Raw genomic sequence first — 55,836 nt, 5'->3', positions numbered from 1 at the left:
GTATCTTGCTGTCACGGGGGACGCCCATGGCCAGCTGATAGCGGTAGGGCGTTTCGCCGCTGACATAGAGCCCGTCCAGCTTCTGCTGCCGCAGGCTCCATACGCTGGAAGCCAGATCGCCGACCACGGCATCGACCTGATTGAGGGCCAGCGCCTGCAAGGCCGAACTCACATTGGGCAGGGCGACCAGGTTCAGGTCGGGATGGTGGGTGCGCAGCAGTTCGTGGGGGGCGTAATTCTCCACGACGGCGATCTTCAGGCCATACAGGTCCGTGAGCTTGCGAGGTTGCGCGCCGCCTTTATGGGCCAGGATCACGATGGGGAAGTCGAGGTACGGGCGGGTGAAGGCCAGGTAATTTTGCCGTTCCGGGGTCGACATGATGCCTGGCAGCAGGTCCAGCTTGCTCTTTTTCGCAGCTTCGAGCACTTCGCTCCAACTGGCGGGTTCTATCGGCTTGAGCGTGATCGCCAGGCGATCCTGGATCAGATGGATATAGTCCGCCGCAAGGCCCTGGTAGCGCCCCTCCTCATCGCGATATTCGAAGGGCGGCCATGAGGCATCGACGCCCAGGCGCAACTCCGGGTGAGCGGAAAGCCAGCCACGTTCTTCATCGGTGAGCGTCAGCGCGCCGGCCGTTGCGGTCCAGGCGAGCAGCGACAGCACCAGCACGGTCGGCAGTCTGGGCATAACGGTCTCGTTATGGCACGGGGGAATGTTTCGAGTGTAGACGGGCAATCCGCAGGGAGTGAGGCGCGGGGACGTTTTAAACGGCACAAAACAAAACCCCCAGCAGGGCTGGGGGTCTTGGTATTACTCGTCGAGGAAGGAGCGCAGATGCTCGCTTCTCGTCGGGTGGCGCAGCTTGCGCAGCGCCTTGGCTTCGATCTGGCGAATCCGCTCACGGGTAACGTCGAACTGCTTACCGACTTCCTCAAGGGTGTGGTCGGTATTCATGTCGATGCCGAAGCGCATGCGCAGTACCTTGGCTTCACGGGCAGTGAGGCCGGAGAGGACTTCGCGAGTCGCTTCCTTGAGGCTCTCAACGGTGGCGACATCGATTGGCGACTGCATGGTCGAGTCTTCGATGAAGTCACCCAGATGGGAGTCTTCGTCATCACCGATCGGGGTTTCCATGGAGATCGGCTCTTTAGCGATCTTCAACACCTTGCGGATCTTGTCCTCAGGCATTTCCATGCGTTCGCCCAGCTCTTCCGGAGTCGGTTCGCGACCCATTTCCTGCAACATCTGCCGGGAAATACGGTTGAGCTTGTTGATCGTCTCGATCATGTGCACCGGAATACGGATGGTGCGGGCCTGGTCGGCGATCGAGCGAGTGATCGCCTGACGGATCCACCAGGTGGCATAAGTCGAGAACTTGTAGCCGCGACGGTATTCGAACTTGTCTACCGCTTTCATCAAGCCGATGTTGCCTTCCTGGATCAGGTCGAGGAACTGCAGGCCACGGTTGGTGTACTTCTTGGCGATGGAGATCACCAGACGCAAGTTGGCTTCGACCATCTCTTTCTTCGCGCGACGGGCCTTGGCCTCGCCGATCGACATGCGACGGTTGATGTCCTTGATCTCGGCGATCGTCAGGCCGGTCTCGGTCTCGAGCGCGGTCAGCTTCTGCTGACAACGGATGATATCCGGCTGCAGGCGGCCGATGGCTTCGGCGTACTTGGCCTTGCCTTTGGCCAGCGCGTCGGACCAGCTTTCGTCCACTTCATTGCCCGGGAACTGGCGCAGGAAGTCGGCGCGTGGCATGCGGGCATCACGAACACAGAGCTGCATGATCGCGCGCTCTTGCTGACGCAGGCGATCCAGGGCGCTACGAACACGTTCAACCAGGCCTTCGAATTGCTTCGGAACCAGTTTGATCGGCATGAACAGTTCAGCCAGGGCCAGCATTTCGGCCAGGGCTTGCTTGTGTTCGCGACCGTGCTTTTTCAGCGCCTTGCGGGTGATTTCCATCTGGTCGGCAACGGCGCCAAAGCGCTGGGCTGCGATGACCGGGTCCGGACCGCTTTCGGCTTCTTCTTCGTCGTCACTGGCTTCGGCGTCATCGTCGTCGGTGTCGTCGTCCGCTTTCGCGGCCTTGGCATCGACAGGCGGTGGTACTTCGGCGGCAGGCGGCGCAATGCCGTCATCCGGGTCGATGTAACCGCTCAGGACGTCGGACAGGCGGCCACCTTCGGTGGTGACGCGAGTGTATTCGGAGAGGATGTGCTCAACCGTGCCAGGGAAGTGCGCGATCGCGCCCATCACTTCACGGATGCCCTCTTCGATACGCTTGGCGATTTCGATTTCGCCTTCACGTGTGAGCAGCTCTACCGTACCCATTTCGCGCATGTACATACGCACTGGGTCGGTAGTGCGACCAATGTCGGTTTCCACGGCCGCCAACGCTGCGGCGGCTTCTTCAGCTGCTGCTTCGTCGGTATCGGCTTCGGCCAACAAAAGGGCATCCGCATCCGGAGCACTCTCGAATACGTTGATCCCCATGTCGTTGATCATGCGGATGATGTCTTCCACCTGTTCCGGATCTGAAATATCCTCCGGCAGGTGGTCGTTGACCTCCGCGTAAGTCAGGTAACCCTGCTCACGACCACGGCTGATCAACTCTTTGAGGCGAGACTGCTGTTGCGCTTTTCCGGACATAACACCCTATCCACTGAAGGTCTTGGCGGGCAAAAAACAAGCCGAGGATTATACCCGAGCTATGACCTCACGCGCCAGTTGAGGTCGGGTTTGATGCGGGAACATTGCGTTTTAAAAGCTCGAGTAGCTGAATTTTTTCTTCGCCACTCAATTCGCTTTGACGCGATTTCCTGAGAAGTTGTTCCAAAACACGCTCACGTTGACGAGCGGACAAGCTTTTAATGGTGTCGAAAAACTGTTGTTCAAGGTTGTCGCCCTCAATCAACCACTCCTTTTCCGCCAGCGCCTTGATCAGACGACCCTGTTCGGTACCGTGCCAACGCGCCATCAGTTGATGAATAGAGCGTAGCTTAGGATTTTTCTGCACGGCTTCGATCAGGGCGACCAGCAACTGGGTATTGGTGTTGTCGTCGGCGGCGAAGTGCCCGGCGTCTTCAACTTTCTCGGCCAGTTGCGGGTGATGCAGCAATGTTCGAAGGGCTGACAGTGTTGGTGGTTCGACGGCGGCCGGGACGCGCGGGGCACGTGGCTGATCACGATCGCCATTACGCTTGCCCTTTTTGTCCCAGGGCTTGTTCTCCCACTTCTTGCCGCCGGCACCGCTTTTCTTCGGCGTCCATTCTTGCTGCGGCACATAGGCTTCTTGTGGCTCGTGGTAGTCGGCGTAGTCCGGTATGCCGTCGTAGTCGATGCCGGCGTCGTACACCGGAGGCGCTTCTTGTGGGGCGCTGTGCACCAACTGGTTGACGGTCTCGTTGTTGAGTCCGGTAATTTCGCTGAGGCGCTGGCGCATCAGGGTCCGCAGGTTGGCCCCGGGAACCTTGTCGATCAACGGTGCAGCGAGAGTGGCCAGATGGGCCTTGCCCTCGAGCGAGCGTGGATCCGCTTCGTCGGTCAGCTGCTGGAAAAAGTAATCGGCCAGCGGTTGAGCATGTTGATTGATGCGGGCGCGAAAGGCGTCGGTGCCCTCGGAGCGGACCAGGGTGTCCGGGTCTTCCCCTTCGGGAAGAAATAGAAAGCGCGCCCGGCGGCCGTCCTGCAAGCTGGACAGGGTCGCCTCCAGCGCGCGCCAGGCGGCCTTGCGCCCGGCCTGGTCGCCGTCGAAGCAGAACAGGACGCTGGGCACGATGCGGAACAGGCGCTTGAGGTGTTCTTCGCTGGTGGCCGTGCCCAGGGTCGCAACGGCGTTACGCAAGCCTTGTTGGGCAAGGGCAATCACGTCCATGTAGCCTTCGACGACGATGATTTCGTCGAGGTTGCGGTTGTTCTTGCGGGCTTCGAACAGGCCGTAAAGCTCCTGGCCTTTGTGAAACACCGGGGTTTCCGGCGAGTTCAGGTATTTTGGCTTGTCGTCGCCCAGTACTCGGCCGCCAAAGGCGATGATCCGGCCGCGGCTGTCGCGGATCGGAAACATCACCCGGTCGCGGAAGCGATCGTAGCGTTTGCCGGTTTCGGCATTTTCGATCAGCAGGCCAGCATCGATCATGGCTTTCTGCTGCAGGGTATCGCTGCTCAGGTGCTTGAACAGATTGTCCCAGCCGGGCGGAGCGAAGCCGAGGCCGAAATCGCGGGCGATCTCGCCGGTCAGGCCGCGGCCCTTGAGGTAATCGACCGCTGCCTTGCGGGCCGGATGGCTTTTCAGGGCCTGGCGATAGTAATCGGCGGCGGCGGTCAGCAGCGGGTAGAGCGGCGAGTCGGTCGGCTGTCGGGGCTTGTGCGAGCGACCGCTTTCTTCGCGCGGGATTTCCATGCCGGCGGCTTTGGCCAGTTCCTCGACTGCCTGGGGGAAGTCCAGGTTGTCGTGGTCCATGATGAAGCCGAGGGCGTTCCCGCCTGCGCCACAGCCGAAGCAGTAGTAGAACTGCTTGTCGGGGCTGACGCTGAAGGAGGGGGTTTTTTCCTTGTGGAACGGGCAGCAGGCGGTGTAGTTCTTGCCGGCCTTTTTCATCTGCAGGCGCGAGCTGACAACATCGACGATGTCGGTGCGGTTCAGAAGGTCGTCAATAAAGCTCTGGGGAATCAGCCCGGCCATGGCGTTCTCGTCATCACTGCGCGAAAGGAATGGACCAATGCGAAGGCTTCGAAAGTGGGCTGTTCGAGACGCAACGGCTGCGCGTTCGACCATCTGTCGTTGGCTTGATCGCTATCGGGAAGTGTATCTGCCGAAAGTCCACTGACGTTAGTTTCAATCAGTCTTCGACTATTTGAAGATGTTGCTCTGAGTCCGACAGGTCTCGGATGGCTCATAAGCGGGCGCTGGAGAAGGGCGCCTTGGGCTGAGTCTGTTGAGGAACCAGAATAAAAGTGTGCTCGTCAGTAGCCTTGGAAGGCTCGTCAGAAGAGACGTGCACCGCTGGCAGGAAGCCAGGTCTGACGTGGTGAAGCGGATTGTCTCGGTCGCATGCGCGGCGTTGACGGTGAAGCATCAAGCGTTGTCCGCAAATGCCATTAGCCCGGCTGAGGGCCGGGCTTGGCAGAAGCTTGCAGCGAACGTCTGTGTATTAGTACAGACGTACGGCGCGGCGCTGTTCGCGCTGAACTTTCTTGGCGTGACGCTTAACAGCAGCAGCTGCTTTGCGCTTACGCTCGGAAGTCGGCTTCTCGTAAAATTCGCGGCTACGAACTTCAGCCAGAACACCGGCTTTTTCGCAGGAGCGCTTGAAACGACGCAGAGCTACGTCGAAGGGTTCGTTCTCTTTAACTTTGACGGCTGGCATCCAGAGCTACCTTCATTCATTACCGGGGTCAACGTTCTCGTCGCAAAAAATCGCGGCTGAGGTCGTCGGTTTTTAAGGGTTGCGGATGTTAACCCCTCATCGCTCGGAATGCAAAGCCTCTGATCGAAAACCGCTGGTCGGCTGAGGGAGTGGCGACTATTATGCGCGCCTTCGAATTTAGCCTCTACAAGGCGCAAACCCATGCTAGTACTGGGATTAGAAACTTCCTGCGACGAAACCGGCGTCGCGCTTTATGACAGCGAGCGCGGCCTGCTGGCCGACGCGCTGTTCAGTCAGATCGACCTGCATCGGGCCTATGGTGGCGTGGTGCCGGAGCTGGCCTCTCGCGATCACGTCAAGCGCATGCTGCCCCTGATCCGTCAGGTCCTGGCCGAGGCGGACTGTGTGCCGACCGAAATCGACGCCATTGCCTATACCGCGGGCCCAGGCCTGGTCGGAGCCCTTCTGGTGGGCGCTTCCTGCGCCCAGGCGCTGGCCTTCGCCTGGGGCATCCCGGCGCTGGGTGTGCACCATATGGAAGGCCACTTGCTGGCCCCGATGCTGGAAGAACAACCACCGGAGTTTCCGTTCGTCGCTTTGTTGGTTTCCGGCGGCCATACGCAGTTGGTGCGGGTCGATGGCATCGGCCAATACGAGCTGATGGGCGAAACCCTGGATGATGCTGCCGGTGAAGCCTTCGACAAGACGGCGAAGATGATCGGCCTGAATTATCCGGGCGGTCCGGAAATCGCGCGCCTGGCCGCGCAAGGCGTGGTTGGGCGCTTTGTCTTCCCGCGGCCGATGACCGATCGTCCGGGGCTGGATTTCAGTTTCAGTGGCTTGAAAACCTTCGCCCTGAACACCTGGCAGCAATGCGTCAGCGCTGGGGACGACGGCGAGCAAACCCGTTGCGACATCTCGCTCGCCTTCCAGCAGGCGGTGGTGGAAACTCTGACCATCAAATGCAAGCGAGCCTTGAAGCAGGCGGGACTCAAACGTCTTGTCATTGCTGGTGGCGTGAGTGCCAACAAGGCTCTGCGCGCATCGCTGGAAAAAATGCTCGGCGAGATGAAAGGGAATGTATTTTACGCCCGTCCTGAGTTCTGCACCGACAACGGCGCGATGATCGCGTTTGCCGGTTGCCAGCGTTTGCAGGCCGGTCAGCAGGAGAGCCTGGCGATCAGTGTGCAGGCGCGCTGGCCGATGGAGCAGCTGTCGCCGTTGTGAGGTGGCAATGGCCCGACCTGAGCCCGGCTTATCTTCAGGATTCAGAAATGCCGTTCGCGCCCGGCAAACAGGTCGCGTAGATTGCCGCGGTGGCGCCAGACGATGAGCAGTGTGAGTACGCTCATCGGCAGCAGCGCCGCCGGCGCCTGCCAAGCCAGCAATGGCAAGGTCAGGGGCGTGGCGATCAACGCCGCCAGCGAGCTGGTGCGGGTCAGGTAGAAGGTCAGGAGCCAGGCGGCAATGGCCAGGAGCGCCGCTGGCGGGTAAAGCCCCAGCAGCATCCCGGCGGCGGTGGCGACACCCTTGCCGCCGCGAAAGCGAAAATACACCGGGAACAGATGGCCCAGTACGGCGTAGAGCCCGATCCAGGCCTGTTGTTGGAGCGAAAGGCCTGCGAGACTGGCGACCAGCACGGGCAACAGCCCTTTGAGCAGATCGCCGAGCAAGGTCAGTACCGCCAGTTTCTTGCCGGCCAGGCGCAGCATGTTGGTGGCGCCGGCATTGCCCGAACCACTCATTCGCGGATCGGGTGTACCGGTCAGGCGGCTGAGCAAGATGGCGAAGGACAGCGAGCCGAGCAGGTAGGCGAAGATCGCCAGTAACCAAAACATGCTAACTATTCCGGGCGAGGACGCCCTGATTCTAACGGCGCATTGCGCCCTTGTCGTGCTGCGGAGAAGAGTGCTTGGACAGAGTGTTTATCGAGGGCCTGGAAGTCGACACGGTGATCGGTGCCTACGACTGGGAGCGAGGCATCCGGCAGTGCCTGCGCCTTGACCTGAGCTTCGCCTGGGACAACCGCCCGGCCGCGGCCGGTGACGACCTGACCCTGGCGCTCGACTATGCCAGCGTGTCTTCGCGGATCCAGGCGTTTGCCGAGCAGGCGCAATTCCAGCTGGTGGAAACCTTTGCCGAGCGTCTGGCTGAAGTCCTGATGAGCGAGTTCCATATTCCCTGGTTGCACCTCAAGCTGACCAAGCCCGGTGCTGTCGCGGCCGCCAAAGGTGTTGGTGTGGAGATCGAGCGCGGATGTCGCTAACTCAGGTATTTCTTGGGCTCGGCAGCAATATCGAGCGCGAAACCCATCTGTTGGCCGGGCTCGATGCCCTGGCGGGCTTCCTGCTGGATATGCGCTGCTCGGCGGTATTCGAAAGCCAGCCGGTCGGAATCAAGAGCGGACCTTTTTTCAATCTGGTGGTTTCGGCCTTTACCGATCTGCCGCTGATGGAGCTGGACCGCCGGTTGAAGTTCATCGAAGCGGACAACGGTCGTTATGCCCCGGACCGCAAAGGCCTGCCGCTGGACATCGATGTGCTGCTGTATGGCGATCTGGTGGGTAATTTCGACGGTTTGATCCTACCGCGCGCAGAGATCCTGAAGAACGCCTTTGTGCTTTGGCCTCTGTCGCTGATGGCTCCGGAACGGGTTCATCCGCTGGCGGGGCAAGACTTCGCCACCCTCTGGCGCGAGGCTCGAATCGACCAGGTACTGGCGCCCGTGGCATTTGAGTGGCGGGGCAGGCAACTGACGCCGCCGGAGCTGGGATAGCTCTGGCGGGTATCGTTCTTGCCGACCTGTGGTCGGATCGCGAGCAAGCTCGCTCCTACAGGGATAGTGAGCTTGTTCGTGATGTTTCTTAGCGCGAGTGCTGTTCCTTGTAGGCCTTCAGCGCCTTCAGTCGCTCCCGTTTCAGCGCCTCTCCCAGCTCCGGCCCCTTGAATCCCTGTTCCAGCAGCGGCTGTACCGCGACCGTTCGCGCCGCGGTGGCCGCACCGCGCAGATAGTCCGCCTGGGGATAGGCGCGCTCCTCCAGTCCAAGACGGCCGCGGGCATCCATTTCACAGGCGGCGATAAACTCCTCGAAGCGCTGCGGCCGGCGATACACGTCAAAGCTTTGCAGCAGCTCCGCCAATGTCGAAGGTTTCAGTTCAAGGGCGCGATGGCCGTGGGTGTGGTACTGGCCCACCAGCAGCGCCAGTTCCTGGCAGTCGCGTGGCGCCTTGAAGCGCTCATTGACCTGCTTGATCAGCTTCAGGCCCTTGTGCTCGTGCGCAATGTGTTGTGGCCATTCACTTTGTGGTGTCAGGCCCTTGCCCAGGTCGTGCAACAGGCACGCCCAACGCACGCTCAATGGCTGTTTGTGCAGTGCCGCCTGCTCGAGAACGCTCAATGTATGCACACCGCTGTCGATCTCCGGATGGTGCGCAGCGGGTTGCGGAACACCAAACAGCGCCTCCACTTCAGGCAGCAGGACTTTGAGCGCTCCACAGTCGCGCAGCACCTGGATGAACACTTGGGGGTGATCTTCCATCAGTGCGCGGGAGATTTCTTTCCAGCTGCGCTCCGGCGTCAGGGCTTCCAGTTCGCCTGATTCGCTGAGCTGGCGCATCAATTCGAGGGTGTCAGGCGCCACCTGGAAACCGAGCCCAGCGTAGCGGGCAGCAAAGCGGGCAACGCGCAAGACGCGTAGGGGATCTTCGGCGAATGCCGGGGAAACATGGCGCAGCAGGCGGTTTTCCAGGTCCTGCTGGCCGTGATACGGATCCGTCAGCACGCCGTGGTCGTCTTCCGCCATGGCATTGATCGTCAGGTCGCGGCGGATCAGGTCTTCTTCGAGGGTGACCTCAGGGCTGGCGTGAAAGGTGAAGCCGCCATAACCACGACCGCTTTTGCGTTCTGTGCGGGCCAGGGCATATTCCTCGCCGCTCTTGGGGTGAAGAAAGACCGGGAAGTCCGAACCCACCGGGCGAAAGCCCTTGGCGAGCATTTCTTCGGCCGTGGCACCGACTACCACCCAGTCGATGTCGGTTACCGGTTTGCCCAGCAGGCGATCGCGTACCGCACCGCCGACCTTGTAAATCTGCATAAAAAACCTCCGTTAGCCCGACAGAATAACCCTTGCGCCGAGCTTTCGGAGGTTTGTCATGTGCTCAGAGGTGGATGACAGCCAGGTCCAGGCGGCCGTAGTCCCCTTCGTTGTGATCGTTTTTTGGCGGTACGTGATGGGTTTTCATCACCTGGTCGCCCTGCAGGGTTTCCAGGTGGATGTCGAACCCCCACAGTCGGTGCAGGTGCTTGAGGACTTCGTCGGTGGAGTCGCCCAACGGTTTGCGGTCGTGCTGTTGATGGCGCAGGGTCAGCGAGCGGTCGCCCCGCCTGTCGATGCTCCAGATCTGCACGTTAGGCTCGCGGTTGCCCAGGTTGTACTGGGCGGCGAGGGTTTCGCGGATGACCCGATAACCGCTTTCGTCATGAATGGCCGGTACCAGCAAGTCATCTTTCTGATCGTCATCCAGGATGCTGAACAGCTTGAGGTCGCGGATGACCTTGGGCGACAGGTACTGCAGGATGAAACTCTCGTCCTTGAAGCTGCTCATGGCGAACTTGATACTGGAAAGCCAGTCGGTCCCGGCCAGTTCCGGGAACCAGCGACGGTCCTCTTCGGTCGGTTCTTCGCAGATGCGCCGGATATCGCGGTACATGGCGAAGCCCAGGGTGTAGGGGTTGATGCCGTTGTAGTAAGGGCTGTCGAAGCCGGGCTGGAAGACCACGCTGGTGTGGGAGGCGAGGAATTCCATCATGAAGCCATCGGTCACCAGGCCTTCGTCATACAGGTCGTTCATCAGGGTGTAGTGCCAGAACGTTGCCCAGCCTTCGTTCATCACCTGGGTCTGGCGTTGCGGGTAGAAGTACTGGGCGATCTTGCGCACGATCCGCACGATTTCGCGCTGCCACGGCTCCAGCAGCGGCGCGTGTTTCTCGATGAAATACAGGATGTTTTCCTGAGGTTCGGCGGGGAAGCGTGCGTTGTCCTTGTCGCTGAACTTGTCGGTGCCTTTGGGAATGGTGCGCCACAGGTCGTTGATCTGTTTCTGCAGGTGTTCTTCCCGGTCCTTTTGCCGGCGCCGTTCTTCTTCCGCGGAAATCGGATAAGGGCGTTTGTAGCGGTCCACTCCGTAGTTCATCAGGGCATGGCAGGAGTCCAGCAGGTCTTCCACGGCATCGATGCCGTGGCGCTCTTCACACTGCATGATGTACTGCTTGGCGAACACCAGGTAATCGATGATCGAACTGGCATCCGTCCAGGTGCGGAACAGATAGTTGCCCTTGAAAAAGCTGTTATGGCCATAGCAGGCATGGGCCACCACCAGCGCCTGCATGCAGATGGTGTTTTCTTCCATCAGGTAGGCGATGCAGGGGTCCGAGTTGATCACGATTTCGTAGGCCAGCCCCATCTGGCCGCGGCTGTAGGACTTTTCGGTGCTGAGGAAGTGCTTGCCGTAGGACCAGTGGTGATAGCCCAGGGGCATGCCGACGGAAGCATAGGCATCCATCATCTGTTCGGCGGTGATCACTTCGATCTGGTTGGGATAGGTATCCAGGGCGTAGCGTGCCGCGATACGGCTGATTTCGCGGTCGTAGGCCTGGATCAGCTCGAACGTCCATTCCGAACCGGTGGAGATAGGCTGGCGTTTCTGCTCTCTGGCGGTCATGTCACTAACCTGCGCTGGAAGAGTTCACGGAAGACCGGATAGATATCTCCGGCCGAGACCAGTTGTTGCTGGGCGAAAGTATCGGAAAAGGCTTCGGCGATGCGTTCGTATTCGAACCACAAGGCCTGATGTTCGCGCGGGGTAATCTCCACGTAAGTGTAGTACTGCACGAACGGCATGATCTGGTTGATCAGGATGTCGCGGCAGATCGGCGAGTCGTCGTTCCAGTTGTCGCCGTCGGAAGCCTGGGCGGCATAGATGTTCCACTCGTTGCTCGGATAACGCTCGGCCATGATCTCCTGCATCAGTTTCAGCGCGCTGGAGACGATGGTGCCGCCGGTTTCCCGGGAGTAGAAGAACTCCTCCTCGTCCACTTCACGTGCACTGGTGTGGTGGCGGATGAACACCACGTCGATCTTGTCGTAGTTGCGCTTGAGAAACAGGTACAGAAGGATGAAGAAGCGCTTGGCGATGTCCTTGGTTGCCTGGGTCATGGAGCCGGAAACGTCCATCAGGCAGAACATCACGGCCTTGGAGCTGGGGTTGGGCTGTTTGATCAGCAGGTTGTACTTGAGGTCGAAGGTGTCGAGGAACGGCACCCGATGAATACGGGCGCTGAGACGCTCGATTTCCGCTTCCATTTCCTGAATATCGCCGAAGTTGTCCGGTTCTTCGCGTTTCAGGCGTTCAAGTTCCTCTTTGACTTCGCGCAGTTTTGCCCGGCTGCTGCCGGACAGGGCGATGCGCCGGGCGTGGGCCGAGCGCAGGGTTCGAATGATATTGATGCGAGAAGGATTGCCTTCGTTGCTGATCCCTGCCCGGACGGTCTTGAAAGTGTCGGTCCCGGTCAGGTTGCGTTTGACCAGGTTTGGCAGTTCCAGGTCCTCGAACATGAACTCGAGGAATTCCTCCTGGGTGATCTGGAAAACGAACTCGTCCATGCCTTCGCCGGAGTTGCCGGCCTTGCCCCGGCCGCCTCCGCCACCCCCGCCTTGAGGGCGTGCGATGTGCTCGCCGGCCGTGAACTCCTTGTTTCCCGGGTGCACCACGGTCTGTTTGCCGCCGCGCCCATGATGGAGCACCGGTTCATCGATATCCCGGCCTGGGATGCTGATTTGTTCGCCATGCTCCATGTCAGTGATGGAACGGCGGCTGACCGCCTCTTCGACGGCCTTCTTGATGTGGTCACGATAGCGCCGCAGAAACCGCTGGCGGTTTACCGTGCTCTTGTTCTTGCCATTGAGACGTCGGTCGATCACATAACTCATGACTGCTCCTTAGAAGCGGTCTTGAAGCTCGCAAGCGGCCCGGGCGGGGAGAGGGGGCGGTAAGGTGTCTTGCCGCCGGTACTCTGCCCGAGCCTCGCTGCGAACGTTCAAACGCGCTTCCTGAAGCCTGTGTAGCAGAAAATGCTGAGACAGGCTCCTGGCTAACGACAACCGGTGCAACCGGAGGGTTACTGCGATTTTCTGACCCGCAGATACCACTCGGACAGCAGTCGTACCTGTTTGTCGGTATAGCCGCGCTCGACCATTCGGGTAACGAAGTCGTTGTGTTTCTGTTGATCCTCTTTGCTGGCCTTGGCATTGAAGCTGATGACCGGGAGCAGGTCCTCGGTGTTGGAGAACATTTTCTTCTCGATGACCACCCGCAGTTTTTCGTAACTGAGCCAGGTCGGGTTCTTGCCGTTGTTGTTGGCTCTGGCCCGCAGTACGAAATTGACGATCTCGTTGCGGAAGTCCTTCGGATTGCTGATGCCGGCCGGTTTCTCGATTTTCTCCAGTTCTTCGTTGAGCGCGACCCGATTGAGGATCTCGCCGGTTTCCGGATCGCGGTATTCCTGATCCTGAATCCAGAAATCCGCATACAGCACATAACGGTCGAAGATGTTCTGGCCGTATTCGCTATAGGACTCCAGGTACGCGGTCTGGATTTCCTTGCCGATGAACTCGATATAGCGCGGAGCCAGGTATTCCTTCAGGAAGCGCAGGTAACGCTCGCGGGTTTCCGCCTGGAATTGCTCCTGTTCGATCTGTTGTTCGAGCACGTAGAGCAGGTGCACCGGGTTGGCCGCGATCTCGTGGGGATCGAAGTTGAAGACTTTCGACAGGATCTTGAAGGCGAAGCGGGTCGACAGACCATTCATGCCTTCATCCACGCCGGCGGCGTCGCGGTACTCCTGGATCGACTTGGCTTTTGGATCGGTGTCCTTGAGGTTCTCGCCGTCGTAGACGCGCATTTTCGAGTAGATGTTCGAGTTCTCCGGCTCTTTGAGGCGCGAGAGCACGGTGAACTGAGCGAGCATTTTCAGGGTGTCGGGAGCGCAATGCGCCCTGGACAGGGAGCTGTTGAACAGCAGCTTGTCGTAGATTTTGACTTCGTCGCTGACCCGCAGGCAGTACGGGACCTTGACGATATAGATCCGGTCGATGAAGGCTTCGTTGTTCTTGTTGTTGCGGAAGGTGTGCCATTCCGATTCGTTGGAGTGGGCCAGCAGGATGCCGGTGAAGGGGATCGCGCCCAGACCCTCGGTACTGTTGTAGTTGCCTTCCTGGGTGGCCGTCAGCAATGGGTGCAGCACCTTGATCGGTGCCTTGAACATTTCGACGAACTCCATCAGGCCCTGGTTGGCCCGGCACAGTGCGCCCGAGTAGCTGTAGGCATCGGCGTCGTTCTGCGGGAATTCTTCCAGCTTGCGAATATCGACCTTGCCCACCAGTGCGGAAATGTCCTGGTTGTTCTCGTCCCCCGGTTCGGTCTTGGCGACGGCGATCTGGTTGAGGATCGAGGGGTAGAGCTTGACCACCCGGAACTGGCTGATGTCGCCACCGAACTCGGACAGGCGCTTGGTGGCCCAGGGCGACATGATGGTGTTCAGGTAGCGCCGTGGAATGCCGAAGTCTTCTTCGAGGATCGCGCCATCTTCCGTGGCGTTGAACAACCCAAGAGGCGACTCGAATACCGGGGAGCCCTTGATGGCGTAGAAGGGCACCTTCTCGATCAGTTGTTTGAGTTTCTCGGCCAGGGATGATTTACCGCCACCGACAGGGCCGAGGAGGTAGAGGATCTGTTTCTTCTCTTCCAGGCCCTGAGCGGCATGGCGGAAATAGGAGACGATCTGGTCGATGCATTCTTCCATTCCATGGAAGTCTTCAAAGGCCGGATAGCGACGGATCACTTTGTTGGAGAAGATCCGTGACAGTCTCGAATTGGTCGACGTGTCCAGCAGCTCCGGTTCGCCGATAGCCAGAAGCAGGCGCTCAGCGGCCGACGCGTAGGCGCTGCGGTCCTTTTTGCAGAGCTCCAGGTACTCCTGTAGCGAGAACTCTTCCTGGCGTGTGGATTCGAAGCGTTGTTGGAAGTGGCTAAAAATACTCATGACGTCACCTCGCTCGATACGTGGAGCCGACGCCGGATCAGTCAGTCAAGTGCTGGCATGCAGCCGGGAGTCCGGCCGATGTTTACCCCCCAGAACACTTTCAAAGCTATCGACCTTGAAAGCTAGTACCGATGACCCGCACGCCGGTGTACCGGCTCTCCCCTGATTGGATGGCCTGAGGCTAAGGATAGTTCGGAATCGGGGAGGTAAAGGTGGAATACACAATTTGTTCAAGTGACCGTTCGTCGGTCGTGGCTCCAGCCCGCGAATGACGCGGGCTGGAGCGCAGAAAAATTATTCGGCGCCGCCCTGGGCAATTTCCGCAGGGTAGGTGGTCCGCCACAGTTCGAAGCCACCGTCCAGGCTGTAGACGTCGGAAAAGCCCTGGCTGATCAGGTAGGCCGCCGCGCTCTGGCTGGAGTTGCCGTGATAGCAGACGACCACCAGTGGGGCGTCGAGATCGGCATTGCGGATGAAGTCGGAGATGGAGTGGTTGTCCAGATGCAGTGAACCGCTGATGTGGTTCAAGGCAAAGGTCTGCGGATCGCGGATGTCGACCACCACGGCGCCTTGCTCGCGCAGTGCCTGGGCCTGTTCTGGGGGGATGCGTTTGAATTCGCTCATGGCGGGCTCCTGGGCCTGGTGGCAAGCGCCGTCTAGCGCTTGGCGATGATTGGCATGGGTTCAGGGGAAGGTTGATTGGCCTGGGGTTTGATGTGGCCGTGGGCGTCGCATTCACACTCGAGGCGTTGGCCGGTGTCGACGTTCAGCAAGGTCAGGGCGCCGCCCCAGACGCAGCCGGTGTCGAGGGCGAATACGCCGGGCTCGTTGCAGTTGCCTTCGAGGGCGGCCCAGTGACCGAAGATGATTTTCACGTCCCGGGTCTTGCGTTCCTTGTGCTCGAACCAGGGGGCGTAACCTGGCGGGGCGGTGTCCGGCCCTTCTTTGCCCTTGAGGTCGAGCTTGCCATCGCTGGTGCAGAAACGCATGCGGGTGAAATAGTTGGTGATCACCCGCAGGCGGGTCACGCCTTTGAGCTCGCCGTCCCATTTTGTTGGATCGTTGCCGTACATACCGTCCAGATAGGGCTCGAAGCGGTTGTCGTCACGCAGCGTCTCTTCGACTTCGGTGGCGCACTTGATGGCCTTTTTCAGCGACCACTGTGGCGGTATCCCCGCGTGTACCAGGGCAACGTTGCGCTGTTCGTCATAGTGCATCAGCTTTTGCTGGCGCAGCCACTGGAGCAGCTCCTCGCAATCCGGCGCGTTGAGGATCTCGTTCAGGGTGTCGGCTTTCTTCAGGCGCTCGATGTTGCGCCAGACGGCCAGCAGGTGCAGGTCGTGATTGCCCAGTACGCACACCAGGGAATCGCGCATGGCATAAAGAAAGCGCAGGGTTTCCAGGGACTGTGGGCCGCGGTTGACCAGGTCGCCGACCAGCCACAGGCGATCCTTGGCCGGGTCGAAAGAGACCTTTTCAAGCAGACACTGCAAAGGCCCCAGGCAGCCTTGCAGGTCGCCGACGGCGTAAGTCGTCATCAGTGCAGGGCTCCGGGCACGGCCAGGCGGAAGGGGGCGATGATGGCGTCGAAGTGTTTGCCGTCTTCGGCGAGCATCTGATAGCTGCCCTGCATGTTGCCGACGCGTGTGGTCATGACCGTGCCACTGCTGTAGGTGTGGCTTTTGCCCACGGCGATCAGCGGCTGCTGGCCGACAACGCCGGCACCGCGAACTTCCTCGACGTGCCCGTCGCCATCGGTGATCACCCAGTGCCGGGAGAGTAGTTTGGCGGGCAGCAGGCCGTTGTTCTGTACGGTGATGGTGTAGGCGAAGGCAAAGCGGTTCTGCTCGGGTTGCGACTGTTCCGGGAGAAAGCGGGTGACGACGCTGACGTCGATCTGATAGCGAGGATCGGACATGCAAGGGGCCTTAAAACGAAGCGGGACGCGGGACAAAGCTGATGGAGGTCAGTCTAGGCCAAGTATCGGGTAGTAAACCAGACATGGAGCCTGGCGTCTTACCCGATAACGCTGGTGGCGTGTCAGCTGGCGCTGGCGGTGCCTGCGGCTTGTTCGCTGAGCTTGTCGGCCAGGCGAACGAAGGCTGCCAGGTCCAGTTGCTCCGGACGCAGGCTGCCATCGACGCCGGCGGCTTCGATCTCGGCGCTGGAGAGCAGGGCCTTGAGGGTGTTGCGCAGGGTCTTGCGGCGCTGGTTGAAGGCTTCGCGGACGATGCGCTCCAGCAGGCGATGATCCTTGGCCGGATGCGGCAGTACCGCATGGGGCACCAGGCGGACGATCGCCGAGTCGACTTTCGGTGGCGGATTGAATGCGCCAGGGCCGACGTTGAACAGATGCTCCACGCGGCAGTGATACTGGACCATGATCGACAGACGGCCCCAGTCACCACCGCCCGGGCCCGCGGCGAGGCGCTCGACCACTTCTTTCTGCAGCATGAAGTGCATGTCGCGGATCAGCCCGGCGTTCTGCAACAGATGAAAGATCAGCGGGGTGGAGATGTTGTAGGGCAGGTTGCCGACCACACGCAGGCTGCCGGGTGCGGCATTCAGGCTGTTGAAGTCGAACTTCAGGGCGTCGCCCTGGTGCAGGCTGAAATTGTCCCGGCCAGCAAACTGCTGGTTGAGGATCGGCACCAGGTCCTTGTCCAGCTCGACCACATCCAGTTGGGCGCCGCTGTTGAGCAGGCCCTCGGTCAGGGCGCCCTGGCCCGGGCCGATTTCCAGCATGCGGTCGCCGGACTTGGCATTGATGGAGCGCAGGATGCGGTCGATCACGCCGGCGTCATGCAGGAAGTTCTGGCCGAAGCGCTTGCGCGCCCGGTGCTGGTATTGCTCGGTCATAAACGGGTCTCGGCCATCTGGTAGGCGGTTTCCAGGGCGACTTTCAGGCTGCCGGTATCGATCTTGCCGCTGCCGGCCAGATCCAGGGCGGTGCCGTGGTCGACCGAGGTGCGGATGATCGGCAGGCCCAGCGTCACGTTGACCGCGGCGCCGAAACCTTTGTATTTCAGCACGGGCAGCCCCTGGTCATGGTACATCGCCAGCACTGCGTCGCAGTGCTCCAGATATTTGGGGGTAAACAGAGTGTCGGCGGGCAGGGGACCGCGCAGGTCCATGCCTTCGTTGCGCAGACGCTCCAGGGTGGGTTCGATGATATCGATTTCTTCATGGCCCAGATGTCCGCCTTCGCCGGCATGCGGGTTGAGCCCGCAGACCAGGATGCGTGGCTGGGCGATGCCGAACTTGTTGCGCAGGTCGGCATGCAGAATGCGTGTAACCCGCTCCAGACGTTCAGGGGTAATGGCGTCAGCGATGTCCCGCAGGGGCAGGTGAGTGGTCACCAGTGCCACGCGCAGGCCATGGGTGGCCAGCATCATTACCACTTGTTCGGTATGCGTCAGGTCGGCGAGAAACTCGGTATGGCCGGAAAAAGCGATGCCGGATTCGTTGATCACACCCTTGTGCACCGGGGCGGTAATCATGCCGTCGAAATGCCCGTCCAGGCAGCCTTGGCCGGCCCGGGTCAGGGTTTTCAGGACGAATGCGGCGTTGGCCTTGTCCAGCTGACCAGCGACGACCTTGGCCGACAGCGGAGTATCCCAGACATAGAGGCTACCGGCGGCGGCCGGCTGGTTAGGCCAATTGTCAGGGCCGACCGCAATCAGGCTAACGGCCACACCCAGTTGCGCGGCCCGCTCGGTAAGCAGGTCGCGGCTGGTGATGGCGATCAGGGGATGTGGCTGTTGTTGCGAGGCGAGCAGCAGGCACAGGTCAGGACCTATACCGGCTGGCTCGCCGGGGGTGAGCGCGAAACGCTTGGGTTTCACTGGGCCGCCTGGTCAGCGCCAGGAAGCTTGATCTCGACGTAGGCTTCGTCGCGAATCTGGCGCAGCCAGGTTTGCAGCTCTTCGTCGTATTTGCGATTGCGCAGCACAGTCATCGCTTGCTGTTCGCGAGCCTGGGAGGTGCTGTCGGTGGCGCGGCGGCCAAGGACTTCCAGTACGTGCCAGCCATAGGGGCTCTGGAACGGCTTGGACAGCTGACCTTGTGGGGTCTTGGCCATCACGTCGCGGAACTCGGGCACCAGGGCGTTAGGGTCGATCCAGCTGAGGTCGCCACCGTTGAGGGCGGAGCCCGGATCTTCCGAGTAGCTTTTCGCCAGTTCGGCAAAGTCTTCGCCGGCTTCGATGCGCTCGTAGAGCTTTTGGGCCAGGCGTTTGGTTTCTTCTTCGCTGCGGATTTCGCTTGGCTTGATCAGGATGTGACGGACATGCACTTCGTCACGCACCTGATTGCCGCCGCCACGTTTTTCCAGCAGCTTCAAAATGATGAAACCGCCTGGGGTGCGGGCTGGCTGGGTGATATCACCTACCGCCATGGCGCTCAGTTCACGGTCGAACGGAGGGGGCAGTTGAGCGGCTTTACGCCAGCCCATGTCACCGCCTTCCAGGGCGTTGTCGCTGCCCGAGCGGGCGATGGCCAACTGGGCAAAGTCAGCGCCTTGCTTGAGCTGCTGATAGATGTCCATGGCCTGGCGCGCGGCGCTCTGAATCGCTTCGGAGTTGGCGCTTTCCGGGGTTGGAATCAGGATATTGGCCAGGTGCAGCTCTTCGGACAGTTGCATCTTGCCCAGGTCGGAGGCGAGGAAGTTCTTCACTTCCTGCTCGGAGACCTGAATGCGTTCGGCAACACGGCGCTGACGCACGCGGCTGATGATCATCTCGCGGCGAATCTGCTCACGGGCGTCCTGATAAGACAGGCCATCACGAGCCAGGGCGGCACGGAACTGATCGGGCGTCATGTTGTTGCGTTGGGCGATGGTGCCGACGGCCTGGTTCAGCTCTTCATCGGTAATGCGGATGCCGGAACGCTCGCCGATCTGCAGTTGCAGGTTTTCGACGATCAGGCGTTCCAGTACCTGCTGGTTCAGGACCTCGGCGGGAGGCATGCCGCCGCCGCGCTTGGCGATGGTTTGCTGAACTTCGTGAACCCGTTGGTCCAGCTGGCTCTGCATGACCACGTCGTTATCGACGATGGCCACCACTTTGTCGATGGGTTGTACCGCGGCGCTCGCCGCGGTACCCAGGAACAACGCGCCCAGCATCAGCGGGCGCAGACAATCAGAAAGCTTGGTCTTCACGTTCACGGTAACCTTGAATGCCTTTGTCGAGGAAGCTCTCTACTTTGGAGCCGGTGAGGCCGCCAAGTCCCTTCAGAACAATTTGGAGGAAGATGCCATGGTCGCCTTTCTCGTTCTGTGGGGCGTCTTGACTGAATTCGTCATACTTGACCCAGTAACGGTTGATCAGGCGCAGTTTCCAGCAGCAGTTGTCGTATTCGAAACCACCGAAGGCATCGAGGGTACGGTTGCGGTTGTAGTCGTACTGCCAGCGGCTGATCAGGTTCCATTGCGGCACGATCGGCCAGATCACCGAGAAGTCGTGCTGCTTGATCTTGTAGTAGTCCTTCACGTAGCCAGGTTGCCCTGGAGTGCCATAGTCGCCACCACCCACAGACCATTTGCCCGTGGACTGGTCGTAACGAACCAGGTCGTTGCGATAACGATAACCGGCGTTGATGACCTTGTTCGGGTTGTCTTCCGGTTGGTAGTGGAACATCGCGCTGCCGGAACGAGGGCTACGGGTATCCGGATCCCAGTTGTAGTCGGCAGTGGTGCGCCAGTCGCGGTTCCAACGGTACTCGTATTCCAGCGCATAAGGAGAAACATTGGAGTGTGCGTCGTCGCGGGTTTTTGCATCGATACCTGGCAACTGGACTTCGCGGTCCTTGAAGTACAAGGCTTGGCCGACGCTGATGCGTTGGCGTTCGAAGCCGTTTTCTTCGATCCAGCGGTTGGTGATGCCGAGAGACAGTTTGTTCTCGTCGCCTACACGGTCGGAGCCGGAAAAGCGGTTATCACGGAACAGCGACGAGTAGTTGAAAGTGCTTTCGCCGGTGTCGAATACCGGAATGTCGCTCTGGTCTTTCTCCGGTACATAGAGATAGTAGAGGCGTGGTTCCAGGGTCTGGCGATAGTTTTTGCCGAACCATTGAGTGTTGCGGTCGAAGTACAGGCCGCTATCGACGCTGACGATTGGTACGCCACGGTTCTGATTGCTGCTGTAAGTGCCGTTCAGGCGATCGCCTTCTGGGCCCTGTCCTGCGATATCACGTTTACCTTGGCCATCAAGGTCCAGGTCGTACTGAGTGTACTGATACTTGAGCGTTGGTTTCAGGAAACCATATGTCCAGTTCAGGGGGAGGCTCACGGACGGTGCAAGATTGAGGCGGTTACCGTTGGCACGAGCTAGACCGAAAATGTTGGTGTCGAGGCGCTTGGATTCCCCACCGTTCTCATCAGTGTAGGTGCCTGTTTTAAGGTCGCGTTCAAATCGAACGATCTCGGTTTCGTAGCTGAAGTCCAGCCCGCCTGGATGTTGCGGCAAGAAACCATTCAAGGTGATTTGCGGCAAACGATTGTATGGCGTGACGTTGGAAACCGTGGCCAGCTCATAAGCCTGGGCATTGAGCCGCGCGGTATAGGTATCGCCGCGGTAGGTCACTGCACCCTGCTGGTTGATGTAATCACGGCTTTCCACACCGATCTGGTCGCTCTGCAGATCCTGGAAGTAGTACGGATCGCTGATCTTGGTGTAGTCGACCTGGGTCATTACCCGCGAATCGAGCCCGCCCTTGTGCTGCCAGTTGTACATATAGCGGGTTTTTTCGTAGTCCGACTGCAGCTTGCGGTCATCATTTTCGTCGTTGAGGTACGCCGCGCCGAACTGACCTTCGCTGGACTTGGTCAGGTAGCGGAATTCGCCTTCCATCAACAGGCCACGCTTGCTCATGTAGCGCGGGTACAACGTGGCGTCGTAGTTCGGCGCCAGGTTGAAGTAGTACGGGGTAACCAGCATGAAGCCGGTATCGCTGCCGCTGCCGATGGTCGGCGGCAGGAAGCCGGACTGGCGACGGTCGTCGATCGGGAAATAGATGTACGGCGTGTACAGGACCGGAATGTCCTTGACGCGCAACGTCACGTTGGTCGCGGTGCCGAAGCCGGTCGCCGGGTTCAGGGTGATGTTGTTGCCCTTGAGCTGCCAGGCGTTGCTGCTCGGTTCGCACGTGGTGTACGTACCGTCCTTGAGGCGGATGATCGCGTTCTCGGCCCGCTTGGCGTACAGCGCGTTACCGCGGATGCGTGATTTGTGCATCACGTATTCGGCGTTGTCGACCTTGGCCTCGCCGGTGTCCAGCTGCACGTCGGCGTGATCGCCAACCATAAGGGTGCCGTTGTCGCGCAGGCGGACGTTGCCACTCAGCTCGCCACGGTTCTCGGCCTGGTACAGGTTGGCCTCGTCGGCCTCGACCTGCATGCTGCCCTGGCGCATGACCACGTCGCCGGCCAGGGTAGCGATCTGCTGCTCCTGCTGGTAACGCGAAGCCTTGGCGCCGATAAAGGTCGGGGCGTCACTTTTATTCGTCTTGTCATTCATGCCAGGACGAATCGGTTCGATATAAGCACCAGCGCAGTAAGGACCGGTCTCGGCCAATTGGGCGGCCGTGAGCTTCTCGCGCGGAACCCAGTCGAGGTGACTGTAGTCTTCGCTGCGGGACTTCAGGCCGCGGCCCTTGGACTCGGTAACCAGCATCGGCTTGGCGCCGGTGTCTTCGCTGGTTTCGCCGCCTTCGGCCGATGTAGCGGTGCTCGAACTGACCGCACTCGCGTCGTGCACGGGGCGCGGAGGCAGTTGAGCGGCGCTGGTTTTCGGCGCGCAGTCCCAGCCGCCCGAAGCAGAGACTGAGCAGTCATACTGTTCTGCGGCGACCACGAACGAAGTGGCTAGGGGTTGCAGGGCCAGCAGACTGCCAGTAACCAACAACGGAAATTTTTTACGAAACGCGGGGGATTTCAATGCCATCTTATTAGTCCGGGCTTCCTGCGTGCCATCTGCCCGCGGTGTGGGCCGCACGCCTCTCGATGGTCTGAAAAAGATGCTGGATAATAAAGCATGACCCGCTTGACGGCTAGCGCCGTCGGAGACCCTTGCAATGCCTGACCAAGATGTACGCTTGCAACACCTGAAAGTTTGGCTCGATGAGCAGTTGTCGATTGTTTATGCCTCCAACGGTTGGGGCCCCGTGCCCCCGGCCACATTGACCGCGGCCAGCAGCGACGCGAGTTTCCGGCGGTATTTCCGCTGGGAAGGCGAAGGCCGCAGCTTTGTCGTGATGGATGCTCCACCGCCCCAGGAAAACTGCAAACCCTTCGTGGATATCGCCCATCTGTTGGCAAAATCCGCAACCAATGTGCCGAAAATTTATGCAGAAGATTTGCCGCGCGGCTTTCTTTTGCTTAATGACCTGGGCAACAAGACCTATCTGGACGTGATCGACGGCGAAAATGCCGACGCCCTGTTCAAGGATGCGCTGCAAACCTTGCTGGCTTTCCAGCAGTTGCCGATGGATGCGCCGTTGCCCAGTTATGACGTGGCTTTGCTGCGCCGAGAGCTGGAACTGTTCCCCGAGTGGTACGTGGGGCGCGAGCTGGGTGTCGAGCTGAATGAGCGCCAGCGCGGCCAATGGCAGCGGGTCAGCGAGCTGTTGATCGAAAGCGCCCTGGCCCAGCCCAAGGTGCTGGTGCATCGTGACTATATGCCGCGCAACCTGATGCTCAGCGAGCCCAATCCGGGCGTGCTGGATTTCCAGGACGCGGTCTACGGCCCGGTGACCTATGACGTCACCTGCCTGTTCAAGGATGCCTTTCTCAGCTGGCCGGAAGCGCGGGTGCGCGGCTGGCTGGAAGATTACTGGCAGCAAGCGTCCCGGCTGGGGATCGCGGTACAGCCCGATTTCGAGGATTTCCTGCGCGCCAGCGATCTGATGGGCGTACAGCGCCATCTCAAGGTGATCGGGATCTTCGCGCGGATCTGCCACCGCGACGGCAAGCCCCGCTACTTGGGCGATGTGCCGCGTTTCTTCGCTTATATAGAAGCCGTCCTGGCTCGTCGGCCGGAGCTGGCGGAGCTGGGCGAACTCTTAGCCAGTCTGCGGCAACCGGTCGGAGCCTGTGTATGAAGGCAATGATTCTGGCCGCGGGCAAGGGCGAACGGATGCGCCCCTTGACCCTGACCACGCCCAAGCCATTGATCCGCGCCGCCGGTGTGCCGCTGATCGAGTACCACCTGCGGGCACTGGCCCGGGCGGGCTTTACCGAGATCGTCATCAACCACGCCTGGCTGGGGCAGCAGATCGAGGATCATCTGGGCGATGGCTCGCGTTTTGGCTTGAGCATCCGCTATTCGCCGGAAGGCGAGCCGTTGGAAACCGGTGGCGGTATTTTCCGCGCCTTGCCGTTGCTGGGAGACGAGCCTTTTGTGGTAGTCAACGGCGATGTCTGGACCGATTACGATTTTCGCCTGCTGAACCGCCCGCTGGGCGCGATGGCGCACTTGGTGCTGGTGGATAACCCGGCGCACCACACCGCTGGGGACTTCATCCTCAGCGATGATGCCCGGGTGCGGGACGCCGAGCCGGGTTCGCAGACCCTGACCTACAGTGGTATTGCGGTGTTGCATCCGGATCTGTTCCAGGGCTGCACACCGGGTGCATTCAAACTGGCTCCCTTGCTGCGCACGGCCATGGCCGATGGACAGGTCAGCGGCGAGCGTTTGCAGGGACACTGGGTCGATGTCGGGACCCATGAGCGTCTGGCGGAAGTCGAAACCTTGTTAGAAGCGAGTCACTAATATGTTGTGGCCAGGGACTCTGATCGGAGCCGGGGCTGGCTTTGCCATAGCCAGTATCCCGGGGGCCATGCTGGGAGCGTTGCTGGGACAGGCGCTGGACCGGCGCCTGCAACTGCATAGCTGGGCCCAGTTGCGTGAGCGGCTGGGCGGTCGACCGGCGCTGCGCAACGATGAACTGTTGTTCGTACTCTTGGGGCGGTTGGCGAAAAGCGATGGCCGGGTGGTCGACGGGCATATCCAGCAGGCGCGCCTGGAAATGCGCTCGCTGGATATGAGCGAAGCCGCGCAGCGCCGCGCCATTGCCGCGTTCAATCGGGGCAAGTCGGGTAACGATCGGCTGCGGGGCTACCTGCGACGCCTGGCGGAGCAGCCTTATGCCGCCGAGGGTGTATTGCGCGCGTGCTGGCGGATGGTCTGGGCTGATGGCCGGGCCAGCACCGCCGAGCGCGAGCTGATCCAGCTCTGGGGCAAGTGGCTGGGCTGGACCTCGCAGCAGGTGCAGGCATTGGCCGCGGACTATGAGCCGAGCAAAAAACCTTTGGCCAATAGCAGTGGCACCTATCAGGAAGCGTTGCGCCTGCTGGGTGTCTCCGCAACCAGCGAACCTTCGCAGATCAAGCGTGCCTATCGGCGTCTGCTCAGCCGCCATCACCCGGACAAGATTGCCGGCAGCGGCGCAAGCCCGTTGCAGGTGCGTGAAGCCACGGAGAAAACCCGCGAGCTGCACAGTGCTTATGCACTGATTCGTGAGCGTCGGGATTTTCGCTAGCTAGAGGGAAATGCCCCCACGGCTGTCCCGCACCCTGTCAAAAACAGGGGCGGGGCTGCGCGTGACAGGGTCAGTCTTGTGCGGGTTGCGGGCTCAGCCAGCCGCGTACGCGTCTGAACAGCTGCTCGTTTTCCGCCGTGCTGTTGCCCGGCAGGGCGTTGAGCGAGACCTGGGTGAAGTTGGCGCTCTTCAGGCGTTTGCTCGCCTGCAGGCGTTCCAGGGCGCTCTTGCGCTCCTGCGCGTTGTCTTTATAGAAAAAGTCGGCGGTCGCCAGCTTCAGGGTCGGGGTCAGTTCCGCCAGTCCGGGTTTGCCGATGGACGGGGTCTGGGCGGCCACCAGTACCAGCTTTTGAATCTCCGGCGGTTGTTTTTCGCTCAGGTAGCGCGTGGCCCAGTAGGCGCCACTGCCATGACCCAGCAACACAATGCTGCGGGCGTTCTGCTGTTGGGCGTAGGTCACCGCGGCGTCGATGCGGGCAAAGATCCGCTCGGCGTCGGCCTTGGCCTGTTCTTCGCTGCTCTCTACCACCGCGCGATCGGCAATCTCGGCTTCGCCGCCGGCGGCCTGTTCGATCGGTTTGGGTGCTGCCGTGGCGGCATCTTTGCTGCTAGTGTCGGCGGTCGCGGGCGCAGGTTCGGCTTCGACGATGCGCGGTTGCGCCGCATCGCTCTGCAGGTCGGGCAAGGTCAGGCTGAGGCTGCTCCAGTCGGCATCCGGCAATCTGTTGCGCAAAGGACCGATTGCCTGGGGCCAGTCTGCGGTTTCGCCTGCGCCGGGGATGATAATCACCGCGCCCTTGGGGTCGCTGGTGTTGGCCGGCTTCCACAGGGCCAGAAAGCTCTCGCTGCCGGCTTGCAGTGACTGTTGTTCGCCGGTTGGCACGACGCGTTCGAGGGCCGCGGCATCTTCCTGACTACGCTCAAGGAGCGGCTGGCGTTCGGCCGGTTTTTCCGCGGCAGCCTGTTCTGCCGGGGCGGGTTGCGGATCGGCCGCCTCGACCGAAAAGGCACAAGGCAGGATCAGCGACAGGCACAATGCGGGCAGTGCCGAGCGGTGGACAAGGGGCATCGGTTATTCCAGGCCAGAAGTAATCCCGGCAGCCTAATGGGTTGGTCAGTATTTGTCAGTGTGTGAGATTTCAGATGATGCGTTTTCGCTGCCTGCTGGTTATCGGCTGTATCTGCCTTCCCTTGATGGCCTGGGCGGTGCCTGCGCCGCATATCGCCCAGGCGCAGTGGAACCCTGCGCAGCAGCAGTGGCTGGAGCGGCACCGGGAATTGCGGGTCGGCGTGGTGCTCCAGGCTCCCTACGCCCAGTACGACCGGCGGCTGCAACGCTTGTCCGGCGCCAATATCGAACTGATGCAGTGGTTGGCCCAGGCGATGAAGGTCGAGCTGAGCTGGCGCAACTTTGCCGATCAGGCGCAGCTGGAAGCAGCGGTGCGCGCCGGTGAAGTCGACATGGCCCCGGGCCTGAGCCAGACTCCGGCCGGCCTGCGGCTCTGGCAGTTTTCCGATCCTTATATGCGCGTGCCGCAACTGGTGGTCGGCGAGCAGAAGGGCGCCGGCGCGGTGGAGCTGGAGAAGCTCGATAGCCAGACCCGCGTGGCGGTGCGCATGCCCAGCGCGGTGGCGGACTACCTGCGCGCGACCTATTCCAATCTCAATCTGCAGGGCGTGCCCCTGGAGCGCCAGGCCCTGCAATTGCTGCTCAGCCAGCAGGCGCGTTATGCGGTGATCGATGAGGCACAGCTCAGTCGTTTGTCGGCGGAACCGGAGTTCGCCGGCCTGGCGGTGGTGGGCGATATCGGCCTGCCGCAACTGCTGCGGGTGGCTACCCGGCGCGACTGGCCCGAGCTTGCGGATATCGTGCAACGCGCCTTGCACGGTATCGCCGCCAAGGACCTGGAACAGCTGCACAATCGTTGGCTGCAGCCCAAGTATCCGCGGCTGAGCGAGTCCCGCGGCTTCTGGCAGAACCTCAGCCTGCTGCTGGCCGTGCTGCTGTTGGCGAGTATCGCCATCGTTGTCTGGCAGCGCCGCCAGCAACAGGCGCTCGAGCAGCGGCTGCTGACCACCCGCGAGGACCTGGCCCGGCGCGAGGCCAGTGAGGAAGCCTTGCGCCTGACCCAGTTTTCCATCGACCAGAGCACGGTGGGCATTCTCTGGGTCAACTGGGACAGTCATGTGCGCTACGCCAACCGCGCGGCTGAAAGCATGCTGGGTTATGCCCCGGGGGCGGTGGTCGACCGACCCTTGAGCGACTTCGAACCCAACCTGCACATGGACCGCTGGCTTGGCCTGTGGAAGCGCGCCCGGGCCAGCGAGGACGCGCCGCCCAGCTTCGAGACCCAGTGTGTCCGCGCCGACGGCAGCATCCTGCCGGCCGATGTGTCGCTGAGCTTTCTGCGCTTTCGCGATGGCGAGTACCTGGTGGTTTACCTCAATGACGTCACCGAGCGCCGTCGCGCCCTGGCCGCCCTGCAGGAAAGCGAAGCACGGTTGCAAGGGATAGCCGCCAACGTGCCGGGGCTGGTGTTCCGCCTGGAGCGGGCGCCGGTGACCGGGCAGATCGATTTCGCCTACATCAGCGAAGGCAGCGAGAGCCTGGTGGGCTACTCCCCGGCGACCCTCAGCCGCCGCGACATAGGGCTGCGCAGCCTGGTGCACCCGGAGGACCGGGCCAGCTATCACCAGACCCAGGACCGTGCCCTGGACACCGATAGCGACTGGTCCTGGCAGGGGCGGATCCTGACCCGGCAGGGCGAACAGCGCTGGGCGGAAATCAAGGCCATCACCCGCCAACTCGAGGACGGCGCCTATGTCTGGGACGGCATCGTCTGGGACATCAGCGAAAGCAAGCGCATCGAACTGGAGTTGGCCAGTTCCCGGGAGCAACTGCGCGAGCTGTCGGCGCACCTGGAAAGCGTGCGCGAAGAGGAAAAGGCCCGCATCGCCCGGGAAGTGCACGATGAGTTGGGACAGATGCTCACCGTGCTCAAACTGGAGACCTCGATGTGCGAACTGGCCTACGCGCAACTCGATCCGGGGCTGCACGAGCGCCTGAATAGCATGAAACGCCTGATCGCCCAGCTGTTCCAGCTGGTGCGGGATGTGGCCACGGCCTTGCGCCCGCCGATTCTCGATGCCGGGATCGCCTCGGCCATCGAGTGGCAGGCGCGGCGTTTCGAGGCGCGCACGCAGATTCCTTGTCTGGTGCAGGTGCCGGACAATCTGCCGGTGCTCAGCGACGCCAAGGCCATCGGTCTGTTCCGCATCCTCCAGGAGGCGTTGACCAACGTGATGCGCCATGCACAGGCGCATACTGTTGAACTGACCCTGAGTCTCGAGCACGACCAGCTGTGCATGACCATCAGCGACGACGGCCAGGGTTTTGTGGTAGAGGCCGGGCGGCCGACGTCCTTCGGGCTGGTGGGCATGCGCGAGCGGGTACTGATCATGGGCGGCAGCCTGACCCTGGACAGTCAGCTGGGCGAGGGCACCACCTTGAGCGTTACTGTGCCGCTGGACCTGTAGGCGCGGGTGTGTTCGCGATGACGTATGTGTCGTCTGTCATGCTGCTATCGCGAGCAAGCTCGCTCCTACAGAGATCATCACTAATAAGAAGAGGTATGAGCTGTGATCCGTGTACTGGTAGCCGAAGACCACACCATCGTTCGCGAAGGCATCAAGCAGTTGATCGGCCTGGCCAAGGACCTGACGGTGGCGGGGGAGGCGAGCAATGGCGAGCAGTTGCTGGAAACCCTGCGCCATGTGCCTTGCGAGGTGGTGCTGCTGGATATTTCCATGCCTGGCGTCAACGGCCTGGAGGCGATCCCGCGGATCCGCGCGCTGAACAATCCGCCAGCGATCCTGGTGCTGTCGATGCACGACGAAGCGCAGATGGCGGCCCGGGCGCTGAAGGTGGGGGCGGCCGGTTATGCCACCAAGGACAGCGACCCCGCACTGCTGCTGACGGCGATCCGCAAGGTTGCGGCGGGCGGGCGTTATATCGACCCGGAACTGGCCGACCGGATGGTCTTCGAAGTCGGCCTGACGGATACCCGGCCCCTGCACTCCCTGCTGTCGGAGCGTGAGTTTTCCGTGTTCGAGCGGCTGGCCCAGGGCGCCAACGTCAACGACATCGCCCAGCAGTTGGCCTTGAGCAGCAAGACCATCAGCACCCACAAGGCGCGGTTGATGCAGAAGCTCAACATCACTTCCCTGGCCGAGCTGGTGAAGTACGCGATGGAGCACAAGCTGCTCTGAGTGCACCTGTAGTCGCTGCCGCAGGCTGCGATCGGCGGCGTAGCTGTCGCAAAACCTGGCACTGCGGATTCTCAGTTCAATCGTGTTGCCTGAATCACGAGTGCTTCGCCCTCGATCGCAGCCTGCGGCAGCGGCTACACGTACCCATTTGCGACATGGAAACCGGCTTATGGCCATGATCCTCGTCAGGCTTGTGCCGGGACTTGTCCAATCGCGCCATCCTTGTAGGGCAATCCCTACAAGGAACCTTCCATCCGGCTGAGGCCAATCTCTCATACCCCCCGATTTGCGCGGCTTGCGGCCTCCACTAGGCTTAGTCCACAGCCGTCAAAAAACAAAAGGTGTGGGTATGAGCGAGGTCGATTCAAGCGCTGGGGCGAGTGATGTACTGGTCAGTTTCCGTGGTGTGCAAAAAAGCTACGACGGCGAAAACCTGATCGTCAAAGACCTCAACCTGGAAATTCGCAAAGGCGAGTTCCTTACCCTGCTCGGGCCATCCGGCTCCGGCAAGACCACCAGCCTGATGATGCTGGCCGGCTTCGAAACCCCGACCACGGGCGAGATCCAGCTGGCCGGGCGCGCAATCAACAACGTGCCGCCGCACAAGCGCGACATCGGCATGGTGTTCCAGAACTATGCGTTGTTCCCGCACATGACCGTGGCCGAGAACCTGGCGTTCCCGCTGTCGGTGCGTGGCTTGAGCAAGACCGATATCAGCGAGCGGGTCAAACGCGTGCTGAGCATGGTCCAGCTCGAGTCATTCGCCCAGCGTTATCCGGCGCAACTGTCCGGTGGCCAGCAGCAGCGGGTGGCGCTGGCCCGGGCGCTGGTGTTCGAGCCACAGCTGGTGCTGATGGACGAACCCCTCGGCGCACTGGACAAACAGCTGCGCGAACACATGCAGATGGAAATCAAGCACCTGCACCAGCGCCTCGGCGTGACCGTGGTCTATGTGACCCACGACCAGGGCGAAGCCCTGACCATGTCCGACCGGGTGGCGGTGTTCCACCAGGGCGAAATCCAGCAGATCGCCCCGCCACGGACCCTTTACGAAGAGCCGAAGAACACCTTCGTCGCCAACTTCATCGGCGAGAACAATCGTCTCAACGGCCGCCTGCACAGCCACAGCGGTGACCGCTGCGTGGTCGAGCTGGGGCGTGGCGAGAAGGTCGAGGCGCTGGCGGTCAACGTCGGCAAGACCGGCGAGCCGGTGACTCTGTCGATTCGTCCGGAGCGCGTGAGCCTCAACGGCTCCAGTGAAAGTTGTGTCAACCGCTTCTCAGGGAGGGTGGCGGAATTCATCTATCTGGGCGACCACGTCCGGGTTCGCCTGGAAGTCTGTGGCAAGACCGACTTCTTCGTGAAACAGCCGATTGCCGAGCTCGATCCGGAGCTGGCGGTGGGCGATGTGGTTCCGCTTGGCTGGCAGGTCGAGCACGTTCGCGCGCTCGACCCACTTCTAGAGGCGCATTGATCGCCCCCTTGCTTCACCAACCCTGCACGTGGAGAGAACAATAAATGTTGAGATCCCTGAAATTCACCGCTTTGACATTGGGCCTGATGGGCGCGGCGCACGCGATGGCGGCGGGCCCGGACCTGACCGTGGTGTCCTTTGGCGGAGCGAACAAGGCGGCCCAGGTCAAAGCCTTCTACGCCCCCTGGGAGGCAGCAGGTAACGGCAAGATCGTCGCTGGCGAATACAACGGTGAGATGGCCAAGGTCAAAGCCATGGTCGACACCAAGAGCGTGTCCTGGGACCTGGTGGAAGTCGAGTCGCCGGAGCTGTCCCGCGGTTGCGACGAAGACATGTTCGAGCAACTCGATCCCGAGCTGTTCGGCAAGACCGAAGATTACGTCAAGGGCGCGATCCAGCCTTGCGGCGTGGGTTTCTTCGTCTGGTCGACCGTCCTGGCCTATAACGCCGACAAGCTGAAGACCGCGCCGACCAGCTGGGCGGATTTCTGGGATACCAAGAAATTTCCGGGCAAGCGCGGCCTGCGCAAGGGCGCCAAGTACACCCTGGAATTCGCCCTGATGGCCGACGGCGTGGCGCCCAAGGATGTGTACAAGGTGCTGGCCGGCAAGGACGGTCAGGATCGTGCCTTCAAGAAGCTCGATGAGCTCAAGCCAAGCATTCAGTGGTGGGAAGCCGGCGCCCAGCCGCCGCAGTACCTGGCTTCCGGTGACGTGGTCATGAGCTCGGCCTACAACGGCCGGATCGCCGCGGTACAGAAGGAAAGCAACCTGAAGGTCGTGTGGAACGGCGGTATCTACGACTTCGACGCCTGGGCCATTCCGAAGGGCCTGGACAAGACCCGCGCCGAAGCGGCGAAGAAGTTCATCGCGTTCTCGGTGCAGCCGCAGCAGCAGAAGACCTACTCGGAAAACATCGCCTACGGTCCGGCCAACACCCAGGCCGTCCCGCTGCTGGCCAAGGACATCCTGAAAGACATGCCGACCACCCCGGAAAACATCGCCAACCAGGTGCAGATCGACGTCAGCTTCTGGGCTGACAACGGTGAGCAACTGGAGCAGCGCTTCAACGCATGGGCCGCGAAGTAAACGCCCTGCCGTAGGAGCGGAGCTTGCCCGCGATGAGCGATAACGGGGGCTGACAGAGTTTCGCGTCGCCCGAATCGTGGGCAAGCCTCGCTCCTACAGGTGTTGCGTTGTTAACAGCAGCGAAGGCGGCCTGGTCGCCTGCTGCAATGATCGAAGATTTTCGGAGTTCGTCATGGCCATTAGCGTTCCCCTGAACGAGGTCACCAGCCCCAGCCTCAAGCAGCGCCTGGCGCGTGCCGAGCGGGTCAACCGCTGGAAGGCACAAGCCTTGATCGCGCCTCTGGTGCTGTTCCTGCTGCTGGTGTTTCTCGTGCCTATCGCAGCGCTGCTGTACAAGAGCGTCGGCAACCCGGAAGTGGTCGAAGGCATGCCGCGCACCGTGGTCGCCGTGGCCGGTTGGGACGGACGCGGCCTGCCGGCCGAGCCGGTGTACAAGGCACTGAGCGAAGACCTGGCCGAAGCGCGCAAGCAGCAAACCCTGGGCGACCTGTCCAAACGACTGAACATGGAGTTGGCCGGCTATCGCAGCCTGCTGACCAAAACCGCTCGTGCCCTGCCGTTCAAGGAGGAGCCGGCTTCCTATAAGGAAGCGCTGGAAGCCATCGACGAGCGCTGGGGCGACCCGGCCTACTGGCAGGCTGTACGCCGCAACACCAGCAGCCTGACCCCGTTCTACTTGCTGGCCGCCGTCGACCATCGAATCGACGACCTGGGGGAAATCGCCCCGGCGACCCCTGACCAGGCCATCTACCTGGATATCTTCGCCCGCACCTTCTGGATGGGCCTGGTGATTACCGGCATCTGCCTGGTGCTGGCCTACCCCCTGGCGTACCTGCTGGCCAATTTGCCGGCGCGCCAGAGCAACCTGCTGATGATTCTGGTGCTGCTGCCGTTCTGGACGTCGATCCTGGTGCGTGTGGCGGCGTGGATCGTGCTGCTGCAATCGGGCGGCCTGATCAACAGCGCGCTGATGGCCATGGGCGTGATCGACAAACCGCTGGAGCTGGTGTTCAACCGCACCGGGGTCTACATCTCCATGGTGCACATCCTGCTGCCGTTCATGATCCTGCCGATCTACAGCGTGATGAAAGGCATCTCGCCGACCTATATGCGTGCGGCGATTTCCCTCGGTTGCCACCCGTTCGCCAGTTTCTGGCGGGTGTATTTCCCGCAGACCTATGCCGGCGTCGGCGCCGGTTGCCTGTTGGTGTTCATCCTCGCCATCGGCTACTACATCACCCCGGCGCTGCTGGGCAGCCCGAACGACCAGATGGTCAGCTACTTCGTCGCCTTCTACACCAATACCAGCATCAACTGGGGCATGGCGACCGCGCTGGGCGGCCTGCTGCTGTTGGCGACCATCGTGCTGTATCTGATCTACAGCTGGCTGGTGGGCGCCAGTCGCCTGCGCCTGAGCTAAGGAGAGAATCGAAATGCTGAGTCCTTACATGTCGCCCGTCGAGCGGGTCTGGTTCTACAGCTTGCGGATTCTCTGCGGCTTGATCCTGTTGTTCCTGATCCTGCCGGTGCTAGTGATAGTGCCGTTGTCGTTCAACTCGGGCAGCTTCCTGGTGTACCCGCTGCAAGGCTTCTCGCTGCAGTGGTATCACGACTTCTTCGCCTCGGCGGAATGGATGCGCGCCCTGAAGAACAGCATCATCGTCGCCCCGGCGGCGACGGTGCTGGCGATGGTCTTCGGCACGCTGGCGGCGATCGGCCTGACCCGCGGCGACTTCCCCGGCAAGGCGCTGGTGATGGCGCTGGTGATTTCACCGATGGTGGTGCCGGTGGTGATCATCGGCGTGGCCAGCTACCTGTTCTTCGCGCCCCTGGGCATGGGCAACAGCTTCTTCTCGCTGATCATCGTCCACGCCGTGCTGGGCGTGCCTTTCGTGATCATCACGGTCTCGGCCACCTTGCAGGGCTTCAACCAGAACCTGGTGCGGGCCGCGGCCAGCCTCGGCGCCTCGCCGCTGACGGCGTTCCGCCGGGTGACCCTGCCGTTGATCGCGCCGGGGGTGATCAGCGGCGCGCTGTTCGCCTTTGCCACCTCGTTCGATGAGGTGGTGGTCACGCTGTTCCTCGCCGGCCCTGAGCAAGCCACCTTGCCCCGGCAGATGTTCAGCGGTATCCGCGAAAACCTCAGCCCGACCATCGCCGCCGCGGCGACGCTGCTGATCGCCTTCTCGGTGATTCTGCTGCTGACCCTGGAATGGCTGCGCGGTCGCAGCGAAAAACTGCGCACCGCCTCGGTCTGACAGCCACGGACAGATCGCTCCCACGCCGGCCGAGGGAGCGATCGGTTTCGGCATTCATCGCTGAAATAGCAGACAACCCCGAATCCCCAGCTACTCTTGTGCCAGCTCCCACCTTTATAAGAGGCCGCGCACATGAGTCTTTCCTCTTTCAAAATCGCCCACAAACTGCTCACCGGTTCTGCCGCCATCGAGCAACTGTCCACCGAGCTGAGCCGCCTGGATGTCGATAACCCGCTGATCGTTACCGATGCCGCGCTGGTCAAGTCCGGCACTGTGGAGCTGGCGTTGGCGCAGTTGGGCGGGCGTGATTACGAGATTTTCGACCGGGTGCTGCCCGACCCGGAAATCGCCATCGTCGAAGACTGCATGCAGGTTTACCGCGAAGGCGGGCACGACGGGCTGATCGGCCTGGGCGGCGGCAGCGCCATCGATATCGCCAAAAGTGTCGCGGCCTACGCCGGTTATCACGGCGCGCTGGAAGACCTGTTCGGTATCGACCAGGTGCCGCGCAAGGGGCCGCCGCTGATCGCCATCCCTACCACGGCCGGCACTGGCTCCGAAGTCACCAATGTGGCGATTCTCTCGGACAAGGTCGCGCAGCTGAAAAAGGGCATTGTCAGCGACTATCTGTTGCCGGATGTGGCGCTGGTCAGCCCGCAAATGACCCTGACCTGCCCGCGCAGCGTCACTGCCGCCAGCGGTGTCGATGCCCTGGTGCACGCCATTGAGTCCTACCTGTCGCTCAACGCCTCGCCCATCACCGACTCACTGGCCATTGGCGCCATCCGGCTGATCGTCCAGGCGCTGCCCAAGGCCTACGCCAATCCTGCCCACCTGCAGGCCCGCGAAGACATGGCCACCGCCAGCCTGATGGCCGGCATGGCCTTCGGCAACGCCGGGGTCGGTGCGGTGCATGCCCTGGCCTATCCGCTGGGCGGGCGTTTCAACATCGGCCATGGCGTCAGCAATGCCTTGCTGCTGCCGTACGTCATGACCTGGAACAAGATGGCCTGTGTCGAGCGCATGCAGGATATCGCCGAGGCCATGGGGGTGAAGACAGCTCATCTGAGCGCGGCCGAAGCTGCCGACAAGGCCGTCGAGGCCATGACCCAACTCTGCGCCGCGGTGGAGATTCCATCGGGGCTGCGCAGCTTCGGGGTGCCGGAGGAGGCCATTCCGTCCATGGCGGTGGAGGCCGCGGGGATCGAGCGCCTGATGCGCAATAACCCGCGCAGGTTGAGCCCAGGCGATATAGAGAAGATCTATCGCGCGGCTTACTGATCATCGCAGTCACGGTGCGCGCGCCAAAGCATGAGGTATACAATGCGCGCCACCGTGATTTCTGCTCAAAAAGGTGCGTCATGCAGCCCTTCGCTATTGCTCCGTCGATCCTCTCCGCCGATTTCGCCCGCCTGGGCGAGGAAGTGGACAATGTTCTCGCCGCTGGCGCCGATATCGTGCACTTCGATGTCATGGACAACCATTACGTACCCAACCTCACCATAGGCCCGATGGTCTGCGCCGCCCTGCGCAAGTACGGCATCACCGCGCCGATCGACGCCCACCTGATGGTGAGCCCGGTGGATCGCATCATCGGCGACTTCATCGAGGCCGGTGCGACTTACATCACCTTCCACCCGGAAGCCACGCTGCACGTCGACCGCTCCCTGCAAATGATCCGCGAAGGCGGCTGCAAGGCCGGCCTGGTGTTCAACCCGGCGACCCCGCTGGACGTGCTCAAGTACGTCATGGACAAGGTCGACATGATCCTGCTGATGAGCGTCAACCCGGGTTTTGGTGGCCAGAAGTTCATTCCGGGCACCCTCGACAAGCTGCGTGAAGCCCGTGCCCTGATCGACGCTTCCGGTCGCGACATCCGCCTGGAAATCGACGGCGGGGTGAATGTGAACAACATCCGCGAAATCGCTGCCGCGGGCGCCGATACCTTCGTGGCGGGCTCGGCGATCTTCAATGCGCCGAACTACCAGGAAGTGATCGAGAAGATGCGCGCCGAACTGGCGCTGGCTCGTCCATGAGCGGTTTCGAGCAGCTGTTCCCGGGGCGTCTGCCGCGGCTGGTGATGTTCGACCTGGATGGCACCCTGGTCGATTCGGTTCCCGACCTCGCGGCGGCCGTGGACGACATGCTGCTCAAACTGGGGCGCCCGCCTGCCGGTATCGAATCGGTGCGCGAATGGGTCGGCAACGGCGTGCAGATGCTGGTGCGCCGGGCTTTGGCCAATGACATCGCGGCGCAGGGCGTCGACGATGTCGAGGCAGAGCGCGGGCTGGAGCTGTTCAATAGCGCCTATGAGGATGGCCACGAACTGACCGTGGTCTACCCCGGCGTGCGCGACACCCTCAAATGGCTGCACAAGCAGGGCGTCGAAATGGCGCTGATCACCAACAAGCCGGAGCGTTTCGTCGCCCCCTTGCTGGATCAGATGAAGATCGGCCGTTATTTCCGCTGGATCATCGGTGGCGATACCCTGCCACAGAAGAAGCCCGACCCGGCGGCGCTGTTCTTCGTCATGAAAATGGCCAGTATCCCGGCCTCGCAATCGCTGTTCGTCGGTGACTCGCGCAGCGACGTGCAGGCAGCGAAAGCCGCGGGTGTGAAGTGTGTGGCATTGAGCTATGGCTACAACCACGGACGGCCGATTGCCGAGGAAATGCCGGCCCTGGTGATCGACGATCTGCGCCAGCTAATTCCCGGTTGCCTGGATCCGGCCGCTGAGATAACGTTGCCCGACGCTGTTCAATCCCCTCCTGGAAACGCCATCGTGGTGGTCACTCGCAAACTCTGGATGAAAGTCATCAAGGCCCTGGCCCGCTGGCGTTGGCGCGCCTGACTTGTTCCTGGCCGGTCTTCCGGCGCGTTTGCATACCTGACTGTCAGAACCTCAAGCCACGAGGCACCCCATGATCCGCGAAGAATTCCTGCGTTTGGCCGCTGCCGGCTACAACCGCATCCCGCTTGCCCGCGAAACCCTGGCCGACTTCGACACGCCGCTGTCGATCTACCTGAAACTAGCCGACCAGCCCAACTCCTACCTGCTGGAGTCGGTGCAGGGCGGCGAGAAGTGGGGTCGTTACTCGATCATCGGCTTGCCCTGCCGCACCGTGCTGCGGGTGCATGACCACCATGTCAGCGTGACCGTCGATGGCGTCGAGACCGAGAGCCATGACGTGGCCGACCCGCTGGCGTTCGTCGAAGAGTTCAAGGCGCGCTACCAGGTGCCGACCATCGCGGGCCTGCCGCGTTTCAACGGTGGCCTGGTCGGTTACTTCGGTTACGACTGTGTGCGTTACGTGGAGAAGCGCCTGGGCAAATGCCCGAACCCGGATCCGATCGGCGTACCGGACATTCTGCTGATGGTCTCCGACGCCGTGGTGGTGTTCGATAACCTCGCCGGCAAGATGCACGCCATCGTCCTTGCCGATCCGTCCCGGGACGATGCCTTCGAGCAAGGCCAGGCGCGTCTGCAGGCGTTGCTGGAGAAGCTGCGCCAACCCATCACCCCGCGTCCTGGCCTGGACTTCAGCAAGCAGCAGGCGGCCGACCCGGTGTTCCGCTCCAGCTTCACCCAGGATGACTACGAGCGTGCCGTCGACACCATCAAGGAGTACATCCTGGCGGGCGACTGCATGCAGGTGGTGCCTTCGCAGCGCATGTCCATCGACTTCAAGGCGGCGCCGATCGACCTGTATCGCGCCCTGCGTTGCTTCAACCCGACGCCTTACATGTACTTCTTCAACTTCGGCGACTTCCATGTCGTCGGCAGTTCGCCGGAAGTGCTGGTGCGGGTCGAAGACAACCTGATCACTGTTCGCCCGATCGCCGGCACCCGTCCACGGGGCGCCAGCGAAGAGGCGGACCTGGCGCTGGAGAAGGATCTGCTGTCCGACGACAAGGAAATCGCCGAACACCTGATGCTGATCGACCTGGGGCGCAACGACACCGGGCGGGTTTCCGAGATCGGTTCGGTGAAGCTCACCGAGAAGATGGTGATCGAGCGTTATTCCAACGTGATGCACATCGTCTCCAACGTCACTGGCCAGTTGAAAGCCGGACTGACTGCGATGGATGCGCTGCGGGCGATTCTGCCGGCGGGCACCTTGTCCGGCGCGCCGAAGATCCGCGCGATGGAAATCATCGACGAGCTGGAGCCGGTCAAGCGTGGCGTGTATGGCGGGGCTGTGGGTTATTTCGCCTGGAACGGCAACATGGACACCGCCATCGCCATTCGTACGGCGGTGATCAAGGACGGCGAACTGCATGTGCAGGCCGGTGGCGGCATAGTCGCCGACTCGGTGCCGGCGCTGGAATGGGAGGAAACCCTGAACAAGCGTCGCGCCATGTTCCGCGCGGTGGCCTTGGCCGAGCAGACGGCCGATAGCTGAGCCGGACAACGAGCGATAAAAAAACGCTGCCTCCTCACGGGGGCAGCGTTTTTTATTGCCTGCGGTTTAGAAGTCGAGGCTGACCCCGACATTGATGCCTTGCTGGGTGAAGTCATCGTCCTTGCGGATGTTGTAGCTGGCGCGCAGGGCCAGGTCCTGGGTGAGTTTGTGGCTGACCCCGAGGTTCAGGCGGTTCAGGTTGGTCTGCGGGGTATAGCCTTCCAGGGTGTAGTTGTTATCCGGCAGGCTGTTGAGGGCCATGGTCAGCTTCTGGGTGTCGTCCTCGTATTCCTTTTCGTGGGCGATTTCGCCGAACACCTGGGTTTGCTGGGTGATCTGATACTTGCCCTGCAGGCCGATGCCCAGGCGCCGCGAGGTGCGTTTCTGGTCGTCGAAGGTCAGGGCGGTGGAGTCGCTGCCGTCCTCGGAGTAACCGTCGACCTTGGCCCGCGCGTAGTCGGCGCTGATGAACGGCGACAGGTGCCACGGGCTGCTGGCCTGCTGCGCGATGTCGTAGCCCAGGCGAGCGCTGAAGGCCAGGATATCGCCGCTGGTGTCGCCTTTTTCTCCGCGTTCGTTGGGGCCCAGGTCGAATTTGCGCTTGAGGTTGTCGTAGTCCAGGTGCCCGGCGGTGGCTGCCGCGTCGGCCCACCAGCGGTTTTGCTGGTACTGGACGAAGGCGGTGCCCAGGTAGGTGTTGAGTTTGTAGTCCGAGTCGTTGCCGCCTGCTTCGAGCTTCTGCCGATAGGCGCCGGCCAGCACGCCTACTCGCCAGGCCTCGTTGAGCCGGTAGCTGCCACCGATGTTCAGGTTGAAGCCGTTGCCGTCGGCACTGGCGCCGCTGCGCTGGCTGTCGAAGTCCTGGTGCTGGCCGCCCGCGGCGACAATCGCCCGCCATTGACCAACGCCCTGCCAGTTTTCCCAATCGGCCTGCCATTGGTTACGCAGCTCATCCTGATGCGCGCGCAGGGTGCCTTGGGCCATTTCCGGGAGCAGGGTTATTTCCCAGGGCGCCGCCAGCAGGGAGTAAGCGTAATCGGCGATCAGCCGCTGGCCGGCTTCGGTGGGGTGGACCGAGTCGTTATAGATCAGCTTGCTCGGGTCCGGTGTGGCGCTGTGAAGGCCATAGCGGGCGTTTTCCGTACAGCCATTGCCACTGAAGCAGGTGGCGGTGAGGTTCTGGTCGGTGGCCAGGCCGAACTGCGCCGGGTTGGCGAAGCTTTCCTTCAAGAGCGCGGGAATGTTGAGGGGAATGACTTCGGCATCAACCGTCTGCAGCTGTCGGACCAGTTCGGTGTTGAATTGGGCGCTGAGCTGGGAAGTGAACCCTTGCAACGGGCTGCCGTTGATCGCCGGGGTCAGGCCTATGTCCGGTAGCAGCCAGACCATGATGTAGCGGGCGCCGGCCTGTTGCAGGGTCTGCACGCTGTCGACCAGGCGGCCGGCTGCGGCGTTGGCCTGGTCGAGGCTGGTGACGCGGCCCTGGAGGAAGTCGTTGCCGCCGCCCGACAGGTAGTACAGGGCATTCGGGTCGGCGCGGAAACTGTTGGCCACCAGATAACCCGGGCGGCTACGGCTGCCGGCGGTCGAGGTGGTGGTAATCGAATCGAGAATCTGGTCGGTGCGATAACCGCCGACCGCCCAGTTGTTGCCGTCAGGCAGGCCTTCGCTGGCGCGGGTGGCCGAGGTCGATGCGGCGAGCTGGTCGTCCGAGAACCCCAGCTTGGCGCCGAGCAATTGGGTCGAGTTGGCGGAGCGGAGTTCTCCGCTGCCATCCAGGTAGACCGGCCCGGTGCGGTTGGTAAAACGCTGGGTCGCTCCCGCGGGACCGCCGGGGTCGGCGAACTGCCCGGCATCGCTGAGGCTGTCGCCGAACACGATAAAGCTGGAATAAGGGGACGGCGCGGCTATCGCCTGGGCGCAGGCCAAGGACAAAAGACTGCTGGCAAGCGGGACAAACAACTTCTGTCTGATCATAAGTAAGTCCGTTTTATTTATTTTTGTATTGAACGAGACGACAGTACCAAAAACTTTTGTACATGAGCTATGGCCAAAGGCCGCATCGCTTGTTTGTCCGGGCGCGGGTCCCGCCATATTGCACCCTCTGCTCAGCTAAGTTACTGTGCCTGAACGTATGAATGAGACCTTCCCCGTGTTGATCGTCAGCAAACTCTTGATGCGAGTTGTTAAGGCACACGCCCGTTGGCGTTGGCGCGCCTAACTTTTCTCTGCCGGCCCGGCCGGACCTGTACCGCTTTGCCTTCTTTACCCCTGTTCGACTCCGCTTGTGCTGGTTGAGTGATTGCAACCTGCGGCGGGCACATCAGCGGGCAATCCACTGAAGGCTGTATTAAAAGTCAGTGAATTCAAGAGGTTGTAATTCCCATGTTGCTGATGATCGATAACTACGACTCCTTTACCTATAACGTTGTGCAATACCTTGGCGAGTTGGGTGCCGAGGTCAAGGTAGTGCGCAACGACGAACTGACCGTGGCTGAAATCGAAGCGCTCAACCCTGAGCGGATCGTCGTGTCGCCCGGCCCTTGCACACCAACCGAAGCCGGCGTGTCCATCGAAGCGATCAAGCATTTCGCCGGCAAGCTGCCGATCCTGGGCGTCTGCCTGGGTCACCAGTCCATTGGCCAGGCTTTTGGCGGCGACGTGGTGCGCGCGCGGCAGGTGATGCATGGTAAGACTAGCCCGGTATTTCACCAGGACAAGGGCGTATTCGCCGGTCTGAACCATCCGCTGACCGTGACCCGTTACCATTCCCTGGTGGTCAAGCACGACACCTTGCCGGACTGCCTCGAGCTGACCGCCTGGACCCAACTGGAAGACGGCTCCGTCGACGAGATCATGGGGCTGCGCCACAAGACGCTGAACATCGAGGGTGTGCAGTTTCACCCCGAATCTATTCTCACCGAGCAGGGCCACGAGCTGTTCGCCAACTTCCTCAAACAGAGCGGCGGCACGCGCTAAGGACTTTCCATGGATATCAAGACTGCCCTGAGCCGTATCGTCGGCCACCTCGACCTGAGCACCGATGAAATGCGCCAGGTCATGCGTGAAATCATGACCGGCCAGTGCACCGATGCACAGATCGGCGCCTTCATGATGGCCATGCGCATGAAAAGCGAAAGCATCGACGAAATCGTCGGCGCTGTTTCGGTCATGCGCGAGCTGGCGGACAAGGTCGAGCTGAAAACCCTCGACGGTGTGGTCGATGTGGTCGGCACCGGCGGTGACGGTGCGAACATCTTCAACGTGTCCACGGCTTCTTCCTTTGTGGTCGCAGCAGCCGGTTGCACGGTCGCCAAGCACGGCAACCGTGCGGTGTCCGGAAAAAGCGGCAGTGCCGACCTGCTCGAATCCGCCGGCATCTACCTGAACCTGACGCCGGTACAGGTCGCCCGCTGCATCGACAACGTCGGCATCGGCTTCATGTTCGCCCAGTCCCATCACGGTGCCATGAAGTACGCCGCCGGCCCGCGCCGCGACCTCGGCCTGCGCACCCTGTTCAACATGCTCGGCCCGCTTACGAATCCGGCCGGCGTGAAACATCAGGTGGTGGGGGTGTTCACTCAGGCGTTGTGCCGGCCATTGGCCGAGGTTTTGCAACGCCTGGGCAGCAAGCACGTGCTGGTGGTGCACTCTCAGGATGGCCTGGATGAGTTCAGTCTCGCTGCGCCGACCTTTGTCGCCGAGCTGAAGGACGACCAGATCACTGAGTATTGGGTACAGCCCGAAGACCTCGGCATGAAGAGCCAGAGCCTGTTCGGCCTGGTGGTCGAGAGCCCGGCGGCATCGCTCGAGCTGATTCGCGATGCCCTGGGGCGGCGCAAGACCGAGCATGGGCAGAAGGCGGCAGAGATGATCGTGCTCAATGCCGGTGCCGCGCTCTATGCGGCGGACCATGCCAGCAGCCTGAAAGAAGGTGTGGCCCTGGCCCATGATGCTTTGCACACCGGTCTGGCCCGCGAGAAGCTTGAGGAATTGGGCGCCTTTACCGCGGTATTCAAGCAGGAGAATGAAGGATGAGTGTGCCGACGGTTCTGGAAAAGATCCTTGCCCGCAAGGTCGAGGAAGTGGCTGAGCGTAGGGCGCGGGTAAGCCTGGCCGAGCTCGAAGGCCTGGCCCGTGCCGCGGATGCGCCGCGCGGCTTTGCCAAGGCACTGCTCGACCAGGCCAAGCTCAAGCAGCCGGCGGTGATCGCCGAAATCAAGAAAGCCTCGCCGAGCAAAGGCGTGATCCGCGAGCATTTCGTGCCGGCGGAAATCGCCAAGAGCTACGAGAAGGGCGGCGCGACCTGCCTGTCGGTACTCACCGACGTCGATTATTTCCAGGGCGCCGATGCCTACCTGCAGCAGGCGCGTGCCGCCTGTTCGCTGCCGGTGATCCGCAAGGACTTCATGATCGATCCGTACCAGATCGTCGAAGCCCGTGCCTTGGGTGCCGACTGCGTGCTGTTGATCGTGGCCGCGCTGGATGACGCCAAGATGGCTGAACTGGCGGCCGTGGCCAAAGGCGTGGGCCTCGATGTGCTGGTCGAAGTGCATGATGGTGACGAGCTGCAACGCGCCCTGAAAACCCTCGATACGCCGCTGGTGGGCATCAACAACCGCAACCTGCACACCTTCGAGGTCAATCTGGAGACCACCCTCGATTTGTTGCCGCAGATTCCGCGCGATCGTCTGGTGATCACCGAGAGCGGTATCCTCAACCGGGCCGATGTCGAGCTGATGGAAATCAGCGACGTCTACTCCTTCCTGGTGGGCGAGGCCTTCATGCGGGCCGAGAGCCCTGGCCTGGAACTGCAGCGCCTGTTCTTCCCGGAGCGTGGCGTTCCGGTGAGCGGTTCGACCCTGGACTGAACCTGAGTTGATGAAGAAGCCGGCGCCGCCGGCTTTTTTATACCTATCGCAAAGGACCTTTACTGCCATGACCCAGCCTCTTTCCCTGACCGTCGAAGCCGGCCTGCAGGCCGAACAGGATCTGCTCGCCCAGGTATGCACCGGTGATCGGGAGTACGGCCTGTTGTTCTGGCAGCCGAGCGACAGGGCCTTGGTGATGCCGCGACGCTTGAGCCGTTTGCCGGGGTTCGAGCAGGCATGCGAGGCGCTGGCCGCCAGTGGCTGGCCGGTGTTGTTGCGGGAAACCGGCGGGGAACCGGTGCCGCAATCGGCGGCGACGGTCAATATCGCGCTGGTCTATGCGCCGCCTCGCAGCGAGGGCGACCAGAACCGGATCGAAACCGGCTATCGCCGTTTGTGCCAGCCGATCTGCGACCTGCTTTCCGAGCTGGGGGGCGAACCCTCCCTGGGTGAAATCGAGGGCGCTTTCTGCGATGGCCGGTTCAACGTCAATCTCAACGGGCGCAAGATGGTCGGCACCGCCCAGCGTTGGCGCCAGAGCAAGGGCGGGACGCGTCCGGTGGGGTTGGTGCATGGCGCGCTGTTGCTGGATGACGAGCGGGAAACCATGGTGGCGGCGGTCAATCGTTTCAACCAGGCTTGTGGCCTGGAGCAGCGTTGCCGTGCCGAGAGTCATATCGCCTTGCATGAGGCGTTCGCCGCGCCGAATGCCATCGAGCGCCTGGATGCCCTGTATCGGCAGATGCTGGCGCAGTTCCTGCCGCTCTAACGGGTGCCGAACACCACCATGGTCTTGCCTTTGACGTGGACCAGGTTGCGTTCTTCAAGGTCCTTGAGCACCCGGCCGACCATCTCCCGTGAGCAGCCGACGATCCGCCCGATTTCCTGACGGGTCACCTTGATCTGCATGCCGTCCGGATGGGTCATGGCATCCGGCTGCTTGCACAGTTCGAGCAGGCAGCGGGCCACTCGCCCGGTGACATCGAAGAACGCCAGGTCGCCGACCTTGCGGGTGGTGTTGCGCAGGCGCTGGGCGATCTGGCCGCTGAGCACGTACAGAATGTCTGGGTCCTGTTGGGACAGCTCACGGAATTTCGCATAGCCGATCTCCGCGACCTCGCATTCGACCTTGGCCCGTACCCAGGCGCTGCGTTGCTGCTCGTGCCCGGCCTGTTCGAACAGGCCCAGCTCGCCGAAAAAGTCCCCGGCATTGAGATAGGCGATGATCATTTCCCGACCGTCATCGTCTTCGATCAGGATGGTGACCGAGCCTTTGATGATGAAGAACAGCGTGTCCGACTGGTCGCCGGCGCAGATGATGTTGCTCTTGGCCTGATAACGGCGGCGCTGGCAGTGCATCAACAGCTTGTCGAGGTTCTTGATCTTGGGTGTAGGGGCAAGAGCAACCATGGTTGTATCCCGAAAAGACAGCACGGTGTGATTTGGTTTTTTTATGGGGCGGTCAAGCAGGATCGCCGAAAGCTGGCAATGCGCCAGTGATTTGGCGTCAGCTTAACAGACGCATCCTTTGGGTAATTAAGATTTTTCCTATCGCGAGTGTGGCACCGGAACAGGCAAAGCGCTGCCATCCAAGGCCCTGTGCTAAGCTGGCGACCCTTTTTTAGCAGTGGAGTCTTGGCGATGAAGGCACGCATCCAATGGGCTGGCGAAGCCATGTTCCTCGGGGAATCGGGCAGCGGTCATGTGGTGGTAATGGATGGCCCGCCGGAAGCCGGTGGTCGCAACCTGGGCGTGCGCCCGATGGAAATGCTCCTGCTCGGTGTAGGCGGTTGCAGCAACTTCGACGTGGTCAGCATCCTGAAAAAATCCCGCCAGGCTGTCGAAAGTTGCGAAGCCTTCCTCGACGCCGAGCGTGCGACCGAGGATCCCAAGGTCTTCACCAAGATCCATATGCATTTCGTGGTCAAGGGCCGCGGGTTGAAAGAAGCCCAGGTCAAGCGCGCCATCGAGCTGTCGGCGGAAAAATACTGCTCGGCATCGATCATGCTCGGTGCGGCCGGGGTTGCCATCACTCACGATTACGAAATCGTCGAGCTCGGTTGAGTCTTCATCCAACCCTCCTGAATTTGCGGCAAAAGAAAGGGCGCTGAAAAAGCGCCCTTTTTTTGCCTGCGATCTGTATCGATCAGATCCGGTAAGTGCTTTTGGTCATGACCTTGGCCAGCAGGCTCATGCCGAATTTCACCGGCGCCGGGAAGCGGAATCCCCCTGCATCCAGGGCACTTTCGGCGTGTTGTTCTTCGTCGATGCGCATCTGTTCGAGAATCGCCCGGGATTTTTCATCCTCGGCCGGCAATTGCTCGAGGTGTTCGTTGAGGTGCTTGCACACCTGATCTTCAGTGGCAGCCACGAAACCCAGGCTGACCTTGTCGCTGATCAGCCCGGCCAACGCGCCGATGCCGAACGACATGCCGTAAAACAACGGGTTGAGCACACTGGTGTGGCTACCCAGTTGGTGAATGCGTTGTTCGCACCAGACCAGGTGGTCGATTTCTTCTTCCGCGGCATGCTCCATGGCGGCGCGCACTTGCGGCAGCTTGGCGGTCAGGGCCTGACCCTGGTACAGCGCCTGGGCGCAGACTTCGCCGGTATGGTTGATGCGCATCAGGCCGGCTACATGCTTGGTGTCCTCTTCGCTCATCTGCACGTCCGGCTGCACTATGGCAGGGGAGGGGCGATAAGGCTGGCCGCTGAAGGGCAGCAAGGTACGCATTGCCGCATCTGCCTGCAGCAGTAGACGGTCAATCGGCGAGTAGTGACGTTGGGTAGTCATGCTTACCTCCGGGAAGAATCACGGCGGCCAGTTTACCCCAATCGATGGGGCCAGGCCTGCGCTGGATCAGCACACTCTCGGCAAAACCGGGCGAGAAGTGTGCTGTCGCGCACTTTGGATGGGGATCAGCCCGGCGGCCAGTGCATCTGGCGCTGACCCAGAACGTGCATGTGAATGTGATACACGGTCTGGCCACCGAGTTCATTGCAGTTCATGACGACGCGGAAGCCCTCTTCGCAACCCAGTTCCCGGGCCAGGCGCTGGGCAGTGAACAGGATATGCCCGGCCAGCAGCTTGTCGTCTTCGGTCAGGTCATTGAGGGTGCGCACCGGCTTTTTCGGAACTACCAGGAAATGCACGGGGGCCTGTGGGGCGATATCGTGGAAGGCCAGAACCTGGTCGTCCTCGTAGATGATCTTCGCGGGTATTTCCCGGTTGATGATCTTGGTGAACAGAGTATCCACAGCTGTTTCTCCGTTGTGTTGGTCCGGGGTGAGTGTACTCAGGCAAGCCGAGTGCGCCCAGCCTTAGATGGTTGTCAGGTCAGCGCGGGCAATAGGCTTTGTTGACGGCGCCGGAAATCTTGCGGGTCAGCCAGCGCGAACCCAGGCGCGGGCTGAACGCGAACCAGCGGTTGCGGCGGCCGGGGATGATAATGGCGCGGTTCTTTTCCAGGGCGCGCACGGTGTACAGCGCGACTTCTTCCGGGCTCATCAGCAGTTTGCTGTCGTTAAGCTTGCTGGTGTTCAGCTGGGCAGTATCGAAGAAACCGGTGCGGGTCGGGCCGGGGCAGAGTACGGAAACCTTCACCGCATTGTTTTTCAGTTCCTCGCGCAGGCCTTCGGAGAAGTGCAGCACATAGGCCTTGCTGGCGTAGTAAGTGCTCATCCAGGGGCCGGGATAGAAGCCGGCGATCGAGGCGACATTGAGAATCTGCCCGCCGCCCTGCAAGGCCATGCTGTTGCCCAGTGCATGGCACAGCCGGGTGAGGGCCAGGATGTTCACTTCGATCAGGTCCTGCTCGGTCATCCAGTCCTGGGCGAGGAAGGGGCCGCAAGTGCCGATGCCGGCGCAGTTCACCAGCAGATCGATCTGCCGGTCGCCTTCCTCCAGCTCCAGCAGAAAACCCGACAGCCGCAATGGCTCGGACAGATCGCAGGCGCGGAACAGCACCTCCACACCAAAGCGCTGGGTCAACTCTATGGCGATGCTTTCCAGCTGATCACGCTGCCGGGCCACCAGGATCAGGTTGCGGCCGCGCCGGGCCAGCGCTTCGGCCAGGGCCAGGCCTATGCCGCTGGAGGCGCCGGTGATCAGAGCGTAACGGGTCATGCGGTTCTCCATTGCAACGGCCGGTTGCCTGTGGGGAAAAGTCCCAGGCAGCGGCGCGTCAATTCAATCCGATAGTCTACAGGTGGCCGGGGCGGGCTTGCTGCTTTCGCTGCGCCTGCCCATGGGCGCTCTAGACCGAGCTGAGCCCGCCAATGAGGGACAGCGGCAGAACGATTATCCACAGCGCGGCAAGCCCCTTGACCGCACCACTGTTTGGCGGGGGCGGTGCACCGTAACGGTTGGCGCCGGTGTTGCCCGGCAGGACCGCCAGCAGCAGTGGAAACACCGCGTACACAAAAGGCAGCAGGTTCAACAGCCAGAGCCAGCCCGACCAGCCCAGGTCATGCAGGCGCTGAACGGAAATGGTGATGTTCAGATAGGCGAAGGCCAGCGCCACGACGCCGAGGAAGATCATTCCCGTAACCTGCAGGCCGTTGCCAATCAGGGCCGCGGTCAGGAAACCGCCGACGAGGGTGGCCAGCAGGATCAGCGCCAGGGTCCAGGCGAGATAGCGCACGCGTCCGATACGGCCATCGACGGTGTAGAACTTCAGCTCGCCAAACTCGGGAAGGGGATCGCCCACTGTGGCTTGCGGCGGGGTGTAGGGCGAAGTGCCCGCGCCGGCCATGGGTTCTGGCGTCGGCGCAGGGGCCGGTCGTTGCCAGTCATTCGTCGTGCTGGGTTCTGCCTGGGGCGAGGCTACCGAAGGCGAACGGGGTGGCGTTGGCACTGCGGGAGCGGGCTGAGGTGCCGGTTGGCTGGCACCTGGGGCAAGATCCGGTTCGACGCGTGGGTCGATCCCGGCCTGGTTCAGCGCAGCGAGATAAATATCCGCGTCCTGCTGGGAGAGGTCGCGCTTGAGGGTGATGTTTTGCCCCTTGAACAGAGGCTCGATCGCGGCGATATCGCTTTTGAACAGCTTGGCGATTTTCTGCTTGGCATGTTCGAGGTCGACACCTGGAAGCAGAGCCCCGTCAAATACGATCTTGAAACGGTCTTGGCTCATGCAGGGCTTCCTTGTCGGCTATATAGAGAGGGCTTTCGCGAGGCAACAGTTTAAAGCCAGCCGTCCGTTGCTGGCTAAAAAACATCAGCGATTCAGCGCGGCCAGCGTTTTGGTAGCTGGGCGGCCAGCTCCTGGGCTGCACGGTATTCGGCGTCCAGGCGGGCGACCAGTTGATCGACGCTCGGCAAGTCATCGATTTCACCCACGCCTTGTCCGGCGGACCACACGGTTTTCCAGGCTTTGGCTTCGTCGCTGAGTGGCTTGAGTTTCGAGCCGAAGTTGACTTCGCCTTTACCTTGCAGGGCGGCAAGGTCGAAGCCGGCGCTTTCCAGGCTTTGGCGCATGAAGCTTGCCGGAACCCCGGAGACTGCCGCGGTGTGCACGATGTCGGCGGCCTTGGCGCTCAGCAGCATCTCCTTGTAGGCCTCCGGGGCATGGCTTTCCGTGGTGCCGATAAAGCGCGTGCCAAAGTAGGCGAGGTCGGCGCCGAGCAGCTGTGCGGCGAGGATCTCGTGGCCGTGGTTCAGGCAACCAGCCAACAGCAGCGTCTTGTCGAAGAACTGGCGGATTTCGGCGATCAGGGAGAAGGGGCTCCAGGTCCCGGCGTGACCACCGGCGCCGGCGGCTACGGCGATCAGTCCGTCGACCCCGGCTTCGGCGGCCTTTTCCGCATGGCGCCGGGTGGTGACGTCATGGAACACCAGGCCTCCATAAGCATGCACCGCATCGACCAGTTCCTTCACCGCGCCCAGGCTGGTGATGACGATAGGCACCTTGTGTTCGATGCAGATCGCCAGGTCGGCGTTCAGGCGTGGGTTGCTGTGATGCACGATCAGGTTGACGGCATAGGGCGCGGGGTTTTCCAGGGTCGCAAGGCCAGCTTCGATTTCTTCCAGCCAGGCCTTGAAGCCACTGCTTTCACGCTGGTTGAGGGCAGGGAAACTGCCGACCACACCGTTGCGGCAGCACGCCAGGACCAGTTGTGGGTTGGAAATCAGGAACATCGGCGCCGCCACGACAGGCAAGCGCAAGCGTTGTTCGAGCAGAGCGGGCAGCGACATTGGAAGTACCCCGAATAATAACGGCTAGTAGGAATTAGAACGGCCGGACGACGACCAGAATTACGATAGCCAGCAATACCAGAACTGGCACTTCATTGAACCAGCGGTAAAAGACATGGCTGCGGGTGTTTTCGCCACGGGCAAAACGTTTCACCTGGGCGCCGCACATATGGTGGTAGCCAATCAGGATGACCACCAGGGTCAGCTTGGCATGCATCCAGCCGCCCTGGCCGAAGTAGGCGCTGGGGTTCAGGCTCAGCAGCCAGATACCGAAAATCAACGTGGCGATCATCGCCGGCCCCATGATCCCGCGGTACAGCTTGCGCTCCATGATGCTGAAGCGTTCCTTGCTGATCGTATCTTCGCTTTGGGCGTGATAAACGAACAGGCGCGGCAGATAGAACAGCCCGGCAAACCAGCAGACCAGGCTGACGATGTGAAAGGCTTTGAGCCACAGATAGAGCATTTCGGTTATTCCCAGGTTCACGGAGCGACGATAGTAGAGGCAGGAGTGTCCGCACGTCACCTTGACGGTTGTCGCAGGGTCTTTCGGCCCCTATCATCGACGGCTTTCCAGTGGGTTCGTTGAGGGCAGGTTTATGGTCAAGGTCGGTATCGTCGGCGGCACGGGTTACACCGGTGTCGAACTGCTGCGTCTGTTGGCACAGCATCCGCAGGCTGAAGTGGTAGTCATCACTTCCCGATCCGAGGCGGGCCTTGCCGTTGCCGATATGTACCCGAACCTGCGAGGCCACTATGACGGCCTGGCATTCAGCGTTCCGGACATCAAGACCCTTGGTGCCTGCGATGTGGTGTTCTTCGCGACGCCGCACGGCGTTGCCCACGCCCTGGCGGGTGAGCTGCTGGCTGCGGGTACCAAGGTCATCGACCTGTCGGCGGATTTCCGTTTGCAGGACGCGGATGAGTGGGCCAAGTGGTACGGCCAGCCCCATGGCGCCCCTGAGTTGCTCGACGAAGCCGTCTATGGCCTGCCGGAAGTCAATCGCGAGCAGATCAAGAAGGCGCGCCTGATCGCTGTTCCGGGTTGCTACCCGACTGCTACCCAGCTCGGCTTCCTGCCATTGCTGGAGGCGGGGCTGGCCGACACTTCGCGTCTGATCGCCGACTGCAAGTCGGGTGTCAGCGGCGCTGGTCGAGGAGCCAGCGTTGGCTCCCTGTACTCCGAGACCTCGGAAAGCCTGAAGGCCTATGCGGTCAAGGGGCATCGTCACCTGCCGGAGATTCGCCAGGGCCTGCGCCGTGCGGCGGGCAAGGATGTCGGTCTGACGTTCGTGCCGCACCTGACGCCGATGATCCGCGGCATTCACTCGACGCTCTATGCCACTGTCGTGGATAAGTCGGTGGACCTGCAGGCGTTGTTCGAGAAGCGTTATGCCAACGAGCCGTTCGTGGATGTGATGCCGGCGGGCAGCCATCCGGAAACCCGCAGCGTGCGGGGCGCCAACGTATGCCGGATTGCCGTGCACCGTCCGCAGGATGGCGATCTGGTGGTCGTGTTGTCGGTGATCGACAATCTGGTCAAAGGCGCTTCGGGCCAGGCCGTACAGAACCTGAACATCCTGTTCGGTCTGGATGAACGCCTGGGCCTGTCCCATGCCGGCATGCTGCCTTAAGGCGTCTGCCTGCTTCAGCAAAAGGCCCGTTTACGGGCCTTTTTGCATTCTGCAGTGAGCCCCGGGCTTATTGATATACCGTAACAATAGTTGACCGCTTTTCTGGGAGAAGCGGATAATGCGCGTCATCACGCATTATGGCGGCGTAACGCCGGGAGATAGTCAGCATGAGCGTCGAATCCTTCACCCCCACGGCTTTGCAATTCACCCACGGTGCCGCGCACAAGGTGAAGAGCCTGGTCGATGAAGAGGGTAATGATCGCTTGAAGCTGCGCGTATTCGTTACGGGCGGCGGTTGTTCAGGGTTTCAGTACGGCTTCACTTTCGATGAAGAAGTCGCGGATGACGACACCATCGTCGAGCGCGAGGGCGTCAGCCTGGTGGTCGATCCGATGAGTTTCCAGTACCTGGCGGGTGCCGAGGTGGATTATCAGGAAGGTCTGGAAGGTTCGCGCTTCGTGATCAAGAACCCGAACGCCACGACCACCTGCGGTTGCGGTTCTTCGTTCTCGATCTGATCGCTGGTCAAGGTTTTATCAGGCGCCGCAGGGCTTTCGGGCTCTGCGGCGTTTTGCTGTCTGGCGATCAGGCAGGGTAGATCGCGCCCAATACACGCAGGCCGCGGGCACCGGTGACGCTTGGGCGGTTGGCGGCGATGCCTTCGAGGCAGCAGTGGGCCAGCCAGGCGAATGCCATGGCTTCAACCCAGTCCGGATCGACGCCGTGGGTGGCGGTACTGCTGACCTTGGTGTTGGGCAGCAGGCTGGACAGGCGACTCATCAAGGTCGCGTTGTGAGCGCCGCCGCCACAGACCAGCAGCTCCTGGGTATCGCTCTGTGCGACTTGCAGCGAGTGGACTATGGTCAGTGCTGTCAGCTCGAGGAGCGTTGCCTGTACGTTTTCGGGGGTAAAGGCCGGCAAGCGCGCCAGATGCCCCTGTAGCCATTCCAGGTTGAACACCTCGCGGCCAGTACTCTTTGGGCCTTGAGTGGCAAAGAACGGGTCGCTGAGCAGTGCATTCAGCAACTTAGGCTCGATCTGGCCGCTGGCGGCCCATTGGCCGTCGCGATCGAAGTTCTCTCCACGCTGGGCATTGATCCAGGCGTCCAGCAGAACATTGCCCGGGCCGCAATCGAAGCCGGCAACCGGCTTGTCGCTCTCGATCAGGCTCAGGTTACTGAAACCGCCGACGTTCAAGACTGCGCGCTTGCCGGCACTTCGATCAAAGAGTGCTTCATGAAAGGCCGGCACCAGTGGCGCGCCCTGGCCGCCGGCGGCGACGTCGCGGCTGCGGAAGTCGCTGACCACCGTGATTCCGGTCAGCTCTGTCAGCAGGGCCGGGTTGCCGATCTGGACCGTGAAACCGCGGGCTGGCTCATGGCGGATGGTCTGACCATGACTGCCAATAGCGCGGATGTCTGCGGGTTTCAGCTGCTGTTGAGCAAGGAGGCTATGAATGCCCTGGGCGGCCAGCTTTACCCAGTTCTGCTGGGCGATGGCGGAGCGGGCGATTTCATCGAGGCCGCTGGCGCACAAGCCAAGCAGCTCGGCGCGCAGGGATTCGGGCATGGGGGTGTAGTGCGTGGCGATCAGCCTGATCGCCGATGTTTGCTCGATGAGTGCGATATCCAGGCCATCAAGGCTGGTCCCGGACATCACACCTATATAGAGCGCCATGCTTAACGCTTGTTCGAAGCGAGCAGGGTGGCTTTTTCCTGATCCATCCGCGCCATCAGCGGCTGGCTTTGTTGCAGGAAGCGCGTGCGTTCCGCTTTGGCGATCGGGTCGGCCATTGGAAGCTTCTGGCCCAGTGGATCGACGTGAACACCGTTGACCTGGAACTCGTAGTGCAAATGCGGGCCTGTGGAAAGCCCGGTGGTGCCGATGTAGCCGATCACCTGGCCCTGCTTGACGGAGCCACCGGTCTTGACGCCTTTGGCGAAGCCTTGCATATGGCCGTACAGCGTGCGGTAAGCATTACCATGCTGGATGATCACGGTGTTGCCGTATCCGCCACGACGCCCGGCCAGGAGCACCTTGCCATCGCCGGCGGCCTTGATTGGCGTGCCGCGAGGGGCCGCGTAGTCGACGCCTTTGTGAGCGCGTATCTTGTTCAGGATCGGGTGCTTGCGGCCCATGGAGAAGCGCGAGCTGATACGCGCGAAGTCCACTGGCGTACGGATAAAGGCCTTGCGCATGCTATTGCCGTCAGCGGTGTAATAACTGCTCATGCCTTGTTTGTTGGTGTAGCGCACCGCGGTGTAGGTTTTGCCACGGTTGGTGAAGCGCGCAGAGAGAATGTTGCGAGAACCCACGGCTTTGCCATTGACGACGGTCTGCTCGTAGATCACGTCGAACTCGTCACCCGGGCGAATATCCTGGGCGAAGTCGATGTCGTAGCCAAAGACGCTGGCCATGTCCATTGTCAGGCTGTGAGAGAGGCCGGCGCGCGCTGCGGATTGCGACAGCGAACTGTTGATCACGCCATGAACGTAGGCCGTGCGGACCATGGGCTTGGCGGTGATACGGCTGAAGGCGAAGCCTTTTGGCCCTTTGGTCAGGGTGATGCTTTCCAGGTCGTTGACCTTGCTGTGCAGGTTGTTCAACTGGCCGTCCGGGCCCAGTTCGAACTCAAGCTTCTGGCCGCGTTTCAGCTGAGTGAACTGCTTGGCTTGCTTGTCGCTGGCCAACACGTCGTGCACCGAGGCGGCTGGCAGGCCGACCTTCTCGAATAGCGTGGAAAGGGTGTCGCCCTTGGCGACAATGACTTCCCTGTGATTAGGCGACTTCTTTTCTTCCACCACGGCCGGAGCAGGCTGTTCTTGAGCGGCTTCAGCGGTCTTTGCAGTGTCTTCGGGGCTGTTTTCGATTTGCGCGAACGGGGACGCTACGGCTTCATTTGTGGCTTGTACGGCGTCTGCGGCGTCTTGATCTTGTGTCAGTTGCTCGGCCGGGCTTTCCAGGTCAAGGCTCAGAGTTGTTCTTTTGGCTTCTACATCACTGGAAGGGAATACCAGGAGCGCCAGGCTGAGGAGGGCGGCGATACCACTTGCGGCGAGCAGGTGGGTCTTCGGATAAAGCGGCGGGGCTTTAGGCGGTTCTGTGGTCATAGGTGATTTTGACTTTGAAAAGATGAATTGGAAAAGATGAATGACATGATGAAGATGAAATAACTGTATAAAATATAACCAAATCATCTGTTAAGCAAGCCTGCGGACGTCCTGTTCGTGGAAAGCCATCCGTACGCCGGGCAAAACTTGTAATTGGGCGCTGATCTTGTATGGTTGGTTCCCTTTGAATCTGAGCCTTGCGGGTCTGTTATGAAGTCGGTTGAAGAGCAGCTAGCGCTGATCAAACGTGGTGCAGAAGAGTTGTTGGTCGAGTCCGAGCTGATCGAAAAGCTCAAGCGCGGCCAGCCGCTGCGTATTAAGGCTGGCTTTGACCCGACGGCGCCGGATTTGCACCTGGGTCATACCGTGCTTATTAATAAGCTGCGCCAGTTCCAGGATCTGGGTCACCAAGTGATCTTCCTGATCGGCGACTTCACTGGAATGATTGGTGATCCGAGCGGCAAGAGCGCAACCCGTCCGCCGTTGACTCGCGAGCAGGTGCTCGAGAATGCCGAGACTTACAAGAGCCAGGTGTTCAAGATTCTCGACCCGGCGAAAACCGAGGTGGCCTTCAATTCCACCTGGATGGACAAGATGGGGCCTGCAGACTTCATTCGTCTGACTTCCCAGTACACTGTTGCCCGCATGCTCGAGCGTGACGACTTCAACAAGCGCTACTCCACCAACCAGCCAATTGCCATTCACGAGTTTCTCTATCCGCTGGTTCAGGGTTATGACTCGGTGGCGCTGCGTGCCGATGTGGAGCTGGGCGGTACCGATCAGAAGTTCAATCTGTTGATGGGGCGTGAGCTGCAGCGCGGTTATGGTCAGGAAGCTCAGTGCATTCTGACAATGCCGTTGCTCGAGGGGTTGGATGGCGTCAAGAAGATGTCCAAGTCGCTGGGTAACTATGTAGGTATCCAGGAAGCGCCAGGCGTCATGTACGGCAAGCTGGTTTCCATTCCGGATGTCTTGATGTGGCGTTACTTCGAGTTGCTGAGCTTCCGCTCTATGGATGAGATCCTTTCCTTTAAGGCGGATGTCGAAGCGGGTGCTAATCCGCGGGATATCAAGATCAAGCTGGCTGAAGAGATCGTTGCGCGCTTCCATGGTGAAGAGGCCGCGGCGAATGCTCATCGTGCGGCGGGTAACCGTATGAAGGATGGTGAGCTGCCGGATGATCTGCCTGAGATCGAGCTGGCTGCTACTGAGGATATGCCGATCGCGGCTGTCCTTAATAAGGCTGGCTTGGTAAAGAACTCGGCAATGGCGCGTGATCTGCTCGGCTCGGGTGGTGTGCGTGTAGATGGTGAAGTGGTTGATCGTGCCTTTATATGGGCAATCGGCTCGACTCATGTTTGCCAGGCTGGAAAGAAGGCTTTTGCACGTATTACGCTTAAATCCGAATAAAACTGAAAATAGGTGTTGACGGCGAATTATATCTCTCTATAATTCGCCCCACTTCCGGCGCAGTCGAAACGGAAAACTCCTTGATATTCAACGAGTTATGCAGTTTTCGACAGCG

General features: G+C 61.2%; 51 protein-coding genes (1 of these 51 only partly in view). 24 read left to right on the top strand and 27 right to left on the bottom strand.

Annotated features, from left to right (window positions below):
* The 4 genes from ACTJKT_RS19165 to rpsU all read right to left on the bottom strand — a co-directional run.
* On the bottom strand, positions 1-688 hold the 5' portion of the coding sequence (locus ACTJKT_RS19165) for a bifunctional diguanylate cyclase/phosphodiesterase (RefSeq protein ID WP_440788172.1). Its footprint begins 3,056 nt before the window's first position; 688 of the gene's 3,744 nt are visible here — the first part of the coding sequence; its start codon is at positions 686-688; its stop codon lies off the left edge, out of view.
* Positions 689-811: 123 nt separating this feature from the next.
* The gene (gene rpoD, locus ACTJKT_RS19160; RefSeq protein WP_007926106.1) at positions 812-2,659 is read right to left on the bottom strand and encodes an RNA polymerase sigma factor RpoD; all 1,848 of its coding nucleotides are present in this window, start codon (positions 2,657-2,659) and stop codon (positions 812-814) included.
* A 67-nt stretch (positions 2,660-2,726) separates the two neighbouring features.
* Positions 2,727-4,691, bottom strand: a complete 1,965-nt coding sequence (dnaG, locus tag ACTJKT_RS19155; RefSeq protein WP_307948966.1) for a DNA primase — start codon at positions 4,689-4,691, stop codon at positions 2,727-2,729.
* 469 nt (positions 4,692-5,160) lie between these two features.
* Complete coding sequence (rpsU, locus tag ACTJKT_RS19150; RefSeq protein ID WP_002551877.1) at positions 5,161-5,376, bottom strand: 30S ribosomal protein S21; 216 nt, start codon at positions 5,374-5,376, stop codon at positions 5,161-5,163.
* Between the two features lie 201 nt (positions 5,377-5,577).
* Here rpsU and tsaD point away from each other — a divergent pair, with 201 nt between their 5' ends.
* On the top strand, positions 5,578-6,603 hold the full coding sequence (gene tsaD / locus ACTJKT_RS19145) for a tRNA (adenosine(37)-N6)-threonylcarbamoyltransferase complex transferase subunit TsaD (RefSeq protein WP_124312280.1): 1,026 nt from the start codon (positions 5,578-5,580) through the stop codon (positions 6,601-6,603).
* A 41-nt stretch (positions 6,604-6,644) separates the two neighbouring features.
* On the opposite strand, the gene plsY is transcribed toward tsaD, so the two are convergent.
* Complete coding sequence (gene plsY, locus ACTJKT_RS19140) at positions 6,645-7,214, bottom strand: glycerol-3-phosphate 1-O-acyltransferase PlsY (RefSeq protein ID WP_440788171.1); 570 nt, start codon at positions 7,212-7,214, stop codon at positions 6,645-6,647.
* Between the two features lie 74 nt (positions 7,215-7,288).
* Here plsY and folB point away from each other — a divergent pair, with 74 nt between their 5' ends.
* A complete protein-coding gene (gene folB, locus ACTJKT_RS19135) occupies positions 7,289-7,642 on the top strand; it encodes a dihydroneopterin aldolase (protein WP_007926118.1) in 354 nt (117 codons plus the stop codon).
* Positions 7,633-8,151, top strand: a complete 519-nt coding sequence (gene folK, locus ACTJKT_RS19130) for a 2-amino-4-hydroxy-6-hydroxymethyldihydropteridine diphosphokinase (protein ID WP_097306709.1) — start codon at positions 7,633-7,635, stop codon at positions 8,149-8,151. Before folB ends, folK begins: the two co-directional genes overlap by 10 nt.
* An 88-nt stretch (positions 8,152-8,239) precedes the next feature.
* Here folK and ACTJKT_RS19125 read toward each other — a convergent pair whose 3' ends face one another.
* The 11 genes from ACTJKT_RS19125 to ACTJKT_RS19075 all read right to left on the bottom strand — a co-directional run bounded on the left by ACTJKT_RS19125 (position 8,240) and on the right by ACTJKT_RS19075 (position 22,415).
* On the bottom strand, positions 8,240-9,469 hold the full coding sequence (locus ACTJKT_RS19125; protein ID WP_440788170.1) for a multifunctional CCA addition/repair protein: 1,230 nt from the start codon (positions 9,467-9,469) through the stop codon (positions 8,240-8,242).
* Between the two features lie 64 nt (positions 9,470-9,533).
* Positions 9,534-11,096: a SpoVR family protein gene (locus ACTJKT_RS19120; RefSeq protein ID WP_440788169.1), complete on the bottom strand. Its 1,563-nt coding sequence runs from the start codon at positions 11,094-11,096 to the stop codon at positions 9,534-9,536.
* Positions 11,093-12,364 carry a YeaH/YhbH family protein gene (locus ACTJKT_RS19115; protein ID WP_025807356.1) on the bottom strand — a complete coding sequence of 424 codons (1,272 nt, stop codon included), beginning with the start codon at positions 12,362-12,364 and terminating at the stop codon, positions 11,093-11,095. The genes ACTJKT_RS19120 and ACTJKT_RS19115 overlap by 4 nt, the downstream gene beginning before the upstream one ends.
* A gap of 188 nt (positions 12,365-12,552) precedes the next feature.
* A complete protein-coding gene (locus tag ACTJKT_RS19110; protein WP_025807357.1) occupies positions 12,553-14,475 on the bottom strand; it encodes a PrkA family serine protein kinase in 1,923 nt (640 codons plus the stop codon).
* 294 nt (positions 14,476-14,769) lie between these two features.
* Positions 14,770-15,099, bottom strand: a complete 330-nt coding sequence (glpE, locus tag ACTJKT_RS19105; RefSeq protein WP_053270076.1) for a thiosulfate sulfurtransferase GlpE — start codon at positions 15,097-15,099, stop codon at positions 14,770-14,772.
* 32 nt (positions 15,100-15,131) lie between these two features.
* Entirely contained in the window at positions 15,132-16,013 is an 882-nt protein-coding gene (locus tag ACTJKT_RS19100) for a symmetrical bis(5'-nucleosyl)-tetraphosphatase (RefSeq protein WP_440788168.1), read from the bottom strand.
* Positions 16,013-16,393 carry a Co2+/Mg2+ efflux protein ApaG gene (gene apaG, locus ACTJKT_RS19095; protein WP_025807359.1) on the bottom strand — a complete coding sequence of 127 codons (381 nt, stop codon included), beginning with the start codon at positions 16,391-16,393 and terminating at the stop codon, positions 16,013-16,015. The genes ACTJKT_RS19100 and apaG overlap by 1 nt, the downstream gene beginning before the upstream one ends.
* Before the next feature lie 122 nt (positions 16,394-16,515).
* Positions 16,516-17,334, bottom strand: a complete 819-nt coding sequence (gene rsmA, locus ACTJKT_RS19090; RefSeq protein WP_053270074.1) for a 16S rRNA (adenine(1518)-N(6)/adenine(1519)-N(6))-dimethyltransferase RsmA — start codon at positions 17,332-17,334, stop codon at positions 16,516-16,518.
* Positions 17,331-18,320 (bottom strand): 4-hydroxythreonine-4-phosphate dehydrogenase PdxA, encoded by a 990-nt coding sequence (gene pdxA / locus ACTJKT_RS19085; RefSeq protein ID WP_440788167.1) that lies wholly within the window; start codon positions 18,318-18,320, stop codon positions 17,331-17,333. The genes rsmA and pdxA overlap by 4 nt, the downstream gene beginning before the upstream one ends.
* Positions 18,317-19,633 (bottom strand): peptidylprolyl isomerase SurA, encoded by a 1,317-nt coding sequence (surA, locus tag ACTJKT_RS19080; protein WP_036998109.1) that lies wholly within the window; start codon positions 19,631-19,633, stop codon positions 18,317-18,319. The genes pdxA and surA overlap by 4 nt, the downstream gene beginning before the upstream one ends.
* Positions 19,614-22,415 (bottom strand): LPS-assembly protein LptD, encoded by a 2,802-nt coding sequence (locus ACTJKT_RS19075; RefSeq protein WP_440788166.1) that lies wholly within the window; start codon positions 22,413-22,415, stop codon positions 19,614-19,616. Before ACTJKT_RS19075 ends, surA begins: the two co-directional genes overlap by 20 nt.
* Positions 22,416-22,545: 130 nt before the next feature.
* On the opposite strand from ACTJKT_RS19075, the gene ACTJKT_RS19070 reads away from it, so the two are divergent.
* Genes ACTJKT_RS19070 through ACTJKT_RS19060 form a run of 3 tightly spaced genes read left to right on the top strand, consistent with a single transcriptional unit; the run spans position 22,546 to position 25,011 of the window.
* Complete coding sequence (locus tag ACTJKT_RS19070) at positions 22,546-23,571, top strand: aminoglycoside phosphotransferase family protein (protein ID WP_007926143.1); 1,026 nt, start codon at positions 22,546-22,548, stop codon at positions 23,569-23,571.
* Positions 23,568-24,242: an N-acetylmuramate alpha-1-phosphate uridylyltransferase MurU gene (gene murU / locus ACTJKT_RS19065; protein ID WP_440788165.1), complete on the top strand. Its 675-nt coding sequence runs from the start codon at positions 23,568-23,570 to the stop codon at positions 24,240-24,242. The genes ACTJKT_RS19070 and murU overlap by 4 nt, the downstream gene beginning before the upstream one ends.
* Position 24,243: 1 nt before the next feature.
* Positions 24,244-25,011: a TerB family tellurite resistance protein gene (locus tag ACTJKT_RS19060; protein ID WP_025807366.1), complete on the top strand. Its 768-nt coding sequence runs from the start codon at positions 24,244-24,246 to the stop codon at positions 25,009-25,011.
* A 70-nt stretch (positions 25,012-25,081) separates the two neighbouring features.
* Here the strand turns inward: ACTJKT_RS19060 and ACTJKT_RS19055 are convergent, their stop codons facing one another.
* The gene (locus tag ACTJKT_RS19055) at positions 25,082-26,080 is read right to left on the bottom strand and encodes an alpha/beta hydrolase family protein (protein WP_440788164.1); all 999 of its coding nucleotides are present in this window, start codon (positions 26,078-26,080) and stop codon (positions 25,082-25,084) included.
* A gap of 74 nt (positions 26,081-26,154) precedes the next feature.
* Here ACTJKT_RS19055 and ACTJKT_RS19050 point away from each other — a divergent pair, with 74 nt between their 5' ends.
* The 10 genes from ACTJKT_RS19050 (at position 26,155) to trpE (ending at position 38,503) form a co-directional block, all read left to right on the top strand.
* Complete coding sequence (locus ACTJKT_RS19050; RefSeq protein WP_440788163.1) at positions 26,155-28,548, top strand: PAS domain-containing sensor histidine kinase; 2,394 nt, start codon at positions 26,155-26,157, stop codon at positions 28,546-28,548.
* Positions 28,549-28,650: 102 nt separating this feature from the next.
* Positions 28,651-29,280 carry a response regulator gene (locus ACTJKT_RS19045; protein WP_025807370.1) on the top strand — a complete coding sequence of 210 codons (630 nt, stop codon included), beginning with the start codon at positions 28,651-28,653 and terminating at the stop codon, positions 29,278-29,280.
* Between the two features lie 349 nt (positions 29,281-29,629).
* On the top strand, positions 29,630-30,754 hold the full coding sequence (locus ACTJKT_RS19040) for an ABC transporter ATP-binding protein (RefSeq protein ID WP_440788162.1): 1,125 nt from the start codon (positions 29,630-29,632) through the stop codon (positions 30,752-30,754).
* A gap of 44 nt (positions 30,755-30,798) precedes the next feature.
* Positions 30,799-31,842, top strand: coding sequence for an ABC transporter substrate-binding protein (locus ACTJKT_RS19035; RefSeq protein ID WP_440788161.1), 1,044 nt, complete (start codon positions 30,799-30,801; stop codon positions 31,840-31,842).
* 172 nt (positions 31,843-32,014) lie between these two features.
* Positions 32,015-33,262, top strand: coding sequence for an ABC transporter permease (locus ACTJKT_RS19030; protein ID WP_009045872.1), 1,248 nt, complete (start codon positions 32,015-32,017; stop codon positions 33,260-33,262).
* Positions 33,263-33,275: 13 nt separating this feature from the next.
* Positions 33,276-34,100, top strand: a complete 825-nt coding sequence (locus tag ACTJKT_RS19025; RefSeq protein ID WP_440788160.1) for an ABC transporter permease — start codon at positions 33,276-33,278, stop codon at positions 34,098-34,100.
* Between the two features lie 132 nt (positions 34,101-34,232).
* Entirely contained in the window at positions 34,233-35,381 is a 1,149-nt protein-coding gene (locus ACTJKT_RS19020) for an iron-containing alcohol dehydrogenase (protein ID WP_097306722.1), read from the top strand.
* 80 nt (positions 35,382-35,461) lie between these two features.
* Positions 35,462-36,136: a ribulose-phosphate 3-epimerase gene (gene rpe, locus ACTJKT_RS19015; protein ID WP_025807374.1), complete on the top strand. Its 675-nt coding sequence runs from the start codon at positions 35,462-35,464 to the stop codon at positions 36,134-36,136.
* The gene (locus ACTJKT_RS19010; protein WP_038575340.1) at positions 36,133-36,951 is read left to right on the top strand and encodes a phosphoglycolate phosphatase; all 819 of its coding nucleotides are present in this window, start codon (positions 36,133-36,135) and stop codon (positions 36,949-36,951) included. Before rpe ends, ACTJKT_RS19010 begins: the two co-directional genes overlap by 4 nt.
* A 70-nt stretch (positions 36,952-37,021) precedes the next feature.
* On the top strand, positions 37,022-38,503 hold the full coding sequence (gene trpE / locus ACTJKT_RS19005; protein WP_440788159.1) for an anthranilate synthase component I: 1,482 nt from the start codon (positions 37,022-37,024) through the stop codon (positions 38,501-38,503).
* 66 nt (positions 38,504-38,569) lie between these two features.
* Here the strand turns inward: trpE and estP are convergent, their stop codons facing one another.
* A complete protein-coding gene (estP, locus tag ACTJKT_RS19000; protein WP_440788158.1) occupies positions 38,570-40,480 on the bottom strand; it encodes an esterase EstP in 1,911 nt (636 codons plus the stop codon).
* Positions 40,481-40,888: 408 nt separating this feature from the next.
* Here estP and ACTJKT_RS18995 point away from each other — a divergent pair, with 408 nt between their 5' ends.
* The 4 genes from ACTJKT_RS18995 (at position 40,889) to ACTJKT_RS18980 (ending at position 44,143) form a co-directional block, all read left to right on the top strand.
* On the top strand, positions 40,889-41,482 hold the full coding sequence (locus tag ACTJKT_RS18995; RefSeq protein WP_007930170.1) for an aminodeoxychorismate/anthranilate synthase component II: 594 nt from the start codon (positions 40,889-40,891) through the stop codon (positions 41,480-41,482).
* Positions 41,483-41,491: 9 nt separating this feature from the next.
* Positions 41,492-42,541: an anthranilate phosphoribosyltransferase gene (gene trpD, locus ACTJKT_RS18990; protein WP_007930171.1), complete on the top strand. Its 1,050-nt coding sequence runs from the start codon at positions 41,492-41,494 to the stop codon at positions 42,539-42,541.
* A complete protein-coding gene (gene trpC, locus ACTJKT_RS18985; protein WP_053279598.1) occupies positions 42,538-43,374 on the top strand; it encodes an indole-3-glycerol phosphate synthase TrpC in 837 nt (278 codons plus the stop codon). Before trpD ends, trpC begins: the two co-directional genes overlap by 4 nt.
* Positions 43,375-43,441: 67 nt before the next feature.
* On the top strand, positions 43,442-44,143 hold the full coding sequence (locus tag ACTJKT_RS18980) for a lipoate--protein ligase family protein (RefSeq protein WP_440788157.1): 702 nt from the start codon (positions 43,442-43,444) through the stop codon (positions 44,141-44,143).
* Here the strand turns inward: ACTJKT_RS18980 and crp are convergent.
* Entirely contained in the window at positions 44,140-44,784 is a 645-nt protein-coding gene (crp, locus tag ACTJKT_RS18975; RefSeq protein ID WP_025804009.1) for a cAMP-activated global transcriptional regulator CRP, read from the bottom strand. The two genes, ACTJKT_RS18980 and crp, sit on opposite strands and share 4 nt — an antisense overlap.
* 231 nt (positions 44,785-45,015) lie before the next feature.
* Here crp and ACTJKT_RS18970 point away from each other — a divergent pair, with 231 nt between their 5' ends.
* Complete coding sequence (locus tag ACTJKT_RS18970; RefSeq protein ID WP_009045862.1) at positions 45,016-45,438, top strand: OsmC family protein; 423 nt, start codon at positions 45,016-45,018, stop codon at positions 45,436-45,438.
* A gap of 82 nt (positions 45,439-45,520) precedes the next feature.
* Here ACTJKT_RS18970 and coq7 read toward each other — a convergent pair whose 3' ends face one another.
* The 6 genes from coq7 to hemJ form a co-directional block, all read right to left on the bottom strand.
* Positions 45,521-46,168, bottom strand: coding sequence for a 2-polyprenyl-3-methyl-6-methoxy-1,4-benzoquinone monooxygenase (coq7, locus tag ACTJKT_RS18965; RefSeq protein ID WP_440788156.1), 648 nt, complete (start codon positions 46,166-46,168; stop codon positions 45,521-45,523).
* A 125-nt stretch (positions 46,169-46,293) separates the two neighbouring features.
* The gene (locus ACTJKT_RS18960; protein WP_007930180.1) at positions 46,294-46,632 is read right to left on the bottom strand and encodes a histidine triad nucleotide-binding protein; all 339 of its coding nucleotides are present in this window, start codon (positions 46,630-46,632) and stop codon (positions 46,294-46,296) included.
* A 79-nt stretch (positions 46,633-46,711) separates the two neighbouring features.
* Positions 46,712-47,500 (bottom strand): SDR family NAD(P)-dependent oxidoreductase, encoded by a 789-nt coding sequence (locus ACTJKT_RS18955; RefSeq protein WP_440788155.1) that lies wholly within the window; start codon positions 47,498-47,500, stop codon positions 46,712-46,714.
* 130 nt (positions 47,501-47,630) lie between these two features.
* On the bottom strand, positions 47,631-48,506 hold the full coding sequence (locus tag ACTJKT_RS18950) for a DUF805 domain-containing protein (RefSeq protein WP_440788154.1): 876 nt from the start codon (positions 48,504-48,506) through the stop codon (positions 47,631-47,633).
* Positions 48,507-48,598: 92 nt separating this feature from the next.
* A complete protein-coding gene (locus tag ACTJKT_RS18945) occupies positions 48,599-49,567 on the bottom strand; it encodes an NAD(P)H-dependent flavin oxidoreductase (protein WP_440788153.1) in 969 nt (322 codons plus the stop codon).
* Positions 49,568-49,601: 34 nt separating this feature from the next.
* Positions 49,602-50,033, bottom strand: a complete 432-nt coding sequence (gene hemJ / locus ACTJKT_RS18940; protein ID WP_007930191.1) for a protoporphyrinogen oxidase HemJ — start codon at positions 50,031-50,033, stop codon at positions 49,602-49,604.
* A gap of 133 nt (positions 50,034-50,166) precedes the next feature.
* On the opposite strand from hemJ, the gene argC reads away from it, so the two are divergent.
* Positions 50,167-51,201: an N-acetyl-gamma-glutamyl-phosphate reductase gene (argC, locus tag ACTJKT_RS18935; protein WP_124325629.1), complete on the top strand. Its 1,035-nt coding sequence runs from the start codon at positions 50,167-50,169 to the stop codon at positions 51,199-51,201.
* Positions 51,202-51,368: 167 nt separating this feature from the next.
* Positions 51,369-51,719: an iron-sulfur cluster insertion protein ErpA gene (gene erpA, locus ACTJKT_RS18930; RefSeq protein ID WP_007906865.1), complete on the top strand. Its 351-nt coding sequence runs from the start codon at positions 51,369-51,371 to the stop codon at positions 51,717-51,719.
* Positions 51,720-51,786: 67 nt separating this feature from the next.
* On the opposite strand, the gene ACTJKT_RS18925 is transcribed toward erpA, so the two are convergent.
* Both ACTJKT_RS18925 and ACTJKT_RS18920 read right to left on the bottom strand, forming a co-directional pair.
* Entirely contained in the window at positions 51,787-52,878 is a 1,092-nt protein-coding gene (locus ACTJKT_RS18925; protein ID WP_440788152.1) for an anhydro-N-acetylmuramic acid kinase, read from the bottom strand.
* Between the two features lie 2 nt (positions 52,879-52,880).
* A complete protein-coding gene (locus ACTJKT_RS18920) occupies positions 52,881-54,311 on the bottom strand; it encodes a peptidoglycan DD-metalloendopeptidase family protein (protein ID WP_440788246.1) in 1,431 nt (476 codons plus the stop codon).
* Between the two features lie 210 nt (positions 54,312-54,521).
* On the opposite strand from ACTJKT_RS18920, the gene tyrS reads away from it, so the two are divergent.
* Positions 54,522-55,721: a tyrosine--tRNA ligase gene (gene tyrS, locus ACTJKT_RS18915; protein ID WP_440788151.1), complete on the top strand. Its 1,200-nt coding sequence runs from the start codon at positions 54,522-54,524 to the stop codon at positions 55,719-55,721.
* The last annotated feature ends 115 nt before the right edge of the window (positions 55,722-55,836 follow it).

The sequence above is a fragment of the Pseudomonas sp. 22526 genome (assembly GCF_052044735.1).
GTDB lineage: Bacteria > Pseudomonadota > Gammaproteobacteria > Pseudomonadales > Pseudomonadaceae > Aquipseudomonas > Aquipseudomonas piscium.
Note: the sequence above shows the minus strand (reverse complement) of the source record. Positions and strands in the feature narration are given on the sequence as shown.

What these genes read in the sequence shown, in the direction of transcription:
- rpoD (WP_007926106.1), bottom strand. Translation starts at nt 2,659, where the DNA reads ATGTCCGGAAAAGCGCAACAGCAGTCTCGCCTCAAAGAGTTGATCAGC.
- dnaG (WP_307948966.1), bottom strand. Translation starts at nt 4,691, where the DNA reads ATGGCCGGGCTGATTCCCCAGAGCTTTATTGACGACCTTCTGAACCGC.
- rpsU (WP_002551877.1), bottom strand. Translation starts at nt 5,376, where the DNA reads ATGCCAGCCGTCAAAGTTAAAGAGAACGAACCCTTCGACGTAGCTCTG.
- tsaD (WP_124312280.1), top strand. Translation starts at nt 5,578, where the DNA reads ATGCTAGTACTGGGATTAGAAACTTCCTGCGACGAAACCGGCGTCGCG.
- plsY (WP_440788171.1), bottom strand. Translation starts at nt 7,214, where the DNA reads ATGTTTTGGTTACTGGCGATCTTCGCCTACCTGCTCGGCTCGCTGTCC.
- folK (WP_097306709.1), top strand. Translation starts at nt 7,633, where the DNA reads ATGTCGCTAACTCAGGTATTTCTTGGGCTCGGCAGCAATATCGAGCGC.
- ACTJKT_RS19125 (WP_440788170.1), bottom strand. Translation starts at nt 9,469, where the DNA reads ATGCAGATTTACAAGGTCGGCGGTGCGGTACGCGATCGCCTGCTGGGC.
- ACTJKT_RS19120 (WP_440788169.1), bottom strand. Translation starts at nt 11,096, where the DNA reads ATGACCGCCAGAGAGCAGAAACGCCAGCCTATCTCCACCGGTTCGGAA.
- ACTJKT_RS19115 (WP_025807356.1), bottom strand. Translation starts at nt 12,364, where the DNA reads ATGAGTTATGTGATCGACCGACGTCTCAATGGCAAGAACAAGAGCACG.
- ACTJKT_RS19110 (WP_025807357.1), bottom strand. Translation starts at nt 14,475, where the DNA reads ATGAGTATTTTTAGCCACTTCCAACAACGCTTCGAATCCACACGCCAG.
- glpE (WP_053270076.1), bottom strand. Translation starts at nt 15,099, where the DNA reads ATGAGCGAATTCAAACGCATCCCCCCAGAACAGGCCCAGGCACTGCGC.
- ACTJKT_RS19100 (WP_440788168.1), bottom strand. Translation starts at nt 16,013, where the DNA reads ATGACGACTTACGCCGTCGGCGACCTGCAAGGCTGCCTGGGGCCTTTG.
- apaG (WP_025807359.1), bottom strand. Translation starts at nt 16,393, where the DNA reads ATGTCCGATCCTCGCTATCAGATCGACGTCAGCGTCGTCACCCGCTTT.
- rsmA (WP_053270074.1), bottom strand. Translation starts at nt 17,334, where the DNA reads ATGACCGAGCAATACCAGCACCGGGCGCGCAAGCGCTTCGGCCAGAAC.
- ACTJKT_RS19075 (WP_440788166.1), bottom strand. Translation starts at nt 22,415, where the DNA reads ATGGCATTGAAATCCCCCGCGTTTCGTAAAAAATTTCCGTTGTTGGTT.
- ACTJKT_RS19070 (WP_007926143.1), top strand. Translation starts at nt 22,546, where the DNA reads ATGCCTGACCAAGATGTACGCTTGCAACACCTGAAAGTTTGGCTCGAT.
- murU (WP_440788165.1), top strand. Translation starts at nt 23,568, where the DNA reads ATGAAGGCAATGATTCTGGCCGCGGGCAAGGGCGAACGGATGCGCCCC.
- ACTJKT_RS19060 (WP_025807366.1), top strand. Translation starts at nt 24,244, where the DNA reads ATGTTGTGGCCAGGGACTCTGATCGGAGCCGGGGCTGGCTTTGCCATA.
- ACTJKT_RS19055 (WP_440788164.1), bottom strand. Translation starts at nt 26,080, where the DNA reads ATGCCCCTTGTCCACCGCTCGGCACTGCCCGCATTGTGCCTGTCGCTG.
- ACTJKT_RS19050 (WP_440788163.1), top strand. Translation starts at nt 26,155, where the DNA reads ATGATGCGTTTTCGCTGCCTGCTGGTTATCGGCTGTATCTGCCTTCCC.
- ACTJKT_RS19040 (WP_440788162.1), top strand. Translation starts at nt 29,630, where the DNA reads ATGAGCGAGGTCGATTCAAGCGCTGGGGCGAGTGATGTACTGGTCAGT.
- ACTJKT_RS19035 (WP_440788161.1), top strand. Translation starts at nt 30,799, where the DNA reads ATGTTGAGATCCCTGAAATTCACCGCTTTGACATTGGGCCTGATGGGC.
- ACTJKT_RS19030 (WP_009045872.1), top strand. Translation starts at nt 32,015, where the DNA reads ATGGCCATTAGCGTTCCCCTGAACGAGGTCACCAGCCCCAGCCTCAAG.
- ACTJKT_RS19025 (WP_440788160.1), top strand. Translation starts at nt 33,276, where the DNA reads ATGCTGAGTCCTTACATGTCGCCCGTCGAGCGGGTCTGGTTCTACAGC.
- ACTJKT_RS19020 (WP_097306722.1), top strand. Translation starts at nt 34,233, where the DNA reads ATGAGTCTTTCCTCTTTCAAAATCGCCCACAAACTGCTCACCGGTTCT.
- rpe (WP_025807374.1), top strand. Translation starts at nt 35,462, where the DNA reads ATGCAGCCCTTCGCTATTGCTCCGTCGATCCTCTCCGCCGATTTCGCC.
- ACTJKT_RS19010 (WP_038575340.1), top strand. Translation starts at nt 36,133, where the DNA reads ATGAGCGGTTTCGAGCAGCTGTTCCCGGGGCGTCTGCCGCGGCTGGTG.
- trpE (WP_440788159.1), top strand. Translation starts at nt 37,022, where the DNA reads ATGATCCGCGAAGAATTCCTGCGTTTGGCCGCTGCCGGCTACAACCGC.
- estP (WP_440788158.1), bottom strand. Translation starts at nt 40,480, where the DNA reads ATGATCAGACAGAAGTTGTTTGTCCCGCTTGCCAGCAGTCTTTTGTCC.
- ACTJKT_RS18995 (WP_007930170.1), top strand. Translation starts at nt 40,889, where the DNA reads ATGTTGCTGATGATCGATAACTACGACTCCTTTACCTATAACGTTGTG.
- trpD (WP_007930171.1), top strand. Translation starts at nt 41,492, where the DNA reads ATGGATATCAAGACTGCCCTGAGCCGTATCGTCGGCCACCTCGACCTG.
- trpC (WP_053279598.1), top strand. Translation starts at nt 42,538, where the DNA reads ATGAGTGTGCCGACGGTTCTGGAAAAGATCCTTGCCCGCAAGGTCGAG.
- ACTJKT_RS18980 (WP_440788157.1), top strand. Translation starts at nt 43,442, where the DNA reads ATGACCCAGCCTCTTTCCCTGACCGTCGAAGCCGGCCTGCAGGCCGAA.
- crp (WP_025804009.1), bottom strand. Translation starts at nt 44,784, where the DNA reads ATGGTTGCTCTTGCCCCTACACCCAAGATCAAGAACCTCGACAAGCTG.
- ACTJKT_RS18970 (WP_009045862.1), top strand. Translation starts at nt 45,016, where the DNA reads ATGAAGGCACGCATCCAATGGGCTGGCGAAGCCATGTTCCTCGGGGAA.
- coq7 (WP_440788156.1), bottom strand. Translation starts at nt 46,168, where the DNA reads ATGACTACCCAACGTCACTACTCGCCGATTGACCGTCTACTGCTGCAG.
- ACTJKT_RS18955 (WP_440788155.1), bottom strand. Translation starts at nt 47,500, where the DNA reads ATGACCCGTTACGCTCTGATCACCGGCGCCTCCAGCGGCATAGGCCTG.
- ACTJKT_RS18950 (WP_440788154.1), bottom strand. Translation starts at nt 48,506, where the DNA reads ATGAGCCAAGACCGTTTCAAGATCGTATTTGACGGGGCTCTGCTTCCA.
- ACTJKT_RS18945 (WP_440788153.1), bottom strand. Translation starts at nt 49,567, where the DNA reads ATGTCGCTGCCCGCTCTGCTCGAACAACGCTTGCGCTTGCCTGTCGTG.
- hemJ (WP_007930191.1), bottom strand. Translation starts at nt 50,033, where the DNA reads ATGCTCTATCTGTGGCTCAAAGCCTTTCACATCGTCAGCCTGGTCTGC.
- argC (WP_124325629.1), top strand. Translation starts at nt 50,167, where the DNA reads ATGGTCAAGGTCGGTATCGTCGGCGGCACGGGTTACACCGGTGTCGAA.
- erpA (WP_007906865.1), top strand. Translation starts at nt 51,369, where the DNA reads ATGAGCGTCGAATCCTTCACCCCCACGGCTTTGCAATTCACCCACGGT.
- ACTJKT_RS18925 (WP_440788152.1), bottom strand. Translation starts at nt 52,878, where the DNA reads ATGGCGCTCTATATAGGTGTGATGTCCGGGACCAGCCTTGATGGCCTG.
- ACTJKT_RS18920 (WP_440788246.1), bottom strand. Translation starts at nt 54,311, where the DNA reads ATGACCACAGAACCGCCTAAAGCCCCGCCGCTTTATCCGAAGACCCAC.
- tyrS (WP_440788151.1), top strand. Translation starts at nt 54,522, where the DNA reads ATGAAGTCGGTTGAAGAGCAGCTAGCGCTGATCAAACGTGGTGCAGAA.